This window comes from Verrucomicrobiota bacterium (assembly GCA_027622555.1).
Classification (GTDB): domain Bacteria; phylum Verrucomicrobiota; class Verrucomicrobiia; order Opitutales; family UBA2995; genus UBA2995.
This window is the reverse complement of record JAQBYJ010000045.1, coordinates 1-42,118: the sequence shown is the minus strand read 5'-3', so window position 1 is coordinate 42,118 and position 42,118 is coordinate 1. Positions and strand designations below refer to the sequence as shown.

The 42,118-nt window shown below is 47.2% G+C and carries 35 protein-coding genes, 1 pseudogene and 1 riboswitch; of the genes and pseudogenes, 14 read left to right on the top strand and 22 right to left on the bottom strand.

Features of this window, described 5'->3' with window-relative positions:
* Positions 1–54 precede the first annotated feature (54 nt).
* Genes O3C43_13045 through O3C43_13035 form a run of 3 tightly spaced genes read left to right on the top strand, consistent with a single transcriptional unit; the run spans position 55 to position 7,133 of the window.
* Positions 55–5,094 carry a DUF1800 family protein gene (locus O3C43_13045; protein ID MDA1067419.1) on the top strand — a complete coding sequence of 1,680 codons (5,040 nt, stop codon included), beginning with the start codon at positions 55–57 and terminating at the stop codon, positions 5,092–5,094.
* A gap of 12 nt (positions 5,095–5,106) precedes the next feature.
* The gene (locus tag O3C43_13040) at positions 5,107–6,582 is read left to right on the top strand and encodes a DUF1501 domain-containing protein (protein MDA1067418.1); all 1,476 of its coding nucleotides are present in this window, start codon (positions 5,107–5,109) and stop codon (positions 6,580–6,582) included.
* Positions 6,582–7,133, top strand: coding sequence for a hypothetical protein (locus O3C43_13035; protein MDA1067417.1), 552 nt, complete (start codon positions 6,582–6,584; stop codon positions 7,131–7,133). The genes O3C43_13040 and O3C43_13035 overlap by 1 nt, the downstream gene beginning before the upstream one ends.
* Before the next feature lie 68 nt (positions 7,134–7,201).
* On the opposite strand, the gene O3C43_13030 is transcribed toward O3C43_13035, so the two are convergent.
* Positions 7,202–8,560, bottom strand: a complete 1,359-nt coding sequence (locus tag O3C43_13030) for a sulfatase-like hydrolase/transferase (GenBank protein MDA1067416.1) — start codon at positions 8,558–8,560, stop codon at positions 7,202–7,204.
* Positions 8,561–8,857: 297 nt separating this feature from the next.
* Between O3C43_13030 and O3C43_13025 the strand changes: the two genes are divergently transcribed.
* Positions 8,858–9,631: a hypothetical protein gene (locus O3C43_13025; GenBank protein ID MDA1067415.1), complete on the top strand. Its 774-nt coding sequence runs from the start codon at positions 8,858–8,860 to the stop codon at positions 9,629–9,631.
* Positions 9,632–9,634: 3 nt separating this feature from the next.
* On the top strand, positions 9,635–10,840 hold the full coding sequence (locus O3C43_13020; protein ID MDA1067414.1) for a P1 family peptidase: 1,206 nt from the start codon (positions 9,635–9,637) through the stop codon (positions 10,838–10,840).
* Between the two features lie 6 nt (positions 10,841–10,846).
* On the opposite strand, the gene O3C43_13015 is transcribed toward O3C43_13020, so the two are convergent.
* The 4 genes from O3C43_13015 to O3C43_13000 form a co-directional block, all read right to left on the bottom strand.
* Positions 10,847–12,064, bottom strand: a complete 1,218-nt coding sequence (locus O3C43_13015) for an aminotransferase class V-fold PLP-dependent enzyme (GenBank protein ID MDA1067413.1) — start codon at positions 12,062–12,064, stop codon at positions 10,847–10,849.
* 48 nt (positions 12,065–12,112) lie between these two features.
* Entirely contained in the window at positions 12,113–12,928 is an 816-nt protein-coding gene (locus O3C43_13010; protein MDA1067412.1) for an ATP-binding cassette domain-containing protein, read from the bottom strand.
* A 4-nt stretch (positions 12,929–12,932) separates the two neighbouring features.
* Positions 12,933–13,775 (bottom strand): ABC transporter ATP-binding protein, encoded by an 843-nt coding sequence (locus O3C43_13005; GenBank protein ID MDA1067411.1) that lies wholly within the window; start codon positions 13,773–13,775, stop codon positions 12,933–12,935.
* 251 nt (positions 13,776–14,026) lie between these two features.
* Positions 14,027–14,932, bottom strand: a complete 906-nt coding sequence (locus O3C43_13000) for a LysR family transcriptional regulator (GenBank protein MDA1067410.1) — start codon at positions 14,930–14,932, stop codon at positions 14,027–14,029.
* A gap of 55 nt (positions 14,933–14,987) precedes the next feature.
* Between O3C43_13000 and O3C43_12995 the strand changes: the two genes are divergently transcribed.
* The 4 genes from O3C43_12995 to O3C43_12980 all read left to right on the top strand — a co-directional run bounded on the left by O3C43_12995 (position 14,988) and on the right by O3C43_12980 (position 18,414).
* Positions 14,988–15,686: a YggS family pyridoxal phosphate-dependent enzyme gene (locus O3C43_12995; protein ID MDA1067409.1), complete on the top strand. Its 699-nt coding sequence runs from the start codon at positions 14,988–14,990 to the stop codon at positions 15,684–15,686.
* 61 nt (positions 15,687–15,747) lie between these two features.
* The gene (locus O3C43_12990; protein MDA1067408.1) at positions 15,748–16,599 is read left to right on the top strand and encodes a transglutaminase-like domain-containing protein; all 852 of its coding nucleotides are present in this window, start codon (positions 15,748–15,750) and stop codon (positions 16,597–16,599) included.
* A complete protein-coding gene (gene aroE, locus O3C43_12985) occupies positions 16,583–17,518 on the top strand; it encodes a shikimate dehydrogenase (protein ID MDA1067407.1) in 936 nt (311 codons plus the stop codon). Before O3C43_12990 ends, aroE begins: the two co-directional genes overlap by 17 nt.
* Before the next feature lie 2 nt (positions 17,519–17,520).
* Complete coding sequence (locus O3C43_12980) at positions 17,521–18,414, top strand: prepilin peptidase (protein ID MDA1067406.1); 894 nt, start codon at positions 17,521–17,523, stop codon at positions 18,412–18,414.
* A 10-nt stretch (positions 18,415–18,424) separates the two neighbouring features.
* Here the strand turns inward: O3C43_12980 and galK are convergent, their stop codons facing one another.
* The 4 genes from galK to O3C43_12960 all read right to left on the bottom strand — a co-directional run bounded on the left by galK (position 18,425) and on the right by O3C43_12960 (position 21,270).
* Positions 18,425–19,594: a galactokinase gene (gene galK, locus O3C43_12975; GenBank protein ID MDA1067405.1), complete on the bottom strand. Its 1,170-nt coding sequence runs from the start codon at positions 19,592–19,594 to the stop codon at positions 18,425–18,427.
* Positions 19,595–19,688: 94 nt separating this feature from the next.
* The gene (locus O3C43_12970; protein ID MDA1067404.1) at positions 19,689–20,003 is read right to left on the bottom strand and encodes an HU family DNA-binding protein; all 315 of its coding nucleotides are present in this window, start codon (positions 20,001–20,003) and stop codon (positions 19,689–19,691) included.
* A 153-nt stretch (positions 20,004–20,156) separates the two neighbouring features.
* Positions 20,157–20,342, bottom strand: coding sequence for a hypothetical protein (locus O3C43_12965; protein MDA1067403.1), 186 nt, complete (start codon positions 20,340–20,342; stop codon positions 20,157–20,159).
* Between the two features lie 4 nt (positions 20,343–20,346).
* Positions 20,347–21,270 (bottom strand): hypothetical protein, encoded by a 924-nt coding sequence (locus O3C43_12960; protein ID MDA1067402.1) that lies wholly within the window; start codon positions 21,268–21,270, stop codon positions 20,347–20,349.
* A gap of 633 nt (positions 21,271–21,903) precedes the next feature.
* On the opposite strand from O3C43_12960, the gene O3C43_12955 reads away from it, so the two are divergent.
* Together O3C43_12955 and O3C43_12950 are read left to right on the top strand one after the other, a co-directional pair.
* A complete protein-coding gene (locus tag O3C43_12955; GenBank protein ID MDA1067401.1) occupies positions 21,904–22,989 on the top strand; it encodes a 3-deoxy-7-phosphoheptulonate synthase in 1,086 nt (361 codons plus the stop codon).
* Between the two features lie 75 nt (positions 22,990–23,064).
* Positions 23,065–24,045, top strand: coding sequence for a malate dehydrogenase (locus O3C43_12950; GenBank protein ID MDA1067400.1), 981 nt, complete (start codon positions 23,065–23,067; stop codon positions 24,043–24,045).
* 93 nt (positions 24,046–24,138) lie between these two features.
* On the opposite strand, the gene O3C43_12945 is transcribed toward O3C43_12950, so the two are convergent.
* The 12 genes from O3C43_12945 to dusB form a co-directional block, all read right to left on the bottom strand.
* Positions 24,139–25,311: a HupE/UreJ family protein gene (locus O3C43_12945; GenBank protein MDA1067399.1), complete on the bottom strand. Its 1,173-nt coding sequence runs from the start codon at positions 25,309–25,311 to the stop codon at positions 24,139–24,141.
* An 18-nt stretch (positions 25,312–25,329) separates the two neighbouring features.
* A complete protein-coding gene (locus O3C43_12940; GenBank protein ID MDA1067398.1) occupies positions 25,330–26,409 on the bottom strand; it encodes a low specificity L-threonine aldolase in 1,080 nt (359 codons plus the stop codon).
* Positions 26,410–26,496: 87 nt separating this feature from the next.
* Positions 26,497–27,084 (bottom strand): hypothetical protein, encoded by a 588-nt coding sequence (locus O3C43_12935; protein MDA1067397.1) that lies wholly within the window; start codon positions 27,082–27,084, stop codon positions 26,497–26,499.
* A gap of 120 nt (positions 27,085–27,204) precedes the next feature.
* Positions 27,205–27,963, bottom strand: coding sequence for a bifunctional hydroxymethylpyrimidine kinase/phosphomethylpyrimidine kinase (gene thiD, locus O3C43_12930; protein MDA1067396.1), 759 nt, complete (start codon positions 27,961–27,963; stop codon positions 27,205–27,207).
* Between the two features lie 38 nt (positions 27,964–28,001).
* The gene (locus O3C43_12925; protein ID MDA1067395.1) at positions 28,002–29,132 is read right to left on the bottom strand and encodes a HesA/MoeB/ThiF family protein; all 1,131 of its coding nucleotides are present in this window, start codon (positions 29,130–29,132) and stop codon (positions 28,002–28,004) included.
* Positions 29,129–30,304: a 2-iminoacetate synthase ThiH gene (thiH, locus tag O3C43_12920; protein ID MDA1067394.1), complete on the bottom strand. Its 1,176-nt coding sequence runs from the start codon at positions 30,302–30,304 to the stop codon at positions 29,129–29,131. The genes O3C43_12925 and thiH overlap by 4 nt, the downstream gene beginning before the upstream one ends.
* Before the next feature lies 1 nt (position 30,305).
* Positions 30,306–31,097: a thiazole synthase gene (locus tag O3C43_12915; protein MDA1067393.1), complete on the bottom strand. Its 792-nt coding sequence runs from the start codon at positions 31,095–31,097 to the stop codon at positions 30,306–30,308.
* An 8-nt stretch (positions 31,098–31,105) separates the two neighbouring features.
* A complete protein-coding gene (thiE, locus tag O3C43_12910) occupies positions 31,106–31,732 on the bottom strand; it encodes a thiamine phosphate synthase (GenBank protein ID MDA1067392.1) in 627 nt (208 codons plus the stop codon).
* The gene (locus O3C43_12905; protein MDA1067391.1) at positions 31,729–32,358 is read right to left on the bottom strand and encodes a thiamine phosphate synthase; all 630 of its coding nucleotides are present in this window, start codon (positions 32,356–32,358) and stop codon (positions 31,729–31,731) included. The genes thiE and O3C43_12905 overlap by 4 nt, the downstream gene beginning before the upstream one ends.
* Positions 32,359–32,562 carry a sulfur carrier protein ThiS gene (gene thiS, locus O3C43_12900; GenBank protein MDA1067390.1) on the bottom strand — a complete coding sequence of 68 codons (204 nt, stop codon included), beginning with the start codon at positions 32,560–32,562 and terminating at the stop codon, positions 32,359–32,361.
* Between the two features lie 9 nt (positions 32,563–32,571).
* The gene (gene thiC / locus O3C43_12895) at positions 32,572–34,500 is read right to left on the bottom strand and encodes a phosphomethylpyrimidine synthase ThiC (protein ID MDA1067389.1); all 1,929 of its coding nucleotides are present in this window, start codon (positions 34,498–34,500) and stop codon (positions 32,572–32,574) included.
* 57 nt (positions 34,501–34,557) lie between these two features.
* Positions 34,558–34,671, bottom strand: a riboswitch (TPP riboswitch).
* Between the two features lie 64 nt (positions 34,672–34,735).
* Positions 34,736–35,785 carry a tRNA dihydrouridine synthase DusB gene (dusB, locus tag O3C43_12890; protein MDA1067388.1) on the bottom strand — a complete coding sequence of 350 codons (1,050 nt, stop codon included), beginning with the start codon at positions 35,783–35,785 and terminating at the stop codon, positions 34,736–34,738.
* A gap of 122 nt (positions 35,786–35,907) precedes the next feature.
* On the opposite strand from dusB, the gene O3C43_12885 reads away from it, so the two are divergent.
* Entirely contained in the window at positions 35,908–36,054 is a 147-nt protein-coding gene (locus tag O3C43_12885) for a hypothetical protein (protein MDA1067387.1), read from the top strand.
* A gap of 903 nt (positions 36,055–36,957) precedes the next feature.
* Here the strand turns inward: O3C43_12885 and O3C43_12880 are convergent.
* Complete coding sequence (locus tag O3C43_12880) at positions 36,958–41,133, bottom strand: DUF3418 domain-containing protein (GenBank protein MDA1067386.1); 4,176 nt, start codon at positions 41,131–41,133, stop codon at positions 36,958–36,960.
* Positions 41,134–41,406: 273 nt separating this feature from the next.
* Here O3C43_12880 and O3C43_12875 point away from each other — a divergent pair.
* Both O3C43_12875 and O3C43_12870 read left to right on the top strand, forming a co-directional pair.
* Positions 41,407–41,712, top strand: a pseudogene (locus tag O3C43_12875) (DUF1501 domain-containing protein).
* A gap of 103 nt (positions 41,713–41,815) precedes the next feature.
* The coding region (locus tag O3C43_12870) for a transposase zinc-binding domain-containing protein (protein ID MDA1067385.1) at positions 41,816–42,118 on the top strand (303 nt) is incomplete at its 3' end.

Genomic DNA, 42,118 nt, shown 5'->3' with positions numbered 1-42,118 from the left:
TTCGATTCCTACTGGGACCAGAAAAACGCCGCATGAGGCATCTAAGGAAAAAATTTGTCCTGCACCCCTTCCCGTGCCGACTTTGAAACGGTGGTGGAAATTGGAAAGGAGGCAGTTTATGATGAATTGCCCTATTCCATCCCCAATGAATCGGTCGATGCACCCGGAAGTCCGTTGCTGGCGGATAATCATTTCTATGTGGCAGGCACCTACCCGGCCCCGATCGGGGATGTAGCCACAACCGAAGATTGGAAGACCAACTTCAGCTGGAACCTCTGGGAGGGCATGACCAAGCGAATCTACTTTTCGGCTAATGGCATCGATCTTTCACAATCCCGGATCAGCGTGATTTTGGGATTGCTTGCGGGTGGATCAGACAACCAGCCCACCATTGGCAAAGGCCACCGCGATGTGATAGTCCGACACAATGGCGTCGACGTAAGCACAACCCTTCGCCTTGAGCAGGAACTGGATGTATTTTTTATAAACTTCAACGCGCAACCGCTTCCGCCTTCGGGACTCAATTACATTGAAATTCAGATGATTGGCGCAGGCGATGGGGTTATCGACCAAATGGCAATTCACAACTTCTGGATGCACCTCGATTTTGTAAAAATCTCCATCCACAGCGATGCCTTAACCGACCAGGATGGAGATGGTCTGCCTCTTTATTGGGAACAGGAAAACTTGCTCGATGACTCGGATGCCAGTGATGCCACACTTGATCTGGACAAGGATGGGCTGACAAATCTGGGGGAATTCGCAGCGGGAACCCTGGCCCGGAAATCTGACTTCGACGGAGATGGCCTGTTGGATGGAGAGGAAACCCAATCCGATCCGAAACGTATGGATACCGATGGAGATTCACTCCCTGATAGAATCGAACTTGGCCAAACGCCTGCTTCCAACCCCAACCTCAAAGATTCCGATGGCGATGGTCATGGGGATGCGTGGGAGAAACAGACCGGCTTTGATCCTTCTGATAATAATAGCGTTCCGCCCCCGTTTTCTTCGGCCATTGGCATAAACTTTCCAACCATACTCAACAAGGGGACCCTGATCCCCGAAGATCAGGTGGCCGGTGTGGTTCCTCAGATTTTCTGGAATCAACCTCGCCTCTTGTCATGGGGAAATCAGATCGGCGATACGAATGCGATCCGGCGACCCGTTCCTCAGAAGATAGTCGATTCAAATGGCGATGAAACAACGTTGGAGATAAGCTGGACAGCAGGCGGAGTTTCCGGAAAACCGGTAAAGACACCCATTATTCACCCGATTGATCGGCTCCTCGCCGGAGGACTTTCTATACACGGGGCGGAGAATATCGGGGTAGAAATTAACCTCACGCAAATCCCCTTTACCCAGTATGATCTCATCGTTTACCCCACAGGAGACACAGATCAACAAGAAGGAGTTGAGATGGTGCTTAACAACGATGAATCCACGCGAGTCCATTTAAAAACGTTGAGCGAAGGATTCCTCCACCCCCGTTTTTTTGAATCCATCCCATCACCCTTTAACCTGATTCCTCCGTCCGGCAATTTCCTCCGCTACCGAAACTTGAGCGGTCCCACCTTGAAAATCGAAATGCCGGTAACCCTACTCGGGAATCCGGGTATAGCCGCCATACAGCTTATTGACCGCCAAGCCGACCAGGACTCGGACGGATTACCCGATTCATGGGAACTGGAATACGGATATAATTATGCATTGGCCGGGGATCAGAATATGGATACCGACGGGGATGGTTTAATCAATTTGGACGAACTGAATCGCGGAACGCATCCTGGTAAAGCGGATACCGACGGAGACGGACTCAGCGACCTGGTCGAAACCGACAGCGGAATCTATGTTAACCGCCAGAATACCGGAACCGATCCCCTGCGTGTTGATACGGATGGTGACCGCATTTCCGACAGGGACGAATTATACGAAACCCTGTTCGCAACGAATCCTTTGAAAAACGATGAAGATGCGGACGGCATTAACGACCGGGAGGAGTGGAGATTCCATTTAAACCCCTTGGCCAACGACGGAGCCGTTGCCAGTGTTCCTGTCTTCAGTAATGGGAATCAGACTTTGACCTGGACCATCGATGACCTACAGGTCATCTGGGATCGCCGCATAGGAATCGTAAATACCAGCTACTATGGTCTTGTTACCTTCTTCGTCAGAAATTTCGCAAATCCCGAGGGCGATCTCGATATCCGTTTTGTTTACGTTAACGGTTCTCTGAGAATCGATTTTTCCTCCAGAAACGGCAGTTTTTTCGATGCGGGGAGCAGCGGTGACCAATATCTTTACTTTTCTTCTTATCCCAATGCCGAGGACAATAAAGAGGAATCCTGGAACCTGCTTGGTTTAAGCAATACACCAACCTTGCAGATATCCGACCGACTGAAACTGGAATTCACAGCCCAGAGGCAACCAGGAAGTTCATTCTGGAATTTGAACCTGTCTGTTTTCAACTATAAGCGTGGCGAAGTCGTCGCAACTGATTCCCGAACCAATATTCTGGCAAGCTCTTCCATTTTGGACGGCAGCGCGGCTTTCGGATCCTGGGAAAATGAACCGGGAGTAGTCACTATCTGGAAGCCCGCCGGCCTGGACGCTTTTTTCACGAAACAAACGCTGAACAGTTCGAATTTCAATGCCATCGAGGACGACTCGGACCGCGATGGATTGCCCGATAACTGGGAGACGCTCTACGGTTTTTCCACTGACACTCCACAAAACATCAATGCCGATGCCGATCTCGATGGGATCTCCAATCTCGACGAGTGGTTGCTTGGGCTGAATCCCACAAAAGGAGATAGTGACGGGGATGGAATCAACGATCTCCTCGAAGTTTCCCAGCAAGGAAACCCCGGGGATGCCAACACAACCCCTGACTTCTTTAGTGATTTCCCGACAGACACGACAGACGACCTGGATTATAATGGAGTAAGCGATGTATGGGAATTTGTTCGGAGGCTCACCAACCAAGACCTGACCCTGGACAGCGATTTCGACGGCTTCTTGAACGGACTCGAGATACGAGCGGGGACCAACCCGTTTGATAAGAATTCAAATCTGAGGGTCGGCCTGAATGCGCTTGGAGATAACCTGCAATTGATTTGGCCGGATTTGGGATTCGGTGGTTATTCCCTTGCCCAGAGCAACGATCTCTCCAGCTGGAAGACCTTGGACGGAACCGCTCAAAACGGCCGTATGACCCATACGATTGATAACGCCTTTGGCATGTCCGACAGCTGGTTCTTTAACCTAAGCATTCCGGGTGTGAATCTGGCCTCGACTTTGGGAAGTGATAACGATGGGGACGGACTTAGTGATTGGCTGGAAAACAAGTTGAACCTGTCGGACACCAGCTCCGGCAGCGGGGGTCCGGCCAAATGGATCGACACTGACAACGACAAACAGCCCGACCAGATGGTTTCCGGCGATCTGCATGCTTTTTATTCCTATCTCAATGACGGCAGTTCCGGAGAAGGCCGAATTTCGCAACGTCAGGCGGCACGGTTTCTGACGCAGGCCACTTTTGGACCGACTATGGCATCTATCGCCGAAGTCCAGAAGCTCGGATTCGAAGGTTGGTTGGATCGCCAGGTGGATGAGCTGGAACCCACCTTGCTACTCCCACAAATGCATGAAAGGTTTTTCGATTACATAGGCGCTCGTGTGAAGCCGGGCAATTTGAGTGATCACTTTTTTCGAAGAGAGGAACTCCGAACACCCTGGGGAAAAACCGTTCTCACTGCGGAAGACCAACTGAGACAACGAATGGCATTGGCCTTCAGCGAGATACTAGTAATCTCTCATGAGAATGAGGTGATAAGCTGGCACACTCGGGCCGTTTCTTCCTACTACGACATCTTCCTGGAAAATGCGTTCGGCAATTATTTCGATATACTGATGCAGGTAACTTTTCATCCCATCATGGGCATTTACCTGACTCACCTGGGCAATCAAAAAGCCCAACCGGAAATCAACCTTTATCCGGATGAAAACTATGCACGAGAGCTTATGCAGCTTTTCACAATCGGGTTGTGGCAATTGAATCCGGACGGAAGTAGAAAACTCGATAACAAAGGACAACCCATCCCAACCTATAACAATTCCAATATCACCGAGCTCGCCCGGGTTCTAACCGGTTTCTGGTTGTATCAGGAACCGTGGGGACAAGGCCACTCCGGACTTAATCGGATGGTTTATGCCAAGCCTATGGAGATTCATCCGGACAAACATGATTATGGCGAAAAAACACTGTTGGGCGGAGTCAGGATTCCTGCTCGGCAAGCATCTCCCGAGAATGCCCGACAGGATATCTACGATGCCATACGCCTACTCTTCGAACATCCCAATACTCCCGTCTTCATTTCCAGACAACTCATTCAATTTTTTGTTACCGACAACCCCAGCCCCCAATACATCGAACGGATACAGAATGTTTTCGTGGACAACGGGCAGGGAGTAAGAGGAGACCTGAAAGCAGTTATCAAAGCCATACTCATGGATGCTGAAGCACGAGACTGGCTCTACGCCAATAACACCGAACATTTCGGACGACTGAGAGAGCCCCTGATTCGAGCCATACACCTGGGCCGCATATTCGGAGTTGGTCAGGAGCCGAATTTCGCATTCGGTCGTTATTTCTACGGCCTTACGTCCCAGGACATCCTTTCTTCCCCTACCGTATTCAACTTTTTTCAACCGGGTCACCTTCCCGCCGGAGAGTTGGGCGACCAGGGTTTCGTCGGGCCGGTATTTCAAATTACCAACAGCGTAACAACCATAGCCTTTCCGAATGTCCTGTGGTCCTATCTGAACAATGGGTATCTCCCACCTGTTGAAAACGCAGACGGATTTCACCCGGGAATATTTCTTGATTATTCCTCCTTCATTCCCCTCGAAAAAAATCCGGAAGCTCTGGTCGAACAATTAAACCTCCTGCTGTGCCAGGGACAAATGACCGCTCAAACCAGAGAGACCATCGTGGCCAATCTCATGCAGGTAGTTAATCCGACCATCGGACAATTAACACAACTGGCGGTCTACGCCATAATTGTTTCACCTGAAAGCGCGGTTTTACGTTAGCATTTAACCACTATGATCACTGAAAAGAATTTACCCATTACCCGCCGGACCTTCATTAAATCCGCTGGCTGCAGCGCTCTAACCGGCATACCCATACTCTCAACGATTTTAAACCTGAAGCTTCTCAACCAGGCCTCAGCCTCGAATATCCAATTGCATGCGGCGCCAGGCGAGGACTACAAGACATTGGTTTGTGTTTTCATGCAGGGAGGCAATGACTCCTTTAACACACTGGTCCCGACTGACGACGCGCGCTATGCCGAATACGCCAGTTCCAGGAGCAACCTGGCTTTGGCGCGCGAGTCGCTTCTCTCATTGAATCAGGCGGAGGGCGGAGATGGCCTACCCTACGGTTTACATGGGAACGGCCCCGGTCTGCAGCAATTGTTTAATGGCCTGGGCGGAGACGCCAACAAACGGCGCCTCTCATTCATAGCCAATATCGGAACACTGGTTGAACCGGTGACCCTCGCCCAGTATAAGGACGAAAGTACAACGGCCCGTTTTCCAAAGGCGCTGTTTTCCCATATTGACCAGGAACAGCAATGGCAGACCTCGGTTCCACAAGGCATGGACCAGTTGTCCGGCTGGGGAGGCCGTATCGCCGACCTGCTGCATAATGACTACAACCAGGACAAACTTTCCATGAGTATTGCCCTAAGCGGAAAAAGCGTTTTCCAGATCGGGAAAACAGCACAGCAGTTTGTAATCAATGAAAATGGGGCGCAGCGCTTCACCGGCGGCTGGGATGAAACCAACCGGAATGATCCGCTTAACCTGAAAAACTTCATGGTCCGCAATATCCTGGAACAGGAATACTCCAACATGGTCAGGCGGGCTTTCGCAGAATCGACTAACCAGAGCATTGAGCAGGCGGACTTTTTCCAATCGGCATTCGAAAAATTCGATGAAAGCACCATAGGGGTTGCATTTCCAAATAGCTACCTTGGGGGACAATTGAAGGCTGCCTTCAAATCCATAGTCTTGCGCGAGCAACTGGGCCTTCGACGGCAAACGCTGTTTATTGCAACCGGAGGTTTCGACACTCATCTTAATCTGCTTTCCGAACAAGCTGTCCTGCTGGATGACTGGAGTCGCTGTTTACTGGCATTCCAAACTGCCATAGAAAATGCCGGCTTGCAGGATTCGGTGCTCACTTTCAGTGGCTCAGACTTCGGTCGCACGTTGCGCTCGAATGGACGGGGCACAGACCATGCCTGGGGAGGCAATAGCTTTGTGATGGGAGGTCAGGTAAATGGAGGACGCGTTTACGGCACATATCCCAACATGGCTCTTGATGGTCCGGATGATATAGGCCAGGGAGGACGGTTTCTTCCAAGCACATCCGTGGACGTGGTTGTCGCGGAGATTGCTCAATGGTTCGGTGTATCAAATGCGGACCTGCCTTATGTCCTGCCCAACATCGGGAATTTTCACACCCTTGGTTCGGATCCACCGATTGGTTTTATAAAACAGAATCCAGTGTAGTGAAAGGGAACTGGAAGTTTGGTTTACTCATACTTGGATGCGTTGCCATCGCTTACTGGTTTCTGCAGACGCGGAACCGAGACCAAGAAGTGGAGCAACCGGAGGTACCATCCTCAGCATCGGGTCCGACGGAGGAACAAAGAGGTTCTGCACTCAAGGTACCAGCACCATCCAACTTCATGGGAGTGGCTATTCTTGAAGGATATGGCTCGGGGAAACCGGAAAACGATCTTCAAAAAGTGAACTCCTTGATTGGTAATTATCGAACCTTGGCCAAGGGGATGGATGCCCGAAACTTTTCCTCCAACGCAGATGTCGCCGCCGCACTGAGGGGTGAAAAACACATCGCCCTCGCCGTTCTTCCCAAAGACCACAAACTGTTCAACGAGGAAGGTTTGATTGTCGATCGCTGGGGTTCGCCCCTGTTCTTCCATTTGATATCAGCCGAGAAAGTGGCTATTTACTCTGCCGGTCCGGACAAGGTCCTTGGAACTGAGGATGATTTCTCAATGGTCGGCGGGATCGTTACCCGGACCGCTGAGGAATTTTAACAAGGTAGTTTTGTTTTCCGGCAGAAACAGTTCCAACTCATCGAAGTGTCCACTTGGAAAGTGCCATACTAAAAATCCTTAAACGGCCCTCGGGGTTCAGCATCAATCATCGTTTCCTGATACCAGGCGTCGAATTTTGCTTTAACCATGGAAAGGACTTCTGGACGTTTCTCGGAAAGATCAATTCTCTCGCCGATATCTTTGGAAAGATCAAAGAGGCCGCCGGACTTTCCTTCCATATCCACCCACTTCCAGTTTCCAACACGCGCTCCCAATCGATTTTGCCGTTTCCAGAACAGATCCTTTCTCGGGCTCTCGGTTTCTCCACGCAAGGTCGACCACCAGTTGTAACCATCAATGATGACATTCTGCGGAAGTTCGGCGCCAGTAGCAGCTGCCAGGCTTGGAAATATCTCCATACTCGAAAGAAACGCATCGTTCTCAACTCCGGCGGGAATGCCTCCACCGGGCCAACGAACCAAGGAAAGTACTCGAACACCTCCATCCCAAGTGTCTGATTTGTGACCGCGAAGCACCCCGTTGTTGGCACCGCCGCTTCCTCCGTTGTCCGAAAAGAAAATAACAATCGTGTTTTCCGCCAATCCTTTCTCATCCAGAACGCTTAAAAACTTCCCGATGGAGGCATCCATACAGGTTACAGCCGCCCGATAATCGCGGTAGCGTTTTCCCTTAGACGGGACCAAGTCCTTCTTTCCATAGCGGGAACCTTCTTCATAGTCCTGTTTAACCGCCGGGTACATGGCCTCAAATTCAGGAGGAGCTTGCACCGTGCCCCGAATCTTCGAATCCAGAGCTGAAGATCCATGAGGAGCGTTGAAGGGGACATACAAAAAGAATGGATCTTCACCGGCGTATTTATCCAAAAACTTTAAAGCTTCCCGTTCGAACAAGTAGGTAGCGTAGGTTCCACGATCTTCTTCTGTCCGCTCGTTGTTTCGATACATACTGTGAACTCCATATCGCTCATGCGTGTAGTAATCGATGCCGGTGTTTACTAATCCATAAAAGTCATCGAAACCTTTGGCCTGTGGAAGAAACCGTTTACTGATGCCCAAGTCCCACTTCCCATAAATACCCGACTTGTACCCTTGGGGCTTTAACATGGCAGGCAATAAAACTTCGCGCGTATCCATACCGCCTATGCGTTCCCAGGTAACCGAGTATTCTTCATTTTTGTATCGATACCCGTAGTCGGGTGCCTCATTTCGAATCATATCGTAGATCCCATTGCGCTGAGGATATCGGCCCGATAAAAAAGCTCCTCTCGAAGGCGTGCACGCCGGCCAGGCAACATAGAAGCTGGTTAATCGCGTTCCCTCCGTGGCGAGTCGATCGAGATTCGGTGTAATGATCTCAGGATTTATTAACCCAAGGTCGTGGTATCCCTGGTCGTCCGAGACGATCATGAGAATGTTGGGCTTTCCGGTTTGAGCCAATAAAGGGCTGAAAAGGAAAAGGGAGATGGAGAAAAGAGAAAGAAATGTGGCAAACTTCATAAGGTTAGAGGTAATGGATCCTGAGCAGATGGTTATAGACGGTCATTTTTATTCAGGGAAGCGCAAATCTCTGTTTCCAGTTGAGCTTATAAAATCAGGTAGTATGATGGGTGGATCGATTTTGTTATGCACTTACAAAAACTTCTCCCTGTCTTTACTATCTTCGCGTTACTCTTTACCGGGTGCGCTAAACCAATCTCCGAAAAAATGGACTTAACTATTTGGGATCGCGGCGTGAAACTTACGTCGCCAAACGACGCTGGGCTGTATGCTTATCTCTGGTTCTACGAATGGACGCTTTTCGATAGTGTTCATAAGGGGGAACACAAAGGTGGAGCTTCCGACTGGAAATGGGACTTGGATTCAGACGGGAGTTTGGCCAAGACCACGAATGACTGGTTTTCTCTATCAGCGACCGCGGTTGAGGATGGTGCAGAACTGAAATTAACCGTTACCAACACCACGGATCGCGACTGGCCGGATATTGCAGGTATCATTCCCTGTTTCAATCCAGGTTTTGATGGACCGAAAAAAACAGACGCTGTCCCGAACAACAACTTTCTCGATGACGGCCATGATCACACCTATTTTATCGGCGAACAAGGATTGGATTTACTGGCAGGAGACGCCCCCCGAGAAATCCATTTTAACCACCAATGGATGAATTCGGTGGCGAGCTGGAAAAAAGAACGAGATGATGGACAATTCGTATGGTACCAAAAATGGCCCACTTCAAAACGCGATGCATACGCCGGTGTTCTGGTTCGTGAATCAGAGGACAGAAGTCAAACCATGGCCATCGTTTGGGAAGATTTCCTGACCGCCCAGGGACACAATCCATGGAAGTGCATGCACTTATCCATACGTGTGGGTCCACTGAAACCAACGGAATCCAAAACCATTCGCGGAAAGATGTATTTGTTTAACGGAACCAAGGAAGATTTGCTCAGTAAACTTAAAGTGGACTTTCCTACTCTATAATAAATGAGAGCCCACAACGAGGATTCCCCCTCAACCATGAACTTTCTTTCAAAGCTGTTTAAAACATCGGTCATTTTGACGACCACTTTTTTGGTTTTTCAAATTGCCCATTCAAAGCCACGCGCCCGGGATCTGGGTATCTCTTTCGAAGGTATTCCCGGCGAGCTCAATTCCATAACCGACGTTGCTGGCGTAGAGGTAGGTTACTCGACCGTTATTCAAGGCGAAGGAAAACTGGTTGTCGGTAAGGGCCCGGTCCGCACCGGAGTAACCGCCGTGTTTCCACGAGGCAAATCGTCGAACGAATCTGTCTTTGCCGGATCCTTTGTTTTAAATGGTAATGGCGAAATGACCGGTTTGGCCTGGGTCAATGAATCGGGTTATCTGGAGGGTCCTGTCATGATCACCAATACTCACAGCGTGGGTTCGGTGCATGAGGCCGTTATAAAATGGCAAGTTTCGCAAGACAGGTATGAGGGGACCTGGTCTCTGCCGGTAGTGGGAGAAACCTGGGATGGTTTTTTAAATGACATTAATGGGTTCCATGTTGGCTATCCTCAAGTAGCGAATGCCCTGGAATCCGCCAAGTCGGGTCCGATAGCAGAGGGAAATGTCGGCGGCGGTACCGGCATGGTGTGTTACGAGTTTAAAGGCGGCACCGGAACCGCTTCGAGAATAATGAAAACGGGCGCAGGGACCTTCGTGGTTGGAGTTCTGGTACAAGCAAATTTTGGAAGAAGACACCAACTAAGCATAGCAGGGATTCCAATTGGCAAAACGTTAACCGAAAATGCACCTTACACGGATGGACGTGATTTATATAAGGAAACCGGATCAATGATCGCGGTGGTGGCTACGGATGCTCCCCTACTGCCTATTCAATTGAAGCGGTTAGCAACGCGAGTTAGCCTTGGTATGGCACGAACGGGAGCCACCTCGGGGAATGGCTCTGGCGATATTTTTATAGCTTTCTCGACCGCAAACGCAGATGCCGCGGATTCTGAAAAAGGCGTGGACAAGGTAGCGGTACTTTCGAACGAACACATCAGTGGATTATTCTCGGCCGTGGCTTTGGCTACAGAAGAGGCAATAATCAATGCCCTGGTGGCAGCTGAAACAATGACCGGTCGGGATAACCACAATGTAATCGCTCTGCCCCACGATCAAATGCGTGCGCTACTCAAAAGACACCATCGTCAATCAGACTGATAATTCCTATATCTGGTTGTCGTAAAGTTCCTTTAGTCCCTCTGCCAATAATTCATATTGAGCCATGAAATTGTAAACCTGGGCTGAGATTCGTACCAGGCGTTTAGGATGAGCTGGCCAGGGAACTATCGGCACTTCCACTTTACACCTGGCAATCAATTCATTTTGCCATTTGGTAGACTGATTCCGCGCAAGCACGGAATCAGTTTCTTTCGAATCTTGAAGTTGAATCGAAGCAAGTGAGCCGATCATGCAATCGGGTGATGGTAAGGGCTGATTGAATGTCAGGCAAATTTCCTTTCTGGCAGCCAGAGCAAGTTTTCGATTTCGCTCCATGATCTCAACCCATCCACCTGGCAGGAGACTCCTCATGTATTCTATTGCCGTGGGTACCGATAACATGACAGTTGGGTCGCTCGTACCCATCCAGCCAAACTCAAGTTGAAATCGAGACCGATCCGTTCTCGGCGAATTGGCGCCGTGACTAATAGTGAGAGGTCGAATTGCCTCTTGCAGGTCTTCCCGTACATGAAGAAATCCGGAGCCTTTGGGAGCACATATCCACTTATGGCAATTGCCTGAATAATAAGCAGCCCCAAGTTTATTCAGATTCAATGGAATCATTCCTGGGGCATGTGCACCATCAACCATCGTATCGATGCCGCGTTGATTTAATTGATCGATTATTCCCTCGATTGGAAGAACGAGCCCAGTAGGACTTGTGATATGATCGATGAGAAGCAGACGGGTTTTATCTGTCACCTTTTCAAGAACCGCTTTAGTTATCTCATCGGGAGACTCCAGAGGAAACGGGAATTCAACAACGACTACTTTTGCCCCATTTTTCTCTGCTACAAATTGAAGTGCATTCCTGCAGGCGTTGTATCCGTGATTACTTACCAGCAACTCATCGCCAGGCTTGAACTCAAGGGATCGAAGAACTGTATTGACGCCGGTTGTAGCATTATTGACGAAAACCAAATCATCTGCTCGAGCACCCACAAATGCTGACAATGAATTACGGGCTTCATCGAGAAGCGACTCAAGTTCACGTAGAAGAAACTGAACCGGTTGTCGTTCAAGACGCAATCGAAGCTCCTGTTGATACTGTAGAACAGCTAGTGGGCAACAGCCAAAAGATCCGTGATTTAAAAAAGTGATCTCTGGATCAAGAGGAAATAAACCAGGGTCAACCGCTGGTTGATTAATCAATTCCAATGACATCGATTTAATTCAAAATTAAGAGAGCTGGATTACCAACCAAAGAAATAGTCAGGCTAAACCTGCCGCTGTAATCGTTGGCATCTTCGGAATAGCATCGAGTAATTTCTGAGTATAGGGATCTTTGGCATTGGTGTAGATTTCGTCCGACGAGGCTTGCTCCACAATCTTACCTTGATTCATAACCAAAACAAAATCGCTGATGTGTTTAACTACAGCCAAATCATGCGCGATAAACAGGTAGGTAAGCTTAAATTCTTCCTGAACGTCTTGCAGAAGGTTAATAATTTGAGCCTGAACAGATACGTCCAAAGCACTGACCGCTTCATCGCATATTATAAAATCAGGTTCGACTGAAAGCGCTCGAGCAATACCAATGCGCTGTCGCTGACCTCCGCTGAATTGATGCGGGTACCGATTGCGGAAATCGGGCTCCAATCCAACTTTCACAAGCAGATCGGCAATCTTATCTTCTTTCTCCGAACGATTCATTTCAGGAAAATGAATATCCAAAGGCTCGCTAATGATTCCTGATATTGTCATCCGAGGATTCAATGAGTTATACGGATCCTGAAAAATCATCTGAATTTTTTTCCGGTAAGGAAAGAAATCATCATTGTTCAAAGCGGATATGGTTTCGCCACGGTAGCTCACGGAACCTGCAGTCGGATCAACCAGGCGGACGATCGCTTTTCCAATGGTACTTTTTCCACTTCCACTTTCGCCGACCAGCCCGATCGTCTTACCTTCCGCGATTTCGAAGTTCACTCCGTCGACAGCTTTTACAAATTGGCGGGGCTTTTGGAACAACCCTGCCTTCAACGGGAAATGGACCTTAAGGTCATTGACTTCAATTAAGGATGCCATGGGATTATCCTGCGAGAAGCGAGTGGTCGATCGTTTCAAGACGTTCACGCCGTCCCGCCAGTTTAGGAATACAAGCGATGAGGGCTTTCGTATACGGATGTTGTGGATTGGAAAGCACCGAAAAGGTTTCACCCGCCTCGACAATCTTGCCGCGGTACATCACTACCAGCTTATCAGCAAAACCATCAACAATTCCAAAATTGTGTGTGATTAGAATGATGGACATATTTAGTTTCTCTTTAAGATCCTGCATCAGGTCCATGATTTGAGCCTGAATGGTAACATCCAGGGCTGTGGTAGGTTCATCCGCTACCAGGATTTTAGGATGACAACTCAAACCCATCGCAATCATCACCCGTTGCTGCATACCACCACTGAGCTGGTGCGGGTAATCTTTAAACCGCTTCTCAGGCATGCGAATTCCAACCAGGTCCAAGGCATGAATAACTTCTTCCTTAACGTCTTTCACTTCTGGTCGGTGCAATTTTATGGCTTCAGCGATCTGATGGCCGACTGAGAAAAACGGGTTCAAAGATGTAGATGGCTCCTGGAAGATATAGGCAATTTCTTTGCCACGAATTTTAAGAAGCTCTTTTTCTGAATAGCTAAGCAAATCGTTCCCTTCGAACCGTATCTTACCTTGAACGACACAGGAAGGTGGAGGAGGCAATAGTTTTGATAATGAAAGTGCGGTCACGGATTTTCCGCTACCACTTTCGCCGACAACAGCGAGCGTCTCTCCGGCATTTAAGGTGAAACTGATACCTCTGACCGCTTCATTCACACCTGCCCTGGATTGAAAGGCTATGCGCAGATCTTCTATCTCGAGTAGTGGGGTTTCAGTCATAGGAAAAGGATTAGGCATCGTCCTGGTAAATGAAAGATTTTTATCAGCACCAGGAAGTTTTATTCCATTCATCCCTTTTTTTATAACAAACGTCCGCACAATCTCATCTGAGGATTAATCGGCTTCTGGGAGATCAGATGAAATCCATATCGCTTTTTCAGAAGAATTTTATTTTTCAAACCCATGCGACTTCCCAGCTGCCGAAAAGCCAGGAAAAAAGCTTGAAAATTAAAATGGTTCCCGCTCCTTTTTTAATCTTCGACCTCGTCGTCTGTGACAGAAACTTGTCCCGTTAATGTTTCAATGAACTTTCTCATAGCAGGGGTTAGCACCCTCCCCTTTCTATGGATAACAGCAAGAGGTCTTGTAAAATCGCCCTTCAATTTTATGCCACGAATCGTGCCCTGATTGATCTCCTGAACAACCGTCGCCTGAGGGACAATAGCTACCCCTGCATCAATTTCCACAGCTCGTTTAACAGTTTCAATGTTGTCAAATTCCATAATCGGATCCAAATCGAGATTATGCTCACGGAAAATCTGATCCGTGGCTTTCCGGGTGGGAATGTCAGGATCGAAGCCAATGATCTTGCAGTCCTTAATATCAGAGATATCCACCTCACCCAAGCTGGCTAATGGATGACTGGGATTGCAAATGAGTACCAACTCGTCGTTCCGAAATGGAATCACTTCCAATTGACGCATTCGATTCGGGAAAGCTACCAAACCCAAATCAACTGAGTTGTGCAGAATATCCTCATACACCAGGTTTGAACGTCTGTACTCTACACGGACATTGACCGACGGATATTTCTGGAGAAAATTCTTAATATAAACAGGGAGCTCGTGAAGACCTATCGAATAAATCGTGGAAATGTGAATATTTCCACTTATGACCTTCTTCATTTCCTGAAGATCACTCATCAATTTCTCATAAAGATGAAGAATTTCCTTGGATGAATCGTAGAGTTTATGTCCTTCCCGTGTCAGTCGAAACTGTTTTTGGCTACGATCAATTATCAAAACATTAAAGTGCTTTTCCATCGCCCGTAGCTGTTGACTCACGGCTGATTGGGTTATCGAATTTAATTTAGCAGCCTTAGAGAAATTCTGGCTCTCCACAAGATCTGAGAAGATCTTTAGATTTTCAATATGCATAAAACGACCTATAAACGCACCTAATTGATAAGCAAATCTATTTGTAGGAATTCTTATGTTATTTTCGCCGGAAATATTTGAACAAAATCTCGAAGTATTGAATGAACGTATTTCCTTGGCTTGTGATGCAGCCAGCAGGAATTTGAGCGAAGTTAAGCTTATGGCAGTCACAAAGTTTTTCCCATTAAGCGTGGCAAAAACGGCAGTCTCTCATGGACTTAACTTGTTGGGGGAAAACAGAGTGCAGGAAGGGGTTGAGAAAATTCAACGTGCAGATTTCACCGCGAGGTGGGAACTCATTGGTCACCTGCAATCCAACAAAGCGCAACTGGCAGCAAAATATTTCGATGGTATTCAAAGCGTAGATTCGACTAAATTGGCCAGACGCTTGAATCAATATGCGGCCGAAACGGGTAAAATGCTACAGATTCTCCTCCAGGTTAACACGGGCGAGGATCCCGGGAAATTCGGATTCACCATCAAACAGGCAGAAGAAGAGCTGGAAACCATCCTGAACCTTTCATCTTTGAAAGTGGAAGGCTTCATGACCATTGCTCCCCTTCCAGAAACAACGGAATCCGCGAAAACCGCTTTTAACGAATTAAGAAACTTACGGGATCGCATGACTGAAAAGACAGGCCAAATTTTGCCTGAATTATCCATGGGCATGTCCAACGACTTGGAAGCTGCCATTGACGCCGGCAGTACCTGTATTCGCGTAGGATCCGCTCTATTCGGTCAACGGTCGGTTTGACATTTTCTGACGATACAGAATTGTCTTATCTGTCTTATACCAAAATCCCAAACCTTATACAGTGATACCAACCAGTGAATCAACAGCCAGACTGAAGGCCTTAGAAGGCCTGATGGATGACCCCACACCTGCAGTTAGAAATGCTGTTGTTGATGAGATAATTAAATACGGTTCAGCAGGTCGTGCATTTCTAAATAATATCTGCAAAGGGAATGATTTGGAGCTAAGGAGGCATGCATTGTCTATTTTAATGGTACTGGATAAAGATTCTCCACAGAAATTGTTTAGCCGCTTTATCAAGTCGCTGAATTATGAACTGGAATCCGGGTATTTCTTGTTGAGTCGAATAGATAACCCTGAATTGAAGGTATCGGATTTAATGGCGCGGATGGATGACATTGCACTGCGCTGTCAGACACTTTTTACCGCCCCCCTCAGTCCACGGGATCGTTGCCGGATTCTCAATCGAGTCATATTTCACGAATACGGATTTACCGGAAACCGGTCTGATTTCAATAATCCTAACAACACATTTATACACAGTCTTTTCGAGACAAGAAAGGGACTTCCTATAAGTCTGGCCATGCTTTATCTTATGGTAGGTCGAAGACTGGAACTCGACTTGGAGCCGGTAGCAATTCCAGGTCGGTTTATGGTTGGGTGTTTTCTGGAAAAGGAGCCATTCTTCATAGATGTTTATGAAAACGGAATCTTCCGCTCCCTCGAAGATCTACTCTACTTCCTGGAGGCCAATGAACTGGACGCGAACCTTGGACACTTTGGGCCTTGCCCTATTGGTGAAGTCCTATGCCGCTGCTGCCGAAACCTTTCCCAACAATACCGTTTACTTTTCGACGATGAAAAGGCGGACCTCTACCAATCCTACGTTGAGGAGTTTGAATCCCATTTTTAAAAACGATCTATCTAGCGATTCTGTTTATTCAATAGAAGATCTGAATACTTGGCCTTCTTCAGGAATCTCATTGGCGGTTGTTGGACACCCGGTCAAACACACCTTGAGTCCGCCGATGCATAACGCGGCGATCGAAGCACTGGCAGAATCGAATGAACGCTTTAAAAACTGGAGATACTATAAATTCGATATTGAGCCAACCCGTTTGCAAGAAGCACTTCCAAAATTTCACGCTCGAGGCTTTCTTGGCATAAACCTGACGGTTCCTCATAAGATACTGGCGACTCAATTCGTTAGTATAGGGGAAAAGGAGGTAAAATTGACCGGTGCATGCAATACTTTGCTAAAAACCGAAAAAGGTTATACCGGTTTCAATACAGACTTATACGGCATGACCCAAGCCATAGAAACACAGTTTTCAATTCACCTTAAAGATCGCGAAGTTATCTTACTGGGAGCCGGAGGTGCAGCACGGGCAGCTGCCATCGCTTGCGCGCAGGCGGGAGTAAAAAAATTAACCCTGGCCAATCGAACCTTATCAAAATTGGATACGATTATTGAATCATTAGAAAAACTGGAAGACCCACCTAAGGTAAAAACCTGTCAATTACCTGGAAATTTGCCTTTCGATTCTGACGAGCTCCTTGTTATTAATGCAACTTCATTGGGGTTAAAACCTAACGATCCGGCACCAGCAGATCTAAGTCAGCTACCTTCGTCTACTCTCGTTTTCGATATGATATACAATCCAGCCCAAACAGCACTTTTAAAGCAGGCACAAGCACAAGGAATGCGCACGTCGAATGGTATAGGCATGTTGGTCTTCCAAGGTGAACGCTCTTTGAAAATCTGGTCTAATACCAATCCGTCGCCAGCCATTATGCTGAAAGCGGTCCAAGCAGGACTAGATTCATTCTAAGCATGCAGGAATTAATAGACTCAGTCGAAAGCGTAGCTCCGTGGTTCTTCCCCATCTTTTCCTTCGTGATAGGTGCCTGCATTGGCAGTTTTTTAAACGTATGTATTTATAGGATACCAGAAGGCATGTCTGTGGCTCACCCACCCTCCCGTTGTGGAGCCTGTGGGAAACCAATACCATTCTACAACAATGTCCCTATCCTTGCCTGGATATTTTTAAGAGGTAAAGCCGGATGCTGCGGAGCACCTTTTAGTATCCGCTACCCCTCGATTGAGTTGTTAACCGGGCTCTTATTCTTAGCATCCTGGATGTTACTGCCAACGCCTCAGGCTTTAATTGGCTTCGTCTGGATATCGATTCTAGTCTGCGTAACCTTTATTGATCTGGACCACATGATCATCCCCGATCGTTTTTCCATCGGAGGTTTAATTGCTGGTCTCGTTTTATCCATGGTTGCTCCAAGTATTCATGGAATTCCAACAGGATTTGTTCTGGAGAATGGAATCCAGGGATTGTTTACCGCTGTCCTTGGAGCGTTTATAGGTTCCGCAACCATACTCTGGATAATGATAGGGGCCGAAGTTATTCTAAAAAAGGAGGCCCTCGGTTTTGGAGACGTGAAACTCATGGGAGCCATTGGAGCTTTCTGTGGTTGGCAAGGAGCGATATTTGCTCTTTTTGGAGGCGCCGTCCTGGGAACCATAGCGATTATCTTTATGCAGATCATCCGCATGTTGACACCGAAAAAGAATTCTCCGGACAAGGAAGAAGAGGGAATGATCGGACGAGAAATTCCTTTTGGGCCAATGCTGGCTGCAGGCAGCCTTCTTTACTACCTATACTTCGGACCTATGGTCGATAGCTACTTTAAAGCATTCGATTGGGTGCTGCCTTAAAAAGAAAATCCTAAGCTTTCCAAACTACCTTCGCCCCATCCCCACTGAGACAATGGAGAATGCGAGTAGAACTACCAAAACGAGATTCATAACGAGCACCAACGGCGTCAGCATCTTCCTGAGTGAATCTCGGGGAGGTCCAAGCCATAACAGCACCTCCGAAACCACCCCCTGTCAAACGAGCTCCAAAAACTTCCTTGAAACCCTGAAGCTCAGAAACAAGGAAATCCAGTTCAATTGTGCTATTTTCAAACAGGTCGCGAGAACTTGCATGAGAGGCAAACAATTGATTTCCACACGCTGCCAGGTCGACCGGGTTTTTATTAAGTAATCGAACCACTTCTTTAACCCGGAGGTTTTCATTCAAAATATGGCTCACCCGCTGAAAGGGCTTTTTCGCTAAGTGCTCAGCAAGAGAATTGAGTTCGCTAGAAGGATAATCGACCAAACATTGAATGTTATGGCAGATACGTTTAGCGACTTCAAATCCCTCTCGACATTCCGCAAATCGCTCAGAGTACAATGAATCGATCAGACTGTGCTTGACGTTCGTATTGAAAATCCAGAAATGAGTTCCAGACGGAATAGGTACCGTCGAAAAAGATTCGGTCTTACAGTCGATGAAAACCAGATGATCTTTCTTCCCAAAACCCGATACTCCTTGGTCAAGAATTCCGCAAGGCACTCCGACGTAGTTGTTCTCGGAATACTGACAGATTTTAACGATGTCTTTTGGCGAAAAATTATTCGGAGTTCCATCCAATGAGGCATAGGCAGTTGCAAGCTCTAAAGCAGCACTACTACTCATACCAGCTCCGCTGGGCAAATTAGAAACAACGGCAAGATCCAGGCCGTGCTCAAATTCAAATCCGAGTTTTTGTATAGCCCAAATGACACCCAGGGGATACCTGGACCAATTCGTGCTATCTGGACGCTCATCCAATTCATCCAATGAGTGCTCGAAAAGGGTTTGTCCATCCTGACTAACTCCTCGTACCATCCGATCATCACGAAACCGGGCGGCTACACAAATACCTTGGTCCACAGCCACTCCCAATACATCACCGCCATTGTAATCGTTATGGTTTCCCACAAATTCGATTCGACCGGGTGCCCTGGCTATAACCGTTGGTTCCTTACCAAAAGTCGCCATAAAAAGGTCGCGGACTTGTTCAATCATTTGGCGAGTATTCTGAACATGCTAAGTTTGGAAATCAAAAAAGCCCGTAACTAAAAATTTAGCTACGGGCTTTCTAGAAGTAATTATAATTCAATTACACGAGAGCTTTTAACCCTGCACCCGGTTTGAATTTTACAGCCTTAGCTGCTTTAATTTTAATTTTTGCACCTGTGGAAGGATTAACTCCTGAACGCGCATTGCGGCGAGATACGGAAAAAGTTCCGAATCCAACGAGTTGGACCGCAATTGCAGCAGAGACGTCGCCCTTCATTGTCACACTCTTACCGGCTTGTTTTACGCCAGATTTGATTGCATCGAGGACAGCATCGATTGCTCTCTCAGCTTGTGCTTTTGAAGTGTCGCCACCAAGGCTAGATTGGACTTTAAGAATAAGTTCTGATTTATTCATCTGGGCTTTTTAATTAGGTTAGTTGGTTATGATATTTAGTATTACAAGAAGCGGTAATACCAAGGAGATAAAAAATTGTCCGTCAACTAATAAATAGCCCTGAATCACCAATAAATAAGGGATTTCCGCGAATATTGTTCACTTAAAATCTAACTACGCTTCTCGGGCTTCTAAAATGCGTTTTAGAAGGTGCTCCAACGCTTCCAGTTCCGTGCACCCACGTTGCCCAGAAAGCTGTCGTGCCCGCTTTTTTAATTGGCTGGCCATCGTCTTAGACTGCTCATCATTCGCACCTGATTTTTTAAAGAACTCAATCAACTGATCGTCCTGGGTTTCCATGAATTTAAGATTCGGGCATTAAAAATATTGTGGCCTCAGGATCAGAGAATCGGAGATCTGCGTCTTTGCTATGCACATTACTTATCAATGCGAGTGAGTAATAGGCGTCATTGAAGTGAACTGAACTCTTTAGAACTCCTACCTTTTTACCACTACTAAAAATCTCCGTACCATTTTCAACAAAGACATTACATTGAACCAATCGAAGTGAGCGTCTTACTTTTCCCATCGAATGAAGACGGGACATCACTTCCTGGCCAAGATAACATCCCTTATTAAAACTAACAGCATCCTTTTCTAACCCACCCTCCTGGGGTAAATCGTTGGGTCCAATATCTTCGGGAATCTTAGGACAAAGGCTCTCAATTCGGTGCATTTCCACAACAGATTCGTCCAACAGCGTAAGTCCAGGTACTTTCAATATAATACTTTCAAGCAAAGCGCTAAGACATGAATCTCCTCCTATGAGCTCGAGGGCCACCTGAGCTCCGCGACGACCCGGTATCACATAGACCGTCTCTCCCCGAAACGTTATTTTGCCAGATTTGCCTGGTATTACTCCAAGATGTTCTAAGCTTGAAATTGCATCTCCCAGGAGGCAAATGCCACCGATTCCAGAGGATTGGCCAGTCAACTCTACATCATCGGCAACAATGAAGCTGTTTAGCTTATCAAGAATTAAAGACTCTTTTGTCTCATAGCTCATTAAGTAAAATCGTTCATCGTCTTCCTCAAAAACAAAACTGTCGCCATGCACCTTCCCCTTCAAATCAAGCCACAATCCATACGAGGTGTCTCCAATTCTTAACTTATTTAAATCGTTACTAAACTGACTTTGAAGAAACTCATTAGCATCTTCCCCTTCCGCCAGAATCCATGCAGACGGGCGATAAGGATAATAACCGTTAACTAAAATGGGAGATGACATAAAAAAAGTTAAAATAGGATTTGACAGGCGTTGCTAAGTTAGCAACCTTCTTAAACACAATCTCCTTAATAAAGGAGACTTGGGGTAACTGATTGAGAAGAAGAATACATGGCAGGTTGCTTAGGGGTAGGCAACCTGCCTTTTTTGTACCCATAGCTAAAAGGTATAGGAATTCTTGTGCCATGATCGAGACATGAATTTGTCAAAAATTCAGTAAATAAAAGCGATCCCGCACTTTCTCACAGCTTTTTCCTTCCACTCGGTATTAGAGTTTTGTTTTTCCTATAACGGATCTTTGAGATTACAAACGCCGATTCAAAAGGTGCTGTTTGCTGTTGAAGAATGGCATTTCAACGGTCCGGAAAACTTTTTTTCATTTTATCAGGAATACCGCTTGACTATGTTGCTAATTTAGCAACTGTCTTAGGCACAATCTCCTTAATAAAGGAGACTTGGGGTAACTGATTGAGAAGAAGAATATATGGCAGGATGCTTAGGGGTAGGCATCCTGCCTTTTTTTTACCCAAATCGCGCCGGGGAAAAGATCTTCCACTTTTTAGCTGGAATCTGCGCGCATTCAGGTGTGTAACCTTCCTTTCATTTTTTTGGAACGACCTCCGTTCAACTACCTTTATGACCGCAGAAACCTTTAACGTACCGACACCCACTCAGGTAACTGACGTAAACGTACTCAGTACTATACCACTCCCAAGTCCAGGGGAATTACGAAACCGGGTTATTAAATCAGAAGAACAGGCTCAATTCGTTTCTCGGTCTCGAGCCGAAATTAAACAAATTATCTTCGGAACCGATTCACGCTTACTCGTAGTCGTTGGCCCCTGCTCGATTCATGACGTCGATGCGGCAATCGAATATGGGGAAAAGTTAAAAGCAATTTCAGATGAAATCTCTGACCGAATCTGCATTGTTATGCGGGCCTATTTTGAAAAACCCCGCACGTCCTTGGGCTGGAAGGGTCTGATCATGGACCCACATCTGGATGGCTCCTGTGATATCGAAGAAGGCTTAGAACTTGCCAGGAATTTCCTGAAAACACTCATTGAGAAGAAGATTCCAACGGCGACCGAGTTGTTGGATCCAATTACTCCCCAATATATTGGTGACTTGATATGCTGGTCCGCCATTGGTGCACGAACTACAGAATCTCAGACTCACCGACAAATGGCATCAGGTCTTTCCATGCCGTTGGGATTCAAAAACAGCATCGACGGATCCGTGACAGCAGCGATCAATGCAATCAAAGCAGCCAGCAACGAACAAACCTTTCTAGGAATCAACTTGGATGGCATTTCTTCTGCAGTAACGACGCGGGGTAACAAAAATTGTCATCTTGTTGTTAGAGGTGGAACTGCAGGTCCAAACTATTCAGCGAAGCACATTAAAAAATATGAGACAGATCTCTTAAAAGCAGGCCTGAAACCTGCCATAATGGTAGATGCTTCCCACGCTAATAGCGCTAAGAATCATGAGAATCAAATAATCGTTCTTGATACCGTCATTGAACAAATCAAAGCAGGTAACGAATCAATAATCGGGCTCATGATCGAAAGTAATCTTAAAGCTGGTAACCAAAAGTTTCCCCAGCCCAAAGAGAATTTGCAGTACGGAGTTTCTATCACAGATGCATGCATCGATTGGGAAACCACAGAAACCGCGCTCCGTAAATTGCATAAAGCACTGGTGCCACGATTTACTTAATTTGTAGCTAGGCTTGCCAGAAAATTAAATTTAAACAGACTCCATCTAAATAACGAATTCCTAATATAACATATGATGAACTCACCAATCCGTGTAGCTGTAACAGGAGCAGCCGGTCAAATCGGTTACTCTCTTCTTTTTAGAATCGCATCTGGATCCATGTTTGGTCCGGATCAACCGGTTCAATTGAACCTTGTTGAAATCCCCCAAGCCGAAAGCGCATTAGAGGGTGTCATAATGGAGCTGAATGATTGCGCATTCCCTCTCCTGAAAGATATCAGGCCAGCTCTAAATCCGGAGGAAGGATTCAAAAACGCAAATTGGTGTCTGCTGGTTGGTTCTGTTCCCCGGAAAGCCGGAATGGAACGAGGTGATCTTCTCGGCATAAATGGAAAGATATTTACCGGGCAGGGCCAGGCCATTCAAAATGGAGCAGCATCCGATGTACGCATCTTGGTCGTGGGCAATCCCTGTAACACCAACTGCATGATAGCCATGAACAACGCAAAGGACATTCCAAGTAATCGTTGGTTTGCCATGACCCGTTTAGATGAGAATCGCGCCAAAACCCAACTTGCACAAAAAGCTGGAGTAGACGTGACTTCGGTGTCGAACATGACCATTTGGGGAAATCACTCGGCCACCCAATATCCTGATTTTTACAATGCAAAAATCGACGGACAAGCAGCCACTGACGTAATTAAAGACGAATCCTGGTTGAAAGACACTTTCATCCCTACCGTTCAGAAACGAGGAGCCGCTGTCATTCAAGCTCGTGGATCTTCATCCGCAGCATCAGCCGCTAATGCGATTGTAGATACGGTCCGGTCATTGACCAATCCAACACCAGACGGCGACTGGACCAGCGTTTGCATACCTTCGGACGGAAGCTATGGAGTAGACAAAGGACTCATTTCATCATTCCCCATTCGTACAAATGGTACCGATGTGGAAATCGTCCAAGAAGTTCCACTCAATGAGTTCGGACAATTCAAGTTGGACGCAACGGTAGACGAACTTCGTTCTGAAAGGGAGCTCGTCAAAGAAATGCTTTAAGTTTCCTAACAAGGAACCGGGAAACGGGCGAGGAACTTCCTCGTCCGTTTTTACGTACTGAGAAAGACAGTTCGTTTATACAATCAGTTCTTCCTAAAAAAAGATTCGTTGAATAGTCCAGTAAAGTCCGGTCAATCCGATTAGACATGAAGCGGGAACGGTCAACCGAGACCGGTACCAGCAACGATTTCGAAAACTGCCTATTATAATAAATGCACAGACAACCACCATCAATTGCCCAAACTCAACCCCAAGATTGAAGAAAATCAAGGCGAACAAGAATTCGCTTTGAGGAAGCCCGATTTCACCTAAAGCACCGGCAAATCCCAGGCCATGCAATAATCCAAAGAAAAAGACCAACACGGGTCGCCAGGGCTGAATTTTGTCTGTAATAATATTTTCAAACGCCACCGATGCGATAGAAAGCGCGATGAGTGGTTCTACCACATTTGACGAAAGAGAAATGACGCCGTACATTGACAAAGCCAGAGTCAAGGTATGGGCAATGGTAAAGGCAGACACCTGAATAAGCAAAGGTCGAACTTTGGGGGCTAACAGAAAAAGACCCACTACGAATAAAATATGATCCAATCCGAGCGGGATAATATGGACAAACCCGACACGTAAGTAATTCCAGAGCGAACGAACTATTCCATGCGAAACGGATTCGGCTTGGCTGAGTCCTTTTATAGAAACGGGATGGCTTAGTTCTCCTGTAACCACCCATTGCACTTCGGGCTTCAAGGCGGTCAGCACAACCTCGCCGATATCCAATGGAAACCGAAACTGAAGTGTCGAAGCTTCTTCGTCGAGTCTGCCAGTTGCATACACTTTCACATGCAACCCACCCTCGCCCATAGTTGAAAAAGAGGCCTCGGATAATTCCGAAGGATGTTGAAACCACATCTCGAAATCATCGATGGGCTTATCCGATTCAATTATTTGGAGCTCCTTCCTGAATTGGGCCTCAGCAACAGAAAAAACCGTTTCCCATTCACCAAAATTCTGATCATTAAAAACACCATCTTTTTCCAATTTCCGAAAAGTGGGCCGAACAGTATCTGCCAGATCGGGGTTACTCTGAATATATCGAGTCAGATTGATCTCTGCCTCAAGTATCCAGACAAAATCAGGTGTAATCGTGAGTACCGCTTGGCCGGATTCGAGCTTGTGAGCTTCAACCGCCACCTTCCCGCAATGGCCGAATAAAAAGAAGGCGATGACAAAAACCAATACCCTCGGGGGCTGATAGATTAGTTTATTCAAAACAAGCAAATCGAATTCTTAATGTTTCATTACCGGAAATTCAGAACGTCTATCTTCGTCACTCAGTATCAGTTCATTCAAGTCTTTAAGAAATGTATCTACATCTTCAAAGGACGTGTCCCAACTGCACATTAAGCGACAGCCGCCTTCACCAATAAAATCGTAAAACATCCAACCTCTATAATGCATCCCGGAAATCACACGCTCATCCAGTTTGACAAACACGCTGTTTGCCTGAACCGGAAAAAGAACCGACAAACCTAATCGCTCGAGCCCCTCCTTCATTCTTTGAGCACAAGCATTGGCCTGCTGACCATTTTTCAACCAGGTATCATTTCTGAGAATCCCTAACCAAGGCGCTGAGAGATAACGCATCTTTGAACAAAGCTGACCAGCTTGCTTACACCGGTACTCGAATTCATGAGACAATTCCTTATTGAAAAATATCACCGCTTCGCCGACGGCCAGACCGTTCTTCGTCCCTCCAAAGCAGAGAACATCTACCCCAGCCTTCCAGGTTATATCCTTCGGCGCACAACCCAAGGTGGCAACAGCATTGGAAAATCGCGCACCATCCATATGAACACGCAGATTCAATCCATGCGTAATAGCTCCAAGTTTTTGAAGCTCTTCCACTGAATATACAGTACCGACCTCAGTAGCTTGGGTAATGCTCAATGCCCGGGGTTTCGGAAAGTGAATGTCGCTTCTTTTATGGGCCATTGCCTCAACCGATACGGGGGACACCTTGCCTTCTTCACCTTCAACCAACAATATCTTTGAACCACCACTATAAAACTCAGGCGCACCGCACTCATCCGTTTCAACGTGAGCCATCGAATGACATAAAACACTGTGGTATGGACGACACATGGAAGCCAATGCCAGCGAGTTGGCGGCAGTACCATTGAAGGTAAAAAATACTTCACATTTTGTCTCAAACATTTCACGAAACAGCTCGCAAACTTCTACCGTGTACCGGTCTGTCCCATAGGCGGATTCATGACCTTCATTTGCATCGGCCATCGCCTGCCACGCCTCCGGACAAACGCCCGCATTATTATCGCTGGCAAAATTTCGCTTCAAAGTGCTTTTCATTGGATCTCATCAATAGTGCTCGACTAAAAAAAAACGAGCCGGAAGTTCCGGCTCGTTTGAAAGTAATTAAAGACTTAAACTCCCACTTTATTTGCCGCCTTTACCGCCGCCTTTGCCGCCTTGTTGTTGAGGCATACGAGCTTTCATCTCCTTGGTGTAAACCTTCATCTGATCTTTATCTAAAACCGTCTTCATAGCCTTCAATGAGGTTGAGTTAGCTTTAGTCATGGACTGACCGATCGCCTGCCGTTTATCACGGTCACGTCCAGCTGATTGCATTTGAAGGAAACCCTTAAGCATTGCATTTTCAAATTCCACCTGAGTTTTAACAAATGCCTCCATTTGATCGTCACGAACTTCGCAAGCTTCCGCCATTGCGGTCATTTTTGTATGACGATAGGTATTCAGTGCAGCAGCCTTTTGCTCCTGTGTCATACTGGACATATCCGGCAATCCACCAGGATTTGCTGCCTGGCCGCCTCGTTGTCCACCTTTTCCGCCTCCTTGTTGACCGCCTTTTGCGCCTCCCTTTCCGCCTCCCTTTCCGCCTCCCTGATTTTGTGGTGGAGTGCTCTTTTCGGTAGCGTCTTTATCTTGGGATAAAAGCTGGGTGGAGGAAATACCAAGAGCCAAAGCTAAGGTTAGGATAAAACGGAGTAACAAGCCTGATTTCATTGATTTTTGGGTTAAGAGATCGAAATTGAAGTCCATGAATGAACGCCCATAAACTTTACTGGGTTACACACTTTGGCTAATTTGCAAAAAAAGCAAAAAGAAATGCCATCCATTAAGATTTCAAAGAAATGCCGGACCCGATCCGGGCCATTCAAATTCTGCAAGCGCTTCCAAAGAGCTGGTTAAGAGTTGTTTACTAGTCATAATCGAATTTTCAAGGTTCAGTCCTTTAGCAAGACCTCCGGCGATCAACGAAGCCAAGGCACATCCGGTTCCCCGCGTATTGCGAGTAGAGACGCGATTTGAGCTAAATTCTATTAAATCATTCGACAGATATAGCCGATCCAAACAAGGACCTTCAGGGCGATGCCCTCCCTTAACTAAAACAGCTGAACAACCTGTCTTGAGCAGATCATTTGCGGCAACCCTCTCAAATGGATCATTTAAAATGTCTTTTCTTCCTGCCAGAACCTCCAACTCGGATAGGTTTGGTGTAACTAGAAATGTCCGTGGAATTACATTTTTCAAAAGAGCTGCAACCCCTTCTTCATTCAGCAAAGGCCGCCCACTTGTAGCCTGAATAACAGGATCTAGCACCAGTAGAACCGATGGATACTGCTCCAGGGTTTCAGCTAGTACGTTCACAATCGAAGCATTACCTAACATTCCGGCTTTTATTATACTAACCGGATAAGTATTTAGCAAACCGATCAAATGCATTCGAACCAGCTCTGGAGGAGTGAGGTCAATTGATTCGACGCCATGTTCCGTTTGCAAAGTTAAGGCTGTTACCACATTCAATGGAAACGCCCCGGCGGCATGAATCGCTCGATTATCAGCCTGAAGGCCAGCCGCGCCCGATGCATCGGATCCGGACAACGTGATTACAAAAGAAGTTGAACCACCCGACCTCATAATTATGCGGGAGTTGAATCAGAGGGTACCGTCCGCTCCCACTCAATCATTCCACCTTTAAGGCTATGAATATCTTGAAATCCATGATGCTCCCGTAGCCTTCTCAAAGCGTTCATACTCCGTTTACCCGATTTGCAATAAACAACCGTAGGAAGAGCCAAATCCAGACCTGATGCTTCAATTGACTGGGGATCTTTTAATAACTGGCCGAGCGGGATATGAAAGGATTCCATTTTGCTTATAGCCCGCTCCCAATCTTCCCGAACATCGAGAACCTGGAGAGCGCTACCATTTCTTAACAGTTTACGAAATGCGTCCACGTCGATTTCCTCAGACAGTGGCGTAGTTTCTTCTACTGCACATGAAAAATCGATCTCAACCAACTCCTTTACATCTGCTGCTTCGGGAACGCGGTTAAACTTAATGGTTTGTTGTTTCATGGTTAGAACATCGAGCAACAACAAAGAACCGCTCAATGGTTCACCAATTCCGGTTATCACTTTGATTGCTTCGCTGGCTTGAAGAGTACCTATCAATCCTGGAAGAACGCCGATCACACCGATCTCGGAACAGTTGGGTGCATCTTTAGGATCCGGAGGATCTGGAAATAAACATCGGTAAGTTGGTCCTCCCTTATAATTAAAAACACTGACTTGTCCCTGGAAGGTATAAATAGCTCCATAGATCAACGGCTTTTTAGCTAGAACACAGGCGTCGTTTACAAGGTAGCGAGTGGTAAAGTTATCCGAACCATCCACGATTACATCAAACTGAGCAAATACATCCAGGGCGTTGGCTGCAGTTAACCGTTGAGGGATTGCAGCGACTTCGATGAGTGAATTCATTGCTCGCAGACGTTCGCATGCCACTTCTGCTTTGGGTCGCCCAACATCGGCTTCAGTAAACAAGATCTGCCGTTGCAGGTTAGATGCATCGACCACATCAAAGTCCATCACACCTAACTTTCCCACCCCAGCTGCAGCCAGGTATTGCAACACGGGACAACCAAGCCCGCCTGCACCCACCACCAAGACGCGAGCATCTTTAAGCTTTTGCTGAGCCGCTTCACCAAACTGAGGAAGACTCAAGTGACGCTGGTAGCGTTCGATTTCTTTAAGGGAGAAATTGCTCATGCTTCTACCGCTACCGTCTGCTCCGAAGTGCGTTCATTTCGCGTGGACATGGAAAAACCGTCATAGGTTGAATCCCAGTCCTTCCACACCGGTTCATATCCGTTCGATCGTAGCATCGCAGCGACTTCAGCCGGAGTACGTTCATCAGAGATCTCAAACTGCTCCAGGGACTGTGGGTCTACGCGGTAGCCACCGGGGTTCGTTTTCGAACCAGCGCTCATCGTCGTGATACCCAAAAGGATTGCATGGTCTCTGAAATTTTGATGCTCACGCGTCGAAAGAGAAAGTTCCAACTCCTGGTTCAGCAAACGATAGGCACAAATTACTTGAACCAGATCTCGATCCGTCATTATCGACTTGGGATGCAAGTCGCCTTCGTGAGGACGGATTCGTGGAAAAGAAACGCTGTAACGAGTTTTCCAATATTTCCGCTCCAAATACTTAAGATGCAACGCGACAAAAAAAGTATCTGTGCGCCAATCATCCAAACCGTACAAAGCACCTAGCCCGATTTTCTTAACCCCTGCCCGCCCGAGTCTATCGGGTGTATCCAGGCGATAATCAAAGTCACGCTTCATCCCACTCAAGTGATAGTCAGCGTAAGCTGAGCGGTGATAGGTTTCCTGGTAAACGAGCACAGAACTTAAACCGCCGGGAACCAACGCCTCATAGGCCGACTGCTCAAGAGGTTGCACCTCCATTGAGATGCTTGAAAAATACTCTCGAGCCAGACGGAATGCATTCTTCAAATACTCCAGGCCTACCTGCCGATTGGCCTCACCGGTTACCAAAAGAATGTGATCAAATCCCATAGCCTTGATCGCACGGTATTCCTCCACGATTTCGGCATCATTCAGTATCTTCCGTGGTATCCGATTCGTCGCACTGAACCCGCAGTAAGTGCAGACGTTGCTGCAAACATTCGACAAGTACATTGGAGCATAAAGCTGCTGTACCCGGCCAAAACGCTCCACGGTAAATTGATGACTCCGCTGAGCCATTTCCTCCAGAAACGGAGCCGCCGCGGGAGAAATGAGCGCGTTGAAATCTTCAAGCTCAAGCCTGCCCCTGGGTTTTCCTAAAGCTTCCTTCACATCCAATTCCGTTTTGGAATAAATGCCCTGGGTAACCGTTTCCCATCGGTATTGGTTAAACTGTTCTAAAAAACTCACGTCAATCGGTGGCGCTCAAAAACGAGGTAAGTGGTGAAGAAGCGACAGCCTCGGAGGATATGATTCCTTTACCAATTTCAAAAGCCATTCGTCCGGCTTCGACGGCTAGTTTGAATGCGTGCCCCATCCTTGTAGGATCTTTGGCGGCAGCAATGGCCGTGTTCACCAGGACGGCATCAGCGCCCATCTCAAGCGCCTCGGCTGCGTGCGACGGCACCCCAAGTCCAGCGTCAATAATTACCGGCACTTGACATTGCTCGATTATAATTTCCAAAAACCGTTTCGACTCGAGACCTTGATTGGTTCCAATAGGAGCGCCAAGAGGCATCACCGCTGCAGCACCTGCTTCTTCAAGCTGCTTACACAAGACAGGATCAGCATGCACGTACGGCAAAACGATAAATCCACGTTTTACCAGCTCCCGGGTTGCATTCAACGTTTCGACAGGATCAGGCATGAGGTATTTGGGATCGGGGTGAATCTCCAATTTTAACCAATTTGTCTCCAACGCTTCACGGGCCAGTTCGGCTGCAAATACAGCTTCTTTCGCATTCCGAACTCCGGATGTATTCGGCAACAGGTGATAACGATCACGATCGAGAAAATCGATAATGGAATCTTCTTGTCCCTGTAATCGGACACGACGCATCGCCATGGTGACCATCTCGGTGCCACTAGCCAATAAACTATCTGCCATGGCCTGACCAGAAGCATACTTTCCGGTGCCCAGAAACAATCGGGACTTAAAGCTACGACCGGCAATGATGAGTGGTTCTGTGATTCCGCTATTCATGAATTTTATTAATCTTCCGCTGGCCAACTGTCGGCATAGGCTTTGAAATTTTCGGCAATATTTCCCTCGATAAATAGACCGGATGAAACGGCAACCCCTTCGGCGTTCATGGCTGCGATCGAAGGAAGATCCTCAGGCTTGATTCCACCAATTACCACCTTCGGAAGGTCACCAAGGAAATCTATAATTTCAGTGAGGGATTTCTCATCCAAAACGGCGGCCAGGTTTTCCTTTGTTTCGGTAAACCGATAAGGTCCAACACCGACATAATCGAGACTCCTGCTCGCTAATGCTTCACGAGCATCACCCAATGAATTCACCGTTCCACCAATTACGAAATCTGGTCCCGCCAAATCACGAGCCGCTTTCCAGTTCATGTCGTCTTTTCCGAGGTGCACGCCTCCGGCCTGAATTTTTAAGGCCAAATCAAAGTGATCATTAACAATGAGCAACGCATCGTAGTCATCACAGATCTCAAGAGCTTCGAGGGCGATTTCTTCCATCTCTCCAGGCGACTTATTCTTCATCCGCAATTGAATCCATTTCGCTCCAGCTTCGCACAGCTCCTCAATCTGTTCTGGATGCGATAAAGGATTACTATCCGAGGTGATACACTGTAATAAAAATTGGCTCATAATATAGCTGAAAACGTGGTTAGCTCCTTTAACTTCAAAAAGGACTCGAGAGGATTCGAAGATTGCCAAATCGCTCCTAGAAGAGCCACTCCATCAAATCCCATTTCATGGCAACTACTTATTGTGGATGGTTCGATTCCGCCCAACGCATACACCTGAGTACTACAGACTCTCTTGAAACTCAGCAAAGCCGATCGCAGTTCAGCGATTTCCCAGCTTGGCTTATATCCTGCTTTAGAAATCGAGGGAAAGACGGGGCTAAGAAACAGGTAATCCCACTGATTCAAAGATCCGTCCAGATCACCCAATCGATGAACCGAACGACTAAGCGATTGACCTTTGGAACATGAATCCTGCCACAGACCGACACACTCCAATTGGGTGACGTCGTCCTTGATATGCCGACCACCCAGGCCGAATTGATTTACAAGATCGTAAGCCTGATGAACAACCAATTTAGCTCTCCACTCTTTTGGTATCCCCTGAATGTACTGCGACAATGCATCATCATCCATGCCAGGTTTCCGTAGATGGAATCGGGACAAACCTGCCTCAAACAGTTTCACTACCCAGGCTGCTTCGTCGAGGTAATGGGTCTCGGGCGATAGGACGATTATTTCAGTCATCTATCCTCCTTGAGTTGCTTGAATAATGGTAACTCGATCACTCTCGTTTAATTCACAAGTAGACCAAGCCGAGCGAGTCACAACGGTTTCGTTAAGAGCAACAGCAATGCCCGTCTTCTCTGACAACTCTAAAGAAGTGATCAGTTCCTGAAGCGTGGAAACATCTGACAGACTTTTAACTTCGTCGTTTATCGAAATAGTCATCTCAAGTCTTTAAGTATTGGCTACGTATACTTCTCCACCCTGCTCCTTAAATTCAGCCGATTTCTCTTCCATTCCTTTTGCCAATGCATCTTCTTCGCTCATTCCTATTTCTGCAGCATAGCGGCGAACGTCTTCGGTTATTTTCATAGAACAAAAATTGGGGCCACACATCGAACAGAAGTGAGCATGCTTGGCACCTTCTGCTGGAAGCGTTTCATCATGGAAAGAACGGGCCTTCTCAGGATCGAGCGAAAGATTAAACTGATCTTCCCAACGAAACTCAAAGCGGGCCTTGGACAAAGCATTATCACGGTATTGCGACGCAGGATGCCCCTTGGCCAAATCAGCTACATGCGCAGCAATCTTGTAAGTAATAACCCCTTCGCGCACATCGTCTTTGTTAGGTAGCCCGAGGTGCTCTTTAGGCGTCACGTAACAAAGCATCGCTGTACCATACCAGCCAATCATGGCCGCACCGATACCACTCGTTATATGGTCATAGCCGGGAGCAATGTCTGTGGTAAGCGGACCCAAAGTGTAAAAGGGCGCCTCATGACACCACTCGAGCTGCTTTTCCATGTTCTCTTGAATCATATGCATCGGCACGTGACCTGGACCTTCGTTCATAACCTGCACACCGAATTTCCAAGCCCGGGTGGTGAGTTCGCCTTGCGTTTTGAGTTCGGCAAACTGGGCCTCGTCATTGGCATCCGCGATTGAACCGGGGCGCAACCCATCGCCAATCGAAAATGCTACATCGTAAGCTGCCATAATCTTACAAATATCATCCCAATGGGAATAGAGAAAATTCTCTTTGTGGTGAGCCAGACACCACTTCGCCATGATAGAGCCACCACGACTAACGATGCCCGTCATGCGCTTGGCGGTCATGGGAATAAAGGGTAACAACACACCTGCGTGAATGGTAAAGTAATCAACCCCCTGTTCGGCTTGCTCGATTAATGTGTCAGCAAATATTTCCCAAGTCAGGTCTTCGGCCTTGCCGTTCACTTTTTCCAACGCTTGGTAAATCGGCACCGTTCCGACCGGAACCGGACAGTTGCGCATAATCCATTCCCGGGTTTGGTGAATATTTTTACCGGTGGACAGATCCATGAGCGTGTCACCGCCCCATTTTACCGACCATCTCATTTTTTCCACTTCCTCGTCGATCGAAGATGCAACCGCGGAGTTACCTATATTGGTATTAATTTTCACCAGGAAATTTCGGCCGATAATCATCGGTTCAAGCTCCAGGTGATTTATGTTGGAAGGAATGATTGCTCTTCCCCTTGCCACTTCCGAGCGAACGAACTCAGGGGTAATTTCTTTGGGAATCGCTGCACCCCAGGACTGTCCAGGATGTTGAATGTTTAAGGTGTTTCGTTCCGCTTTGTCAGACATTTCCAAACCTTCGCGATAGGCCTGAAGCTTCATATTCTCACGAATCGCGATGTATTCCATCTCTGGAGTAATGATTCCTTTTTTGGCGTACTGAAGTTGAGTCACACAATGACCAGGCTTAGCTCGGTAAACCTTCTTCCCTAAATTATCAAACTCATCAAAATCACTGATTCCCTTCTTTTCAGCTGCCACTTCCTTATGCTTTTCTGAAAGGTAGCCATCGTCCTGAGGCTTAACCTCACGACCGACGTAGCTTTCAACATCATCGCGTTCAAGAATCCAGCCTTCCCTAAGCTTTGGAAGTCCCTTCGTGCAATCACCATGAAATTGAGCATCTCCCCAGGACCCTGAAGTGTCGTAGACACGAATGGGATCATTCCCTTCGAGGCTACCATTCGGTAATCGGGTTTGCTGTAAGGCGATTTCCCGCATGGGCACTTGAATATCCGGTCGACTTCCCTGAACATAAACACGTTTGGAATTAGGGAAAAGACTGTGATCGGTGGACTGAAGTTGAATACTATTTTCGGACATTTGAGACAGTGTGTTGGGACACATTCTCGACTTCCATTGTGAAATCCGCCTTTGAGTATTTCATCTGCACGGATTCCCTACGGCGGTCTTAAACGCATCAGGTTCTAAGGATTTGGAGGCCGATCGCGCCTCGTTCTCAGCTCCACGCCCGGAGCTCTCCCATATGCTTTTTAAGTAAGGTGATTTGGACCCAATCGACTAGCAATATAAATCGCCAAAGATTACTACAAACTTACTAACAATTAGTGGATAGAGATGGATTTCTATCCTTAATCGCTACCACCTGACTTTCGTCTGCTTCCATGCGATGCAGAGCTTCCAGGCTTTCGTCTCTCAAAACCTCAATCTCCTCAAAGCTGGTCAATCGACTCATTCGGTTGCGCAACTGCCTCGCTCCAGGAAAGCCAGCGACAAACGAAACCATACGTCCCTTCATAATTCCGAGTATCATCTCTGTCCGCAAATGCGCATAATGACCTCTCATGATCTCTGCATACCGAAGTACAAAATCCCAACGCTCTTCAACCGAGGGTGGAGTCGACGGTTTCCCCTTTTCCAAAAGCGACTTTATAGATTCAAAAATCCAGGGATTCCCGATCGCCGCACGCCCGATCATAAGTCCACTCACATTAAACTGCTCACGCAATTGATGAATATCATAACGGGAAGCGATACTTCCGTTTCCAATCACTGGAATGGAAATGACCTCTGCCGTTTCGTGAATGATTTCCCAATTCGCATCGCCTTTGTATCCTTGGGCTTTGGTTCGACCGTGAATCGCCAAGGCCTGAATACCGACCGATTCCAAGAGCCTACCAGCCTCGGGGGCCACCAATGAATCACTATCCCACCCGATTCGAATTTTTGCCGTAACCGGGTAATCGGGCACCGCTTTGACCACCGCTTCGCAAATATTTCCCAACAAAGGTAAATCCCTTAACAATGAAGAACCTGCATTCTTACAAGTCACCTTCTTGGCAGGACAACCGAAATTCAAATCAATGAAGGTCGGATTCAGTCGATCCACAATCATTCTGGCAGCATCCGCCATTACGTCAGCTTCAGATCCAAAAATCTGCACACCCATGGGCCGCTGATCTTCGGTGAACTCGATCGAGTTCCAAACCTTGGAATCACCTCTTAAAATAGCATCCGCCAGTACGAATTCTGAAACGACTACATCAGCGCCCTTTTCCTTGCACAGCTTACGAAAGCCAATGTCGGTAAACCCAGCCATTGGAGCCAAATACAAGGGAAATTTCCCATCCTCAAACCAAGGAAGCATGCCGGTAAAATGGGAATCCAAGTAAAACTGTCAAGCGAGGCACTTCTTCAATTCCTCCTATTCATTTTCCCTCCGTTCTCTCAATCCCGAGAGCCAGAACCATCACCATCATTCTGTTCCCCATGATTTTGTCTCTTTTCTTTTTCACAGAATCCCCCGGGATCGCCACCTGTCTCGCAGTATTTGAAGGAGGCGGATACGTCGCGCCGCATGTCTTAGGAGGCGGAAGCCCCAGCTTGGCATCTTTGAAGTTGATTGGTAATGAATGAACCAATCTTTCAGGATATTAACCGCTCGGCGATCGTCCCGAGTTTCTTGTCCATTTCTGGAAAGATATTTTTGTGCTCTTTGCGTTCTTTTGCGGCTATTCATTTTTTTCAAAAGCGGCATTGCGAGGACGCAATAGCCCTACCCGTTTATTTGTGTGAATCTGCGTTTATCTGCTGTGCCGTGTCGTAGCCTTGGCGGAGACGGGTGGTTAAAGCCTGTATCTTTTCCCTTTGAGAAATAATTTGTACAAGGCAACTAAGGAAACAGAGCTGTATTGATTTTTTTCCTCCGTTTGCTTCCTGTTCAAAAATTTGTCCCTTCGTGGATAACAAACTACAAAGAAATATGTGTTAACTACGAAAAGTGCTGAATTACGCGAAAATCTGAAAACAGGTTCCCTTTAAAAAGCACAAACTAACCACGAATGGATCACGAATATTTTGTCGTTTTTTATCAGTGAAAATCAGTGCCATCAGCCGTGCCGTGTCGTAGCCTTGGCGAAGACTGGTGGTTAAATTTTGTATCTTTTTTCCGTTTAGAAAAATGCCTTGAACCCTTCGACATTGCTCAGACCAAGACAAGGCAACCGAGGAAACAAAGTTGTATGGTTTTTCCTCCGTTATCTCCGTTAGCTTGTGTTCAAATAAAAAAATGAACGAACAAACCCTTCAGGATATCGGACCGCTCGGCGATCAGTCCCTACCTCATGATTCGTGTCACTTGGTGTCCATTCGTGGTTTCATAATTACAATATCTGAGTGAATCTGCGTTTATCTGCCGTGCCGTGGCGGAGCCTTGGCGGAGACTGGTGGTTGAGTAAAACTTTGGTTGGGCTTTGCGCTTTCTCTGTGTCTCAGCGCACTCCGAGGTTATATTTTTCTATTCTCAACTATTTAGCTTACTCAAAATTCTTGGCCAATCTTCAATTTTCCCAAGTCGATCACTGGCTTTGCTTTCTCATTCACAATAACCTTAGCGGGATTCACCAATCGCTTTATCTTTCCGATTTGGTCTTCAACTTTCTTCGGCGATATTGACACCGTCGTTCCAAGTTCCTGGGCAAACAAACTAACCTGAAGTTCTTCCAGCATCCAACGCAGTTGCTGCAAAAGTAAATTGGCATTCCCGGGAAACCCGGCATCCGTGCTCCAAGCCAGGTATTGTTTTTTATATTCGTTCAACTGCTCGGCCCGCTTGAGATCTTTTTGAGGATCATTTAAATACCGGTCTCGCCTCACGGCCATAGCCTTCAAATACCTGGGGTATTCCTTGAGTTGTTTGTAAGGGGTGGTAATTAGAAAATCACTCGGAATGAGTCGCACCAAATCATCTGCCATTCCAACATAACCACGTTTCTCAATTGAGAAGCGCTGCCTTTCTTTAAAAATAATTTCGAGCAAATCACAAAACGATGGGACCAATCCTTTCAGTTCTTTCCGTATGCGAAGCAAAAGAGTTTCAAATCGCTTTTGCTTTAACGGCAGCACTTCTTCCGACCGATAAAGGTGGCGGCACAAATGTACATATGCGTATTTCTGCAACGTATCCTGGTGAAGAAAAGTGACACACAAAGGCGCCAGCTTCTTTAGATCGCGTAAATCCTTTTGCAACCAGGCCAACTCATACCGTAGCACTTGCGCCAACAAGGTCGGCATCGCTTTTCGTGTTTCGAGATCCGCTTCAGCACGCGACTTATAGAGTACCACATCGCAGACATCTTTTGATGCTAACAATCCGGGGTACCCATAAACGGGCACACCCGCGAAGTGACTCACCTCAACCCGCTCGGGCAAATCTCCAAAATCCCATTCTTGTATCTCCTTCTTTCCCCACTTTCCCAGGGCAATCGACCAAGCATCTTCGTCCTTCTTTTCTTTTCGATGCTGGAGTTCTGCCTCCTTGATCCGCTGTTTGACTCCGGACGATAACCCCTCAATCGAACGAGCACTTGCTATTGGCTCATTCTTTTCATTCACCACCTCGATTCGAACTTTAAGATGATCGGGAATCGCCGAATAATCCCACACCACGGAAGGAATACCCACTCCGTATTTCTCTTTCACGATCACACTCAAAGCCTCACCCAAGCTGTAATCTCCCGGCTCCAATAGCTCCATGATCGTTTTGGCTTTATCAGCGATGGGAAATAGCTGACGCCGGACATCCTTGGGAAGTGCCCTGAGCAAGGCATCCACCTTTTTTTCTAAATACCCGGGGACGATCCAATCCAACGCACCTGCCTTGAACGATTCAAAGGCGTGCATGGGAATCTGAAGCGTTGCCCCATCTTCCTCTTCTCCCGGTTTGTAGGTGTATTTGAGCGACCGCTCCCCGTCGGACGTTTGAATCAAGCGTGGAAATTGATCCGAATCTTCTTCAAGTCCCTGCGCTCCGATCAATTGCTCTTCACTAATATATAGCTCCGTTTCTTCATGCGTCTTCAACCAACCCTGCAAGTCCTGAACCGAACCCACATGTTGGATACGTCTGCTGTAAAACTGATAAAGCGTCTCCTCCAAACCGAAGATGCCGGACTTCCGCATCCGGGCCTGGATTTGCTCAACCGATTCCAAAACCTTTCGATTATAATCACGGAACTTCAGTTGAGTACGCATCGTTTCACCAAGCAGGCCTTCTCGAATAAAAATCTCGGTCGCCTCTTCCGGATTTATTTTAACGTAGCCAACACGCTTCACCTCAACTTCAAGGCCAAGAAGAATAGAGCGTTGCTTTGCTACCACACGTTCACCTTTTACGTCCCACACTGGATCAGAGTGGCGATATTGAATAAGGTGCGCACCAAGCTCTGTTAGCCAGTCCGGATCAATTCCCGCAACCGTTCGTGCATAGACCTGCCCCGTTTCAACAATCTCGGACGCCACAATCCATTCCGGCGTCTTACCTTCGATCGCATCTGTTTGCCTGCCCTGAGCCTGTCGAATGGGAACTCCTTCGTTTTTCTTCCTGAGCTCGCGGCTGGCTTTTTTATCAAACAACGCCGACCCGGGAAAGATAATCGCTTTTCGGTTTCTCGCTGCACGGTAATAGTTTCCCATATCCTTCAAACAAACATTGCTGAGCAATCCAGCCACAATCGATTTATGGATCGAGACATAATCCACATTTGCACTACTCTTTCGATACTCACCAAGCTCTTTCATCACTGACACCAGTTGCTGGTGAACATCCCGCCATTCACGCATACGAAGGTAGGACAAATAGTGACTCTTACAAAATTTCCTCAACTGGTTTTGAGTAAGCTTCTCTGTTTCGTCATGATACGCCGCCCAAATGTTGTAGAGCGTTATAAAGTCAGAGCTTTCGTCTCGAAACTTTTTATGCATGGCATCCGCTTCTTCACGCTTTTCCTCGGGCCGTTCACGTGGATCCTGAATGCTAAGGCCAGCCGCAATAATCAACACCTCCTCCAAAGCCCGCTCCTTCTTTGCTTCCAGTATCATTCGCCCCACCGTCGGATCCACCGGCAAATGCGCCAATTGCTTTCCAAGCGAAGTAAGCACATACCCTGAATTCCCCTCGACCCTTGCCTCTCGCCCCCTGGCCTGAGCTTGTCGAACGGCCTCGCCCCTCGTCCCTTTTCCTTCGCCTCTCGCCCCTCGTCCCTCGCCTCTCGCCCCTCGTCCCTCGCCCCTTTCCAACGCCCCCAATTCTACCAGCAACTGATACCCCGACTGAATAGCCCGTGGACTCGGTGGATCAATAAACGGGAAGGTCTCAATATCTCCCAAATCGAACACCAGCATGCGCAGGATTACCGCAGCTAAATTGGATCTCAAAATTTCGGGCTGAGTGTATTCTGGTCGTTTAAGGAAATCGTCCTCCGAATATAAACGAATACAGATTCCGTTTTCTACACGACCGCATCGACCCTTACGTTGATTGGCGCTGCTTTGCGAAACCGGTTCAATGGGCAAGCGTTGCGTCCGCGTCGCTGAATTATAGCGACTCAATCGAGCGTATCCCGTATCCACAACAAATCGAATCCCGGGAATCGTCAAAGAGGTTTCCGCAATGTTGGTAGCAAGTATTACTTTGCGTCCCGGAGATGAACCAAAGACCTTCTGTTGATCCCCGGAAGACATCCTCCCAAACAAACACAGGACCTCAACCCGCTTCCAACCGCGACCGGCCAAAGCATCTCTTGCTTCACGAATATCTTTTTCAGCTGGAAAAAAAACCAGAATATCCCCACGAGAATAGTCTTTGACCAATCCCTCAACTGCAGCGACCACTCCATCGATGTAACTCCCTTCCCCACCGGGCAACAGCTCCTCCAGGGGAAGGTATTCCAAATCGACCGGAAACATTCTGCCTGATACCTCGATGATTGGAGCATCATCAAACGCTTTCGAAAATGACTTGGTGTCGATCGTCGCGGAGGTAATGATAATCTTCAGATCCGACCGCTCTTTTCGCAATTGATTCAAGTAACCTAAAAGAAAATCGATATTCAGGCTCCGCTCGTGCGCTTCATCGATAATGATGGTGTCATATTCCAGCAAAAGCCTGTCTCCATGAACCTCCGACAATAACATCCCATCTGTCAGAAATTTGATACGCGTATCCTTGGATGTTTTGTCAGTAAACCGGATCTGGGCACCCACTTCCCGCCCCCAGTCCACCTTGAGCTCCTCGGCTACACGTTGAGAAACCGTAAGAGCAGCGATCCTTCGAGGCTGCGTACAGGCAATTTTACCTCTTACACCAAGTCCCGCATCCAGACACAACTTCGGTAACTGGGTCGTCTTTCCCGAACCCGTCTCACCAGCAATCACGACCACCTGATTCTCCTGAATCGTTTTTCTAATAATTTCCCGGTTCTGAGAAATCGGTAGGTCCTCTGGAAACTTAATATTCGGCAGAGAATCCAGAATCTCGGCACAGCGATTCGCAGACGCTTTGGCTTCAACCAGAAAACCATCCAACTTCTTCTCCACCGACTTCGGATTCCGCGGGGGAAGCAGCCGACTCACCTCGTCTCGGACACGCTCAGCCAATGATACCTCACACTCGGGTAACAATCGCTCCAACTCCGCCGCCTGTTCCTTCCAATCCATTTATCCGCCAGACCTTGGAAATCGAATCCTTGCGGGTCAATTTCTTATGACAGGGTGAATTCGCTGATCATGCCAAATCGGTCTGAGTATCAAACAAACCCAATTCCCCACCAAATGATGAAACGACAACCAATCCCGTTACGAAACGATCGACTTTGGGTAATTCATAAATAAATGGACTGACCACTGGTAGTCACCCGTACTATCATAATAATCGATATGAAATATGAACATCGACCCAATTTGCTCTGCTGACCCTATTTGCTCTGCTCGGTTGTTTGGTGCACAGAGTTTGGCCGCATGCCTTTCTTACAAGCGAATGGAACCGGTCGTGACCACAACCCAAGTACCTTTACATGCTTCATGGCGGGCGCCGGAGTTAAGAAAGGCTACAGTTATGGAGAGAGTGATGAATTCGGATTCAAAGCCGCAGTCAACCCAACCACGGTCTACGATTTCAACGCCACCCTGCTCCACCTCATGGGACTCGACCACGAACGCCTTACCTTCTATCACAACGGTATCGAACGTCGCCTTACTCACGTGCATGGACATGTCATAGAAGACATGTTGGCGTAGGCACAATTATTCTCAAAACACAGGGAAAGTCATTAAAGCGTGTGAATAACCTGTTGATATCAATTTATTGCCGTAAGTATACATATGTTCACTATATTTAGGAGTGTGCACATCTTACCGCCCCCGCCAGGCTAAGGCTTCGCCACTCTGGCAATGCCTGAAATCCTCCCTCGACGATTTCTTTCAAGTTTATTCCACCCAGTACCAGCCCACGCTGGGACCGCTCCGGCCAGAACTGGAGGAAGCATTCAATCGATTTCTACGCTGCGGTGATCTCACCCACGGTTTCCTGCGGGTGCGTTGCGGCCATTGTGACCATGAATACCTGCTTCCCTTTACCTGCAAGCAACGCGGTATCTGCCCTACCTGCCATCAACGCCGCACCGTTGATACCGCACAAACCATC

Bases quoted from the DNA above. Each gene is read 5' to 3' on its own strand.
- O3C43_12915 (MDA1067393.1), bottom strand. From the start codon at position 31,097: ATGAATAGCGGAATCACAGAACCACTCATCATTGCCGGTCGTAGCTTT.
- O3C43_12960 (MDA1067402.1), bottom strand. From the start codon at position 21,270: ATGTCATCTCCCATTTTAGTTAACGGTTATTATCCTTATCGCCCGTCT.
- O3C43_12925 (MDA1067395.1), bottom strand. From the start codon at position 29,132: ATGAGCAATTTCTCCCTTAAAGAAATCGAACGCTACCAGCGTCACTTG.
- O3C43_12940 (MDA1067398.1), bottom strand. From the start codon at position 26,409: ATGAAAAGCACTTTGAAGCGAAATTTTGCCAGCGATAATAATGCGGGC.
- thiC (MDA1067389.1), bottom strand. From the start codon at position 34,500: ATGTCCGAAAATAGTATTCAACTTCAGTCCACCGATCACAGTCTTTTC.
- O3C43_13015 (MDA1067413.1), bottom strand. From the start codon at position 12,064: ATGTCATTGGAATTGATTAATCAACCAGCGGTTGACCCTGGTTTATTT.
- O3C43_12955 (MDA1067401.1), top strand. From the start codon at position 21,904: ATGACCGCAGAAACCTTTAACGTACCGACACCCACTCAGGTAACTGAC.
- O3C43_12970 (MDA1067404.1), bottom strand. From the start codon at position 20,003: ATGAATAAATCAGAACTTATTCTTAAAGTCCAATCTAGCCTTGGTGGC.
- O3C43_12980 (MDA1067406.1), top strand. From the start codon at position 17,521: ATGCAGGAATTAATAGACTCAGTCGAAAGCGTAGCTCCGTGGTTCTTC.
- O3C43_13025 (MDA1067415.1), top strand. From the start codon at position 8,858: ATGGACTTAACTATTTGGGATCGCGGCGTGAAACTTACGTCGCCAAAC.
- O3C43_13010 (MDA1067412.1), bottom strand. From the start codon at position 12,928: ATGGCATCCTTAATTGAAGTCAATGACCTTAAGGTCCATTTCCCGTTG.
- O3C43_12935 (MDA1067397.1), bottom strand. From the start codon at position 27,084: ATGAAATCAGGCTTGTTACTCCGTTTTATCCTAACCTTAGCTTTGGCT.
- O3C43_12905 (MDA1067391.1), bottom strand. From the start codon at position 32,358: ATGACTGAAATAATCGTCCTATCGCCCGAGACCCATTACCTCGACGAA.
- O3C43_13040 (MDA1067418.1), top strand. From the start codon at position 5,107: ATGATCACTGAAAAGAATTTACCCATTACCCGCCGGACCTTCATTAAA.
- O3C43_12950 (MDA1067400.1), top strand. From the start codon at position 23,065: ATGAACTCACCAATCCGTGTAGCTGTAACAGGAGCAGCCGGTCAAATC.
- O3C43_13000 (MDA1067410.1), bottom strand. From the start codon at position 14,932: ATGCATATTGAAAATCTAAAGATCTTCTCAGATCTTGTGGAGAGCCAG.
- O3C43_12995 (MDA1067409.1), top strand. From the start codon at position 14,988: ATGTTATTTTCGCCGGAAATATTTGAACAAAATCTCGAAGTATTGAAT.
- thiE (MDA1067392.1), bottom strand. From the start codon at position 31,732: ATGAGCCAATTTTTATTACAGTGTATCACCTCGGATAGTAATCCTTTA.
- O3C43_12885 (MDA1067387.1), top strand. From the start codon at position 35,908: ATGATTTTGTCTCTTTTCTTTTTCACAGAATCCCCCGGGATCGCCACC.
- O3C43_13005 (MDA1067411.1), bottom strand. From the start codon at position 13,775: ATGACTGAAACCCCACTACTCGAGATAGAAGATCTGCGCATAGCCTTT.
- O3C43_12880 (MDA1067386.1), bottom strand. From the start codon at position 41,133: ATGGATTGGAAGGAACAGGCGGCGGAGTTGGAGCGATTGTTACCCGAG.
- galK (MDA1067405.1), bottom strand. From the start codon at position 19,594: ATGATTGAACAAGTCCGCGACCTTTTTATGGCGACTTTTGGTAAGGAA.
- O3C43_12965 (MDA1067403.1), bottom strand. From the start codon at position 20,342: ATGGAAACCCAGGACGATCAGTTGATTGAGTTCTTTAAAAAATCAGGT.
- dusB (MDA1067388.1), bottom strand. From the start codon at position 35,785: ATGCTTCCTTGGTTTGAGGATGGGAAATTTCCCTTGTATTTGGCTCCA.
- thiS (MDA1067390.1), bottom strand. From the start codon at position 32,562: ATGACTATTTCGATAAACGACGAAGTTAAAAGTCTGTCAGATGTTTCC.
- O3C43_13020 (MDA1067414.1), top strand. From the start codon at position 9,635: ATGAGAGCCCACAACGAGGATTCCCCCTCAACCATGAACTTTCTTTCA.
- O3C43_13030 (MDA1067416.1), bottom strand. From the start codon at position 8,560: ATGATCGTCTCGGACGACCAGGGATACCACGACCTTGGGTTAATAAAT.